Source organism: Legionella waltersii (assembly GCF_001468085.1).
GTDB classification, from domain to species: Bacteria; Pseudomonadota; Gammaproteobacteria; order Legionellales; family Legionellaceae; genus Legionella; species Legionella waltersii.
Map to the genome: position 1 here is coordinate 458257 of NZ_LNZB01000060.1, position 57671 is coordinate 515927.

Below are 57671 nucleotides of genomic sequence, written 5' to 3' on the forward strand. Positions count from 1 at the left end.
AGAAAAATTGCAGCGGCTTGTGGAAGATAATTTATGACACGTTTATGCCACAGTGAAGTGAAAAACCAAGTACTCTATATTCCAACTTGAGTGTGTAACTAATTGATTTATAAGGATAAAAAATGGCGCGCCCGGAAGGATTCGAACCTCCGACCCCCTGGTTCGTAGCCAGATACTCTATCCAACTGAGCTACGGGCGCGTTGATTGGCGGAGAGAGAGGGATTCGAACCCTCGATGGGATTTCTCCCATACTCCCTTAGCAGGGGAGCGCCTTCGACCACTCGGCCATCTCTCCAATCAATGGTTGCCGAGTATATCAGGTATTTAGCGGGCGTCAATAATTCCATGATAATAAAGTTCTTTATGCTCATTTTACAGTGGTCAAAAGAAATCTTTTATCACGATTAAGGTATAGATTATTTTAAATCCTGCAGTATCAAAATTCATCTATCTGTGTTATCAAATTGTTAGGAAAAGGACTTTGAAGGCTATTTATGTGGTATATATTATTATTTCAGCAATTAGCACAATTGATTTGCCCTGAGCAAAAGGAGCAAGCAGCTGATTACATAACAGATCTGCTTAGGTTTATAAAGAATGATATAGAGGATCAACCAAATTTTGAGGCTATGTTCTTATTTGGATTCATGAATGCTCTAAATCAATACTATCAAGCAATAATACAGTCTAACATGACTGTTTCGTTGAATCAGTTTGCAAGGCATAGTCTTGGATTAGCAATTCTCTATTATAAATACACAGATGATAAATCAGTATACTGCAGTGATTTTATAACAGTTCTTTCTAAACGGAAAATCTATTCAAACCTTGGTTTGCAGCGTGAAATAAGCAGGCAACTCTTTGAATACATAGAGGGTGCAAGTCATGATCCTAATATCACACCATTTGCTAAGATTACTAGTTACTCAGATTACGTTGTTAATAGAGAGAAAATTAAAAATGCTTTGTTTAAAAATCAACTCATTGACATTGAAAGAGAAGCATTCAGTCTAGTCGATCATTCTGTAAAGACAGATCTTACAGAAACCTGTTCTGTCCTTAACGATTTGCTCAATCGATCAAAAGATCAAAGCCAAATTTTGAGAGGTCTGTCTAAGTTTCTTTCTTCATATAAAAATAGAGATCATTTATTTGATGGATTTATCCAATCAGTAGAGTTAGAAAAACTCAAGTTGAGCTCATTGGTTATAAAAGAACCTGAGTTGATAAAAGTGGAGATATCTCTTGATAATAAAAGAATACATAGCCAGCTGTCTCTTAAGAATTCATACATTGAGTTGATTCAGAGAAAATTAAGACCTTATATCGACGAGGTGGGTAAAACTAAATTCTCTGTATTTAATCAAAAGCCAATTTGTGAGCATAAAGAAGAGGTAAAAAATATATTACTGGGTATATATAATGGTAAATTCAAGACAGTAGATGGTGTTCTAGCAGAGCTTTCCAAAATAGACATATCAAATCCTGATGATAGGTTGTTAAGAATAAGAAGAGACATAAGAAGAGCCTGTTCCCACACAGGCAGTGAAGCAAACTACCTTCGACCAACTGCCTCCTCACTTGGACATTGCTCCTAATTACTGCTAATCTAACATACTATTTTATATCAGTTATAAATTTGTAAAATCCACGCCCCAACAAGGAGGATGAATGAAACACCAGTCAAACATAAGTGGTCGTGATGTTTATGTTGTTGATGGAAGCAGAACGCCATTTTTAAAAGCAAAAGGTATAGGACCATTTACTGGCTCTGATTTGGCGGTAGCGGCTGGAACTGCATTATTGAATCGTCAGTCTTTCGATCCATCGGAGCTCGATGAAGTCATTATTGGTAGTGCAATGCCAGGACCTGATGAAGCCAATATTGCCCGTGTAATTGCCTTAAGATTGGGATGTGGTGATAAGGTTCCTGCATTTACAGTGATGCGAAATTGTGCCTCAGGAATGCAAGCATTAGATAATGCAGCCATGCAAATATCTAGTGGTCGTAGCAATTTAGTTCTTGCTGGGGGTACTGATGCAATGAGTCATGCACCATTATTGTTTAATGAGCAAATGGCTGGTTGGTTAGCTAGTTGGTTTTCAGCAAGAAGTGTAGGCCAAAAGGTTGCCTTAGTTACAAAATTTCGCCCATCCTTTTTAGCACCAGTCATAGCATTGTTAAGAGGCCTTACTGACCCAATTGTTGGTTTAAACATGGGACAAACAGCAGAGAAGGTTGCTTTTAGATTTAATATCACCCGTGAGCAAATGGATGATTTTGCAAACCAAAGTCACTTAAAGTTAGCCCAAGCTTACGCAGAACAAAGAATGACAGAAGTTGTTCCTATGATCGATAAAAAGGGTCGTGTTTATTTGCAAGATGATGGGTTTCGTGCTGACTCTAATGTAGAGAAGCTTGCCAAATTAAAACCTTTTTTTGATAAAAAATACGGTATGGTGACACCAGGAAATAGCTCTCAGATTACAGATGGAGCTTGTTTACTGCTTCTAGCCAGCGCTGAAGCTGTAAAAAAATATAAATTACCTGTGATAGGTCGTATTGTTGATTCACAATGGTCTGCACTTGATCCCTCTCAAATGGGATTGGGTCCTGTACATGCTGCAACCCCCATATTAGAAAGACAAAAGCTAAAACCATCTGATTTGGATTGCTGGGAGATTAATGAAGCCTTTGCTGCTCAAGTTTTAGGTTGTTTTGCTGCTTGGGACGATGAAGAGTATTGCAAAGAGCAGCTAAACCTACAAAGTGCTTTAGGTGCCCCATCATTAGAAAAATTAAATCGTGATGGAGGTGCAATTGCAGCCGGACATCCAATTGGAGCAAGTGGGGCTAGAATAGTGTTGCATGCTCTAAAATCCATGGAACAACGAAATGAATCACGGGGTATGGCTGCTATATGCATTGGTGGTGGGCAGGGTGGCGCTATGTATCTTGAGCGAGTGACAGAGGTGAAAGGACATGAATAATTATAAACATTGGAATTTACAGCGTGATAATGATGCCATACTGTGGTTAGGGCTAAATAGAAGTGACACTAGCGTAAACACAATTAATGTTGAAGTTCTGGATGAGTTAAACAGCTTATTGCATGAACTATCTCATGATAAAAAGGCAGTAGGACTCGTTATTTTTTCTGAAAAGGAAAAGGGATTTATCGCTGGTGCTGATGTAAATTCATTTACTCAATTTAAAGATTCTTCTGAAGCTGTTGAATTCTTGCAAAAAGGTCAATCGGTTTTTGCAAGATTACATACACTACCTTTTCCAAGTGTTGCAATGATCGATGGTTTTTGTATGGGGGGAGGATATGAGCTTGCTTTAGCCTGTACTTATCGAGTAGCTTCTGATGCGCTGGATACAAAAATTGGCTTGCCTGAAATTCTGCTTGGAATTCATCCCGGTTGGGGGGGGACTGTTCGCTTGCCTCAGTTGATCGGTGGCTTCAAGGCATTGTCGCAAGTGATATTAACAGGTAGTGCTATTCACTCTGTCAAGGCAAAAGCACTAGGAATGATTGACGAAGTTGTCCCTGTACGGCAACTGAAAAGGGCGGCCATCTATTTTATTAAAAACAAGCCACTGAAACATCGACCTTCACTGATTGAATCGTTTACTAATCTATCACTTGTTAGAAAACCTTTGGCTTACTTAATGAGACAAAATGTTGCAAAAAGGGTGCGTAGAGAACATTATCCTGCCCCATATGCAGTGATTGACTTATGGGAAAAAGACGGTGGTTTTAGTGACAGGGCTTATTTGAAAGAAGTTGAATCCATCGAGCAATTGGTTAAGCAAAATGACACGTCTAAAAATTTAATTCGTGCATTTTTGCTGAGAGAGCGTTTAAAAGGATTTGCAAAGGACAATCAATTTACTGCCAAACATGTGCATGTGATTGGAGCAGGTGTCATGGGTGGAGATATTGCGGCTTGGTGTGCTCTTCGTGGATTAAGAGTTACTTTGCAAGATAAATCCTACGAGCAAATTGCTCCAGCAATTGGACGAGCTTATTCTCTGTATAAAAAGAAACTGCGGAAACCAAGATTGGTACAAGCAGCCATGGATAATTTAATTCCTGATCCAGAGGGGCATGGGGTTTCTAAAGCAGATGTGATTATTGAGGCAGTCTTTGAAAACTTGGCTGTTAAGCAAGAGATTATCTCAGCGGTTGAAAAACAGGCTAAGAAAGTGGCTATTATCGCAACAAACACATCAAGTATTCCTCTTGATGAGATCAGTACCGCAATGAAAGATCCAGATAGATTAGTTGGTATTCATTTCTTCAATCCAGTAGCACGAATGGATTTAGTGGAAATAGTTAGCAGCTCATCAACCAGTAAAAAGGTTCAGCAAAGTGCTTGTTCGTTTGTGAATCAGATTTCTAAGTTACCTTTACCTGTTAAATCTAGCCCAGGTTTCCTAATAAATAGAGTATTAATGCCTTATTTAATGGAGTGTGTTCAGCTATTGGATGAAGGCTATACTGCCGAATCCATTGATGAAGCCGCTTTACAATTTGGTATGTTTATGGGACCTGTTGAGCTGGCAGATACCGTTGGAATGGATGTGTGTTTAGCCGTTGCTGATAATTTAACAAAACACTTTGGTGGAACTGTACCACAGAAACTCCGTGATTTTGTTAAAGCAGGCAAGCTTGGCAGAAAGACCGGTGAAGGTTTTTATAAGTATAAAAACGGTAAACCTGTTAAAAAAACGGCCCCTAAAATTGTTGACCAAGCCATTGCAGATCGTTTAATACTACGTATGGTTAATGAGGCTGCAGCCTGTTTGAGGGAAGGTGTTGTAGCTGACTCAGACCTATTGGATGCAGGAATGATATTTGCCACTGGTTTTGCTCCATTCCGGGGTGGTCCAATGAATTATGCGAATGATTTTGGTAAGGATAAATTGGAAACTTTATTCAAAACCTTTGAGTCTAAGTATGGAGATAGGTTTAAAGTTGACAATAGTTTATAGCTGAATCGCGTATATGTTACAGAAGGTGACGTACCCCATTGGGGGCCGTCACCATGATAGGGCGGGCAATAAACTAGCTTCTGATTTTAATCCATTTAAGCCAATAATAAGCAATCAATACCAATGCAAACCCCGCAATAATATCACTCGGATAATGCCAGCCAAGCAATACACAGGACATGATCAGTAATAAGTTTATTAACCCTAAAAGCATACAGGGTAGCCTCCAATTCTTGATTAAATACACGCAAAGAATAGCCCAAACCGTATGAAATGATGGCATTGCAATCAGCCCTCCTTCATTCGTTGTAGGAGTCTGATGGTGATGGATTTGGAAAAATTTAAGACCTGTATCGACTTGTTCAGGTAGGAAAAGACTACTATCAAGCATACTTGCTGGTGCAGTTGTAGGGAAAAAATAGTAAATCATAAAACCTATTAATGCAGTAATCAGCATAAGCATGAAATACTCATTTAAAACAGTGAATTGACCTGATATGATTACACAGAGTGGTAGAATGCTCATCTGATAAGGTAAGCTGTCATAGATTATTGAGAGAATTAATTTAAAAATGGGGTACTCACACAACCATTGCATTATGGCAATAAGGTTGATTCCTAATGAGTTTTCTAGTTTTATTATTTGCAAATCAATGGGTTTAAATGGCGTGAGCTGAACTGCATTGGTAGCCAAAGCAATAATGCACATTACAGTATAAAAATTAATGAGCTCCAATCCAGAGTGACTCATTCGATTCTTTTTGCCAAACAAAAGTAATAAACCAAAGTAATTTATCAGTAAGATTAATGCGATATAGAAAGTACCATCAGGAAAGTAATTATTACCGATATAATTGAATTTGAAGTGATTAACAAGCAGAGCTATTATTGATAGGGCAACTATTGTGCCCCCTATGAGTATAAAACTGTGTAATCTAACTTCCTGCATGATCCAACAATTGTTCAGCTATTTGAATAGATTCTTTTTCTTTAATCGCATTATAAATTTCTTCACGGTGAACGTTAATGGATCTTGGTGCATCTACTCCAAATTTAATATTGCCATTCTCATGTGTTTTAAATGCTAATATTTTCACAATTTTATTCGAAAGACGAATAATTAGCGGTTCTTCAAATTGAAGATTTATAATGTCCATTAAAAGCCTCTTAAAAAAACAGATTAAAGCAGAGTGTAGATAAAATTGAATATGGAACGGTAACTCAAATTACAGCTATTTGTCACTATAAATCGTTGTAAAACCTATAATTTAATTAGAAATTTGAATCATGAAACCCTCTGTGGGCAAACAAAAAGCACATGTGTTTTTTTAGAAGCACCCCCAAAATTATCGATTAGAAAAATTCTTCAAAAATTTTTCTAGAGCTGCTGCTGGCATAGGTTGACTTAAGTAATTACCTTGCACTTGATGACAATGTTGATTTTTAAGAAATGCCATTTGATCAGGAGTTTCAACACCCTCTGCTAGAACTTTAAAATTGAAACTCTCCGACATTGCGATAATGGCCTCAATCATCGCTTCATCGTCTTTTGAGTTTTCGATATTATTAATAAATGAAGGATCAATTTTAAGTCGATTAATGTGGATATGTTTGAGATAATTAAAAAAGGATTTTCCTGTACCGAAGTCATCTAACACTATTTTTATGCCAATATCATACAACTGGTTAATCATGTCTATCATATCTAGGTGAGTCATTAAGATATTTTCATTAATTTCAAATTCCAAAATTTTAGGAGAAACTTTATATCGCTGGAGTATTCGTTTGACTTTCATTGCAAAATTATTCTGCTTCAATTGCTGAATAGCAATATTTACTGAAACGCACTTTGGTGAGATTTTTTTTTCTTGCCAGACCTTAATTTGCCGACATACTTCATGCAATACCCATTCACCAATGGGTATAATCAAGCCAGAGTCCTCAGCTATTTTCATGAAATCAATTGGTGTTAAATCACCCTTAGTAGGATGTTTCCACCTTAATAGAGCCTCTACAGATAATAAACAGTGATTATTGATATCAAATTGAGGTTGATAAACTAAGTAAAATTCGTTTTTTAGGATAGCCTGATTGAGCTCCGATTCAATTTTAAAGCGATTTTTGGTTTGTTTATTGAGTTCTTCTGTATAAAATTGAAATTGATTCCCGCCATGGGCTTTAGCTTGGTACATCGCTAAGTCAGCATTCTTTAATAGTTCATCAACACTAGTACCGTCCTCAGGACATAGGCTAATCCCAACACTAGCTGATATGTTAATGTTATGTCCTGCAATTGAAAAACTATCACGAAACGACCGAAGAATCTTCGTTGCTATATTTATAGCATGCTCTTCTTTGGTTAAATCAGGCGTTATCATAATAAATTCATCACCCCCAAGGCGTGCTAGCGTATCTTCTTTTCTGACGAGTGTTGAAAGACGTAATGAAATAAGTTGTAGTAAAATATCACCGGTTGAGTGACTTAAGCTATCATTAACTAGCTTAAATCGGTCAAGATCGATGAACAGAACAGCTGAAATTTTACCATTTCGATGTGTTCTATCTATAGCATTCTTTAGCCTATCAATCACAAGTAGCCTGTTAGGAAGTCCAGTAAGCATATCATGTGATGCTTGATACTCTAATTTATATTGCAAGTTTGCACGTTCTGTAATGTCATGAAAAGTCCATATATAACCTATCGTTTCGTTATTTAATTGATGAGGCTGTACATAGCATTCGATGATACTGTTGTTTTTAATTTTAACGATCAACTTGTTTTTTAATTCATTGGTCTTCACCATGAATAAATTAAAAGCGTTATTAGAATGAATGATTTCCTTTTCCATTAATTGATGAATTTTTTTAAAGCTTTTTGTTTTAATTAGCTTTTCAGGAATATTCCATAGGGTTAAAAAACGATGATTATAGTCGATGATTTTATTTTTTAAGTCGATAACTAACAAACCATCAGCAGTAGAGTCTAAGGTTGAACGAAGAAGTGAGACTGATTGATGTAATTTGTCAGTCCTGTCATCGACTGTTTGGTTTAGCATTTCAGAGTAGCGTTGCACATTTTTAGATAAGATCCATTTTTTGGTTAACGATGAAATAATCTGACGTAAGGCCACAGCATCAAGTGCATTATTTAAGATTAAATAGTTATCACCCATACCGAGTATCCGTACTGTGTGATCTTGATTATGTTCAGAATAACCCATGTTGATGATGATTTGTGTTTCTGGGTCCAACGTCCATATGTTTTTTATAGATTCTATCGAGTTGGTTTTTAATGGTGTATCGATATTATAAAATACTAAGGCATATTTTTTACTTTGACTAAAAGCATCAACCATCTTATTAATTCCTGCCTCAATATCTGAAGCGACATCAATAATAAGTTCTGGAAAATGATAATTGGTATCAATGGATGAATGCTTGTGACTTCCTTCTATCTGGTAGAAAAATTGATCAACATTGTCAAGAAGTTGAGACTCTTGTGACATGGTAAGAATCTGAACTAAATTATGATCCATAGCCTGATTGTCGCCAATAATTAATATTCTTACTTCAGGATCAGTCATGCACTTACCTTATCATGGATCGAATAAATCTAACCAAAACTTGTTTTCACTTAGATATTGGTTGGTTAAAATTTATTCAGCTATGTTACTATTCAGTATAGAAAATCAAACTAAATAATCAAATTTAAATCTGATTATGATTGTGTATAAAATACAATAGGACTATAATAAATGGTTTTTTAACCTTGCCTTACTGAAACATGATTCGGAAGGCTATATCCATAAGGAGAAATCATGAGACATTATGAAATTATGTTTCTTGTTCACCCCGATCAAAGCGAGCAAGTACCAGGAATGGTAGAGCGTTATGAAGGGATAATCACTAAACATAATGGTAAAATCCATCGTAAAGAAGACCTAGGACGACGTCAATTAGCCTACCCAATCAATGATGTGCATAAAGCCCACTATATTCTTATGAACGTTGAATGCAGTTTGGATGCACTCAATGAAATTAAAACAGCATTTAAATTCAATGATGCAATTTTAAGAAATTTAATCACTCTTCAAAAGCAAGCTATTACAACTGAGTCTGTGCTAATGAAGAAAGAAAAAGAAACTAGAGCTGCTTAAGGGGAGTGTACAATGTCTGAATATTTTCGTAGAAAAAAAATGTGTCGTTTCAGTGCTGAAGGTGGTAATGAAATAGATTATAAAGATATTAATTTACTTAAAAATTATATCTCAGAAACGGGTAAAATTGTTCCAAGCCGAATTACTGGAACACAAACTCGCTTTCAAAGACAATTGGCTAAAGCAATCAAACATGCCAGATTTGTTGGCTTGCTACCTTATTGTGACAGCCATAGATAAGATATACATCCATGCAAAAGGGTCAATTTTTAACAAATCAATGCAAAACACTTCTAGATAACAAGAAGAATGCAATATTGTGGGCAACTATTTTATCGGTTATCCCATTTGCATCCTGGTTGTCTGTCGCATTGGTTTGTTTAGTTACTTTAAGGAAAGGTGCAAAACCTGGTTCTGAAGTATTAGTCCCTGCAATGGTGATACATTCTGTGCCTTTATTAATGTTGTTTTCTTTGAAAACAGTTCTTGTGAATGTGCTTATTGGGTATTTTCCAAGTTATTTAGCAGCAATAACTTTGAGAAAGACAGCTAAATGGCAATATGCTTGTGGAGCATTGTTTATACAATGTTTGATAGGTTTTGGATTAATTCAATTATTAGCACCTGGATTTGTGGCGAGTCAGTTTAATCACTTTAAACAGATATTATCCCAATTTCAAGAATATCAACAAGTTATTGAGTACAGCACTGAAGGCTTAAGCTTAGCTAGTTTGGCACAATTATTTTTCGGTATACAGATTCTAAGCGTGATCATTTCTTTAATGATTTCTTTAATCGTAGCCCGATCAATACAATCACGTTTATTTATGCCTGGTGGTTTTAACCAAGAAATGCTCGAGTTTCGTGGTGGTAGATTAGCATTTTTACTTTTAATAGCTGTTGGAATAGGGGCTTATTTTCAAGTACCTGTTGCAACGAATTTATTACCACTTACACTGGCGTATTTCTTTTTATCAGGTTTTTGTTTGGCCTATTACATTTTGGCTAAAAAATGGCAGTTTAGGGTTCTCATTTTATTGAGTTTATTATTGATACTCAAACCCTTCTCAGTTGCATTTGCCTTAGTCGTAATTGGTTCAATTGATAGTTTATTTAATATTCGATTATACCTCCCTGCAAGGGCGAGTGAATCAACATAAAGGGGTATACTGATGGAAGTTATATTATTAGAGAAAGTTCGTAATTTAGGAAATCTTGGCGATAAAGTTCACGTTAAGCCTGGGTATGGAAGAAATTTCTTAATTCCGCAAAATAAAGCGGTCTTTGCTACTGATAAAAACATTGAATTATTCGAACAGCGTCGGTCAGAGTTAGAGAAAAAAGCACAGAAGTCATTGGCTAGTGCTGAGCAAAGAGCTGCAAAATTAAATGACATAACACTAGTTATTAGCGCTATGGCAAGCGACGAAGGTAAGCTTTACGGTTCAGTAGGTGTCAATGAAATCAAAGACGCTTTAGTCGCGAAAGAAATTGAAGTAAGTAAACGTGAAATTATCATGCCTGAAGGTGCTTTGCATTCAATAGGTAATTTTGAGGTGGAAATTCATGTACACAGTGATGTGATAGCTAACCTTAAGATTGAAATTGTACCCGCTAAGTAATATTCCAATTTGACCCTCTGCTCTAGCAGGGGGTCCTATTTCCTACGCATTTATAGTATAACCCATCCTAGAAAGCATTATATTTGAGCAACATGAATTCAATATGATCTTTATATTTGACTTGATGGCTACAAGTGCCTAAAATGCGCGCTTTGTTGTCATTAGGGAGTCATTTCATGTCACGTTCAAAGATTAATCATAAGAAACAGAATCAAGTAAGTCCAATACAACAGGAATTAGACCGGTTTGAAAACGTTGCTCGATCTCTATTTGATTTATTACTTAGAATGAATAAAGACAATGCTCAAAAAATAGAGACTTTATTAATGGATTATCAAACCTTAAGTACTAGCATTGATCGTAAAATGAATGCATTAAGCCATACCCAAAAAAAACAATTAATTGAAATACGTGAAATCATTACACCCGAGCAACGCCGGGAGCTTAAGCAACACCTAAAGCGATTTAAGGACCAGAATTTAAAAGAAGAAGCTCGTCAAAAAATGCAAAATGTCTTAAGAGATGAGTCCATAGAGCAAGCTAGACTAAAAATTGCTGAGTTAATGCTCGAAATCGAAGTTCTAAAAAACAATTTTCTTAAAATTGATTTAAACCATTCAGCAACTATTGAACATGATTTAAGAGAATATAAACAAAAAAGAGCAGAGATTGCTCAGGAAATAAGCAAATTAGATGATGCCGAGCGTGTATCTCGATCAGAAGAGCTAAGGCTTATTTCAATGGAAGTGAATAAGCATTACGAAAAGATAATCTCTCAGATAGAATCAGCAAAAAAAGCCGTTAGAAAGGTGGTAGGTGATGCATCGAATAGGGTCAATCAAATGACTTTAGATAAGGCATTAACACTAGCCCAAGATTCAAGAGAAGAGAACGGCGCTCATTTAGAAAAAAGCCCTCAACTATCGCTTTTCATGAGTAAACAGGATATTCAAGAACATTCCCAAGTAAGTTTACCCTTATTGAGTATGTCACCGCTGGATTTTCAGACTCATCTACTCAGTATAATAAACCATGAGTTAGCTAATTCACCCTCCGATAAAACAGTGGTCGCCGTTGCAGGGTTACTTCAAGCCATTCTAGGCAATGTTTCTCCGCTCATTGAGGGTCATAAGACTCATTTTTCAGTTATCTATGAATTGAATGGAGTAATTTCTTCTTTACACATTGGTTTAGCTTATTTATTAAATGACCCGGAAGCATACATTACTGAAATAACTATGGCGATGTTAAGACAAGGGGTAGGAGAGCAACATCGAGTAGCCATGACTTTATCCTCTCCTCAAGAAATGTCTGCTCTTACGCATCTTGATGGTCAAAATGCTCAAAAGCTGGTAAGGGGTAAAAGTCTACAATATCTTACAAACCAAGTAGTGCAATCAGCGGGAAATCATTTGGCATTAACTTCTGTAGTTGGTAGAGAAGTTGAAGGAGGGGAGTTAATGCGTGCAGCTGAGAGTGTTAGCCAGGAAACTCCACCAGTGCATTTTCAAATGGAGCAATTAGTTGACTTAACGAAGATTGCTTTAATCCTAATTCATACAAGACAAGCTCTCATTGGTAGACCAATGAACCAACGCGATGATGAAATTGAGTTATCGCCTCGTCATTCATTACCCATAATGACAAAGAGAGCGAAGCTTCCAACTGTTTTTGAAGAAGAAGTTGTGCATCCACATCAGGTTGTTGTACTCAATCAAGAAATACATTCGGATACGATGAGAACTAGACCACAACAAGCGATGGTTACTCCCAAACAACAACTCAGTACACAGAAGCCCAAACATGAGTTACCTCTAGAAGTGGAGTCAAGCCAGATTGATGAACAAGAACGTAGTCGACAAAGGGATAATCAAAGATTAGCGCTAGAGGCTATTGGAAGGAAAAAGCGTGACTTAGCTCGGAAAGTCACTGAATACAATCAAAAGATACTACATATAACATCAGCTCTTGACGATCTTGATTCATTGTATTATCAAAATGACGCGGTCATTTTGGTAAGAGATGAGTTTAAAAGGGATATCATTGCGGCACTGAATGCCTATAGAGATAGATTATCGTTTATTATACAAAATAATTATGAGTATGATTCAATTAAAATTGATAATGATATTAATCAAGCTGGTGATACTTTCTTGATGGCATGTTCTACCGCGTGTAAAACAGTTGCTGATAACAATAGCTTTGATTATGACGTAGAGTTTAGTGAGTATTTTACTGACTTCATGAAGCTTTTGGCTAATATAGTATTATGGGTAGGAAATTCTTTGCCTTATAGAACAAACAGAAATCAATTTTTCGACTACGCAAACTCAAAATCTGCTCATGCACAGTTTATGTCAATTCAGCGGAGCATAGATGAAATTGATGTTCAGCATACTCCTATTTTGGCATTCTAAACAATGAAATGAAGCGTGTAGGTTGGGGAAAACGACTCAACCTACGGTTGATTCCTTATGAATGGTAGTGATGTCCCCAAGAGTGGTGGGAACTTCCCCAATAATTCAGGCTTAGTAGTCCGCCAACTACAAGAAAATAGGGATTCGTTAACACTTTTCTATCCTGAATTAAGCAACGCTAATATGGACTACTAAAGTATTGGTTTGGTTGATTTTAGATTTTTATGCTTTCCATTTAATATTACACCCAAGGCTAGGCTTTTGTTCAATGTCGACTGACTTATCCTGTAATACGCAATCCAAGGCACGTCTTATTGAGTCACCTGTAACAGGAACTCCATTACCAGGTCGAGAGTCATCCAATTGACCTCTGTAAACTAAAGACAATTGGGAGTCAAAGACATAGAAATCCGGTGTGCAGGCTGCCTTATAGGCCTCAGCAACCTCCTGCGTTTCATCAAACACATAAGGAAAGGGATATCGATTCAATTCTGCACTTTTCTTCATTAAATCGGGCGAGTCATCCGGATAATTGACTATATCATTTGAATTAATTGCAACAAACTGTATTCCCTTCGGAATGTAATCATTTGCTAATCGAGTTAACTCTTCGTTGACGTGTTTTACATAGGGACAGTGATTGCAAATAAACATAATTACTGTGGCTTTGTATTTGTTGGTATCACTTATCTTAACTCGATGACCTGTAGTTACATCATTAAGTTCAAAATGAGGCGCTTCAGTGCCTAATGGCAGCATGTTTGAGGGGGTTTTTGCCATGTTTAGATTCCACCTAAAAAAATGATGTTATACAGTGAAAAAAGTGCGACGATGGTATTAAGAATTGCCCAAATGAAGGCGGCTGGTTGATCATTAAATGCAGAATAGTATCCATAAATAGCAATACCACAACTTCCTAATAAAGAGATAGGTTGATTGTTGTAGGCGAATCCTATTGAAAGCAGCGCAATACCTAATATACCAATAAAAAGAAAAAAGTTATTTTCCTTACCAATGAGTAAATAAACAACGAGTAACTGTGTACATAATAACAGAGGGAGTGCAAATTGAGTATACGGACCTATGTTAAGTAAAATTGCTGAATGCCCTGCGCCCAAAATGAGCTCAAGAGCTATAAAATAGTATAATTTATAATGAATGGCTACATAAAGCAGTAGAATAGATCCAGTGACGTAATATTTCTGAGGGGTAATTTGCATATGCCCATAAATGATTATGAGAGATGCAAATGCCCCTAGAGTTAGGTATCTTAAATCATAAGATGATTTAGTCACTTATCACCATTTTAGATAGATTCCTTTTGCAACAGAGTCCTGGATAACTTCATTTTGGGTCTTATTGAATGAGATCCAATAGTTTCCCATATTACTTAAAGCAAATTTTACTCGTGGATATTGACATACTTCAAGAACATCGCGGCAGTCAACCGCTGAGGTGTTTTCATCAGCATGCTTATAGCATTTGAAATTAATGTTCTTAACATCCGAAGCAAATGCTGCCCAACTCATGGGTTCTAAAGTCGCTTGGAGTGGTGGGACCATAAATGCATCAGAATTATCAAATCGTTCTAATTCTATGCGGGTATCAGAGCGATTTTGAATAAGATAGTAGGTTTGCACCCCTGTCTCATTTAAAATAAGATTGTTATTGCTGTAGCCAAATCCGGTGACCTCACAGCCTCGGGGAAATGTTGAAGCAGCATGGTTAGCTGTAGTAGTTAGCAAGCAAACTGATAATAGCAATGTATTTAAGTAATTCATGAAAGACATAATTTCCTCAGCAAACAAATTTTGATTGCTATTTTAAATATTAATATTACAAAGTCCAGGGGGTATTCATAATTCTATCGGATTAGTTGATTTTATTTATTAAACAATTAACCCTTATGCGCATGAACATATCCAGTAGTAATGGATATCCTATTTATTCGCATTTATCTTAGCTTTTATCATAGGGTAATACGTTCTATAAAAGCTAAGGAATAAATACATGCTAATATAACCTAATGATAAAATAACCCATATTTGGTTCATTTGTGGGTAGCTAATAAGAAGACATATTGAGCTTATTCCATAAATTGCTGAGCAACAATGCATAAGTATTTTTAAAAGTTTAGAGTCCGTTAAATAATCTAATCTTGAGGGATATACATACTTTACGGGTACGAAAATTAATACACAAAACAATACCAGTAAAATTGTGTTAGCCAGAACTGAAGTGTTAAATAGATACATGTAGAAAACAGCGATATTCCAATAACAAGGAAATCCCTTAAAAAAATGATCCGGCGTTTTGGCATCATCCTGGCAAAATTGGTAAGCTGAAGTAATGGTAATTGCTGCAATAATGTAGATCACGTAATCGTGTGGTAGCATGTCAGGTTTAACAAGCAAGAAGAAACAGGGTGTGATAACATAATTTAAAAAATCGACAATATTGTCCAGCAAAGCACCATCAATTTTAGGTAGAACGGTTTTTACATGCACCATTCGTGCAAGGCTGCCGTCAACCGCATCAATAAAAACAGTGATACCCATCAACCATAAAGCAAACACATACTCGTGTTGATATATCTTATATAGACTAAAGACTCCCAGACTAGCTGCACTAGCAGTAAAAATATGTACCAACCATGCTGCTAAATATTGGATCATTGTGTAAGGTGGAGAGTTTGAATTCATAGGATTCCTGGAGTTAATAAACAAAATTTCATTAACATATTGATTTTGAATACTGTTCTTTATTATAAAGTGTTCTAGAATATAAAAATACTACCAATTTTCAAAAGCAAAGTGCAAGCTGAGTAACGAATTTTGTTAATTTAGGTGGATTATTTTCGTGTTTAGGTCCCTTTATTTAGTTTATTTGGTGGAAAAATGGAAATACAAACAATTAATCCTACAACAGAAGAAGTTATTCATACGTACACATGCTTAACCAGTGAGCAAATTAAAGAACGCATTTTAAGAAGTCAAGAAGCCTATTTAGAGTGGAAAAAATTTACATTCGACCGACGTAAAGTGTTCATGTTAAATCTAGCTGAGATTTTGCGATCAGAAAAGGACGAGTTAGCGATACTTATGGCTACTGAAATGGGTAAACCAATTACAGCAGGACGTGCTGAAATTGAAAAATGTGCTGGGTTGTGTGAGCACTATGCTGAGCATGCAGAAGAGTACTTGCAGCCAAGAATCATAAAAACAGAAATGAAAAAGTCTAAGGTATGTTACCAACCACTAGGAATTGTTTTTGCTATTATGCCTTGGAACTTCCCATTTTGGCAGGTGTTTCGCTTTTCAGTACCGACGCTCATGTCTGGCAACGCAGCAGTGTTGAAACATGCCCCAATTTCATCAGGAACTGGAAATAAAATTGAAGAGTTATACAAACGGGCGGGTTTTCCAGAAGGATTGTTTCAACATCTTATTGTAGATAATGAGGGTGCGGCGGAGATTATAGAAAACGAACATGTCATTGCTGTTACCTTGACTGGAAGTGAGAGAGCAGGAAAGAGCGTTGCTACTACAGCCGGCAAACAACTCAAAAAATCAGTATTGGAGCTAGGTGGTTCAGATCCCTATGTTGTTTTGGAAGATGCAGACCTCTCGTTAGCATCTAGTTGTATAGTCGCCTCTAGATTAAATAATACAGGACAGGTATGCATAGCTGCGAAAAGAATCATCGCAGTTAAATCAGTGGTTCCAATGCTGATCGACAAAATTAAGGAAAAAATGTCGACCTACACCATGGGGAATCCACTAGAAGCGACTGTTCAAATTGGACCGATGGCAAGAAAAGATTTGCGAGATGAATTGCATGCTCAAGTAGAAAAATCAATTAAACAAGGTGCTAAATTATTGCTTGGTGGTATAATCCCAACTGGAAAAGGGTATTTTTATCCTCCAACGTTGCTTGTGAATGTTAAGCCTGGAATGACTGCATTTGAAGAAGAGTTGTTTGGTCCTGTTCTAGTAATCATTACTGCTGAAGATGAAAAAAATGCAATTCAGTTAGCCAACTTAACTAAATATGGGCTAGGTGCTGCTGTATTTACTCAAGATTTAAGTAAAGGGGAACACATCGCAACTTATGAGCTTGAAGCGGGTGTTTGTTTTGTTAATGCATTGGTAGCCTCTGATCCAAGATTACCCTTCGGAGGAATAAAGAAATCGGGGTATGGCAGAGAGTTGTCAAGGGAAGGAATTTTAGAGTTTGTTAATACAAAAACAGTTTCCATCAATGAATCCAGATAATATGCAATGCACTAAATTAATTTTTATTTCAGCAGCAAATCAGGAAATGCTTTGCTATGAACAAAATAAATTGATCGCTAATTATCCTGTTTCCACAGGAAAAAATGGTTTGGGTGAACTAATAAATAGTGAGCGTACTCCTCGTGGATGGCATAGAGTATACTCTGTTATTGGAACAGAGTTGCCGGTGAACTCCGTGTTGGTATCAAGGAAATGGACTGGTGAAATCTATTCAAAAACTCTGGCAAAGCAATTCCCAAGCCGCGATTGGATTTTAACACGAATTATTCAGTTAGATGGTTTAGAGCCTGGTCGAAATAGAGGAGGAGACGTAGATACGTTAAAGCGATACATCTATATTCATGGTACTCCAGATACTACCGAGTTAGGCGTACCTGGCTCACATGGATGCATAAGAATGAATAACCAAGACGTCATCAACATTTCGGAGTGGGTTAGTACAGATACGTTAGTTTACATTGAATAGGTTTTTTGACATCTTAATGATTGATGCTTATTGGCACAATTTCGTGATGTGTTAAAGGACGCTAAAAAGAATAAAAATATTAATCAACCTGGTGGGGTAAATTAATGTCCTATAAATTTGAAGAAGGTAAAGATTTAATTATTGATGCGGTTGTAGAGAAGATTAAACACTCTATGACTGGTGATCAAACTCCATTTTGCGCTGAATTTGCAAAACAATTTTATGGTACAGTAGCCCTAGAGGATCTTCGTACGTGGCAAATTGAGGACTTATATGGAGCCGTGGTTAACTTCTGGTCTTTAATTGCGGAGCGTTCTCCAAATGAAACTAAGATCAGAATATATAATCCTGACTTTGAGCGCCATGGTTGGCAGACAACACATACTGTTGTTGAAGTAATTTGCAATGACATGCCCTTTATTGTGGATTCATTACGTATTGTCATTAATCGTATGGGCTTAACTTCTCATTTAAGTATTCATATGGGGGGTATTAAAGTAAAAAGAGACAGTAACCATCGAGTCTGTAAACTATTCCCTAGAAATGGTGAACTATCAGAGAAGGACGTCATCAACGAAGCTCCTATTTTTATTGAAATAGATAGGTTAACCGATCCTTTTATTTTATCTCAGTTGCATAAAAATTTTGAAAAATCACTAGAGGATAACAGGGCTGTATTTGAAGATTGGCTACAAATGAGGGCTAATGTTAAAGAGGTCATTAAAGAATTGGATTCTTGCTCTAAATTTGCTGATCCAAGTGAAGTAGAAGAAACAAAGGCCTTTTTAACTTGGTTAGAAGATCACCATTTTACCTTTTTAGGTATGCGTGATTACGATTTAATTAAAAATAAAAATGAAACCATTTTACAACCTATCCCAGAGACAGGATTAGGTGTATTACGACAGAATTTAACGAAGTCTACTGCTAGAAATATCACTGCAATGGGTCCTGAGGCCCAAGAGTTTATTATGTCCTCTCGTATCTTAGTCATGTCTAAAACGAACACACTATCTACAGTGCATAGAGATGCCTATACAGATTATATTGGAATTAAACGATTTAATAACAAGGGTGAAGTGATTGGAGAAAGACGAATTATTGGTCTATATACTTCTGCAGCATATAATACCAATCCTAAACACATACCCTTTTTACGCCATAAAGTGGCGCTTATCATGAAAAACTCTAACCTGACTCCCAATAGTCATGCTGGAAAAGTATTGTTGAATATTTTAGAGACATTACCTCGCGATGATTTAATCCAAGGTTCAGAAGAAGAGCTATTAGAGATTGCAATGGGCATATTCTATATGCAAGATAGAAAACGTATTCGTTTGTTTGCACGAATGGACGTGTATCGACGTTTTATATCATGCTTAGTGTATGTACCAAAAGATCGTTTTAATACTGAATTACGCTATGCAATGCAAGGAATTTTAGCGGAGAGTTTCAAAGCCGAGGAAATCAGTTTCTCTACGCACTTCTCAGAGTCTGTTTTAGCTCGAATTCATTTTATTGTAAAAGTTAATCCTAAGAAGTGTCCTGAATATGATTTAAAAGAAATCGAACAGAAACTGATCGAAATTGGCCGTTCTTGGACTGATGATCTGCAGCATCATTTATTAGAAGTGTATGGTGAAGAAAAATCGAATGCACTCTATTCGCAGTATAAAAATGCATTTCCGATGTCCTATTGCGATGTGTTTAGTCCAAGAACAGCTGTATATGACATTAAGCATATTGAGCTCTTGAATCCAGCCAATAAGTTAGGAATCAATTTTTATAAACCACTGGATGAAAGTGAAAATCATTTTCGTTTAAAAGTGTATCAACATGGAACGACCATTCCTTTGTCTGATGTGTTGCCAATTTTAGAGAAAATGGGATTAAAGGCGATTAGCGAAAGACCCTATGTATTGAAGTTTGAAGATGGAAAGGTGACTTGGATTAATGATTTTGCTTTACTATCAAACAGGGAAATCGATTTTAATTTAGACGATATCAAAGAGTTATTCCAAAGTGCTTTTGCTCGAGTTTGGTTTGGAGACGCAGAAAACGATGGCTTCAACAATTTAGTATTAGCAGCAGGTATGGATTGGCGTGAAGTTGCAGCCATGAGAACATACGCTAAATACTTCAAACAAATCGGGTTTACATTTAGTCAAGACTATATTGAAATGGCATTGAATAACAATGTTTCAATAGCCAGAAAGTTAGTGAAATTGTTTCATACTCGTTGTAATCCCGTGAAGATTAAAAATCGAGAAGAGAAATATTCTGCTTTGGTTGCTGAAATTCTAGCTGATTTAGATAATGTATCCAACTTAGATGAAGATAAAATAATTCGTCAATACGTCAGTGCGATTGGAGCAACACTAAGAACTAATTTTTATCAATTAGACCATACTGGGAATCCTAAAAACTATATATCCATTAAATTAAGCAGTAAATCTATACCTGGAGTTCCTAAACCACATCCAATGTTTGAGATATTTGTTTATTCACCACGATTTGAAGGAGTGCACTTACGCTGTGGTAAAGTAGCCAGAGGAGGTTTACGTTGGTCTGATAGACGTGAGGATTTTCGAACTGAAATTTTGGGATTAATGAAGGCCCAACAAGTCAAAAACTCTGTGATTGTACCTAGTGGAGCAAAGGGTGGTTTCGTACCTAAACACTTACCAGTCAATGGTTCTCGCGAAGAAATTTTGGAAGAGGGAATTACCTGTTACAAGTTATTCATCAGAGGATTGCTAGATATCACCGATAATTATAAAGATGGTCAAATTGTAAAACCAAACAATGTAGTTTTTTATGATGAGGATGACCCCTATCTTGTTGTTGCTGCTGACAAGGGAACAGCTACATTTTCCGATATTGCAAATTCAATCTCACAAGAATTTGAGTTCTGGCTTGGTGATGCATTTGCGTCTGGAGGCTCTCTTGGGTATGACCATAAAAAAATGGGAATTACAGCTAAGGGTGCATGGGAATCCGTTAAACGTCATTTTTATGAGCTAAATATAGACATCAATAAACATGATTTTACAGTGGTTGGCATTGGCGACATGGCTGGAGATGTCTTCGGAAATGGTATGCTCTTATCTAAGCACATTAAATTAGTTGGGGCTTTTAACCATCTACATATTTTTGTTGATCCCAATCCCAATGCGGAAAAAAGCTTTGCTGAAAGGGAGCGCTTGTTTAATTTGCCTCGTTCTAATTGGACCGATTATGACAGTAAATTAATTTCGAAAGGCGGGGGCGTATTCAATCGTAACGCAAAATCAATTCCTGTAAGTCCTGAAATGCAAAAGGTATTTGGCATCAAACAAACTGTGATCGAGCCGAATGAATTAATTAAAGCCATTTTAAAAGCTGAAGTTGATTTGTTATGGAGTGGTGGGATTGGGACTTATGTCAAAGCCAGTACAGAGTCAAACTCAAGCGTAGGAGACAAAACCAATGACGCAACTCGCGTAAACGCGAATCAGTTACGATGCAAAGTAATTGGTGAGGGTGGTAACTTAGGTTTAACCCAATTAGCTCGTGTTGAATACAGTCTCTGTGGAGGAATGGATTTTACCGATTTCATTGATAACTCCGGTGGTGTAAATTGCTCTGACAAGGAAGTCAATATTAAAATATTGCTTAATAGCGTTGTTAATGCTGGTGATTTAACGGCTAAACAAAGAAATGAACTTTTAAGCGATATGACCGATGAAGTTGCTAAATTAGTGCTTCGAGATAACTTCTTGCAAACCCGAGCGATAAGTTTATCTTCATCTCAATCCTTACGATCTCTAGAACTGCATAGCCGTTATATTAATGAGTTGGAGCGTACCGGTAAAATTGATAGGTCTTTAGAGTTTTTACCCGATGAAAAAGCATTAATGGAACGTAAACTGAAAGGTAAAGGACTCACACGGCCAGGAATTGCCGTTTTAATGTGCTACAGTAAGACGATCTTGAAGGAGCAAATTCTAGCTTCTGATGTGCCTGAAGAAAGCTACATGAGTAATGTACTCATTACTGCATTTCCAAAACCACTGCAAGAGCGCTTTAGTAAACAAATGCAGGATCATCCTCTTAAACGAGAAATTATTGCTACACGTTTAAGTAATATCATTGTTAATGAGATGGGATTTACATACGTATATAGGCTGCAAATTGAAACGGGAGCTCCAGTAGCTGCTATCGTAAGAGCTTATATGATCACACGATCAGTGCTTAATCTAGAGAATATTTGGAAACAAATTGAAGAGCTTGGAAATAAAATATCTTCTCAAACTCAAATTGATATGATGATGCTCTATGTGAGACTTTCAAGGAGAGTTGCAAGATGGTTCTTGAGAACACAACGACGGTCTTTGGATATTGCCGACACCATTAAATTGTATTCAGAAGGTGTATCAGAGCTAAAAGCATGCATGCCCAGTGTGTTTGGAGAAAAATTCTTAACGCAATATAAGGAACAATATCAGGAAAAAATTGCTGAAAGCATTCCTGCTGAGCTAGCTCACGAATTAACAGTGACTAGAGGTTTATTTGCAGCAGCAGACATCATCGAAATTGCTCATGAACGAAAAGTTAAAATTGATAAAGTTGCTGAAATATACTTTGGCATCGGAGAATACCTGGATATAGGCTGGTTGAGAACACAAGTGATTGTTCATCCCACCGAAAATCATTGGGAATCATTATCAAGAGAAGCTCTGAGAGATGATTTAGATTGGCAACAAAGACAGTTGACCGATGCAATTTTAGGATTTGATTCCAATAATCATAACTTACAATCGAGATTAGAGTTTTGGGGTAAGGTGCATAAAGAGCTTATTGAGCGTTGGCATCGCATTATCAAGGAGCTCAAATCAACTGCCTCATTAAATTACACCATGTATTTAGTGGCTACCAGGGAGTTGCTGGATTTAACGCAAACAACCTTGCAATCAAATTTAAAGATGGAAGAAATAAGCTAACTGTTAAACTAGGAGCAGTGTTAAATGGATAATAAAGCAAAAACGGCATATTCACCGAGTGTTAAATTCTTGCATTGGTTAATTGCATTATTAGTAATTGTTATGCTATGTGTTGGCTTCTTCTTGGAGAGTATTCCTGATGCCTATCAATCGACGGCATATATGCTTCATAAATCAACAGGAATAACTATTTTATTTTTGATGATAATCCGATTTATCTGGGTGCATTGGAGTGGCAAACCTCCTTTGCCTGAAACGATGAAATCATGGGAAAAAGTACTGTCTCGATTTGTGCAGTATTCATTTTATGTATTACTGATTCTTATGCCTTTAAGCGGCTGGATCTTGTCTGTTGCGGCTGATCGTATTCCTGTCTTTTTTAATTTATTTAAAGCGCCATTACCATGGATTAGTCCAAACAAGTCCTTGGCTGACTTTATGGGCGAAACACATGAGGTTATTGCTTGGATTATTATTGTTTTTCTAGCTTTGCACACCCTTGGGGCTTTAAAACATCATTTTATTGATAAGGATCGAGTTCTTAAAACCATGCTTCCAGGTAACAACGATTAAATTGAAGGTTAGTCGTCATTCACTCAATGAATGGCGACTAAATGATGATTAGTGAAGCGAATGTTAAGGGAAGGACAATAATGAATTTAGGCAAATCGGTGATTCATGACCAGCAAATAATACCGAAGTAATGTCTTCTTTAAGGCAACTAGCAGCAATGATGTAATTATTTTCTCCTACAAGAGAAAAATCCACTAGTTCTCCATACTCCCGTTGGCTATCATCAAAATAGATCACTTGGCCTGAATACAGTTTTTCACTTGTTATTATTCGATATAATTTTAACTCATGTTTAATACTGGCTTTATAATGTGTTCTAGCTATAATTTCCTGGCCTTTATAACAACCCTTGTTAAAGTTTATGTAGTGAGTAAGGTGAAGATCTAAGCGGTGTGGTAAGAACAGACCTCGGGAATCTGGGTATATTTCGAGGTGTTTGTTTGCTAATTGCATGCTATGCCAGGTAAGTGAGCCTAATAATTGATTTCTCGTAGTGAATGAACTAGTCATCCTATCAGCTTGTTCTTCTGTAATAATGATGTAATAGAAACCATTTTCTAAATGATACAAACAAAAATCCTCTGTACTCATTGTACTGTATGCGTTTATGTCAAAAAGACCCGGTTCAATTCCATTAGGCAATACGTCATCCAAATTCTGGAAATAGAAGCCAAATATCTTAACCTGTTGATTTTTGTATAATTTAATACGTGAAAGCACTGCTGTTTTTGCTAAAGAATTGATTGTGCTTTCTAGGATATCCAATGGAAGAATCATCTTAATTCCACGCCAATCGATGATGTCAATCAGTGACAGAATTCTACCTTTTAAATTGCATTGGGCTCCTTGTAGAGCAGTGCTGTTAGATAGTAAATTGAGGTCACAAGTTAACTGGCCTTGCAAAAATTCTCGAGATTTATCACCTTCGACTTCAATAATCCCCAAATAGGAAAGATCAAATAAATAATTGAGCTTCGGATTTAATTCCAATTCCTGATCAATGGGTTTGAAAGTAGTCAATACGCGATCATTTATAGTTGTAGTGTGTTGGATACAAGATAACATAATTATTTATGGATTTGATTCATAACTAAGGAGTTGTAGTGTAACATCATCACTGTTTTTTGAACTAGTAAATTCATGATTTGAGGTTTCTAGATGTTGACTGAAAAAAAGAAAGCCCATCTTGTTTGGAAGTGCCGAAGAGGTATGCTCGAGTTAGATCTTATATTACAGCAAGTTTTGAACAAAGGACTTCACACTATGAGCGACCAGCAACTCGTTTTGTTTGATCAACTTTTAGAAAATACAGATCCAGAATTATATACTTGGTTAATGGGTTATGAAGAGCCTTTAGATAAAGGATTAAGAGAAATTGTCAGCTACATCCGTACTCAGTATTAAACCTGGCCAGTCAAAATTATTCTTAAAATTTACTACTATTCTTTTTGTATGCTCATTGGGTTTGATATTCCTTTCATCTCTGTCGCTTAGTGTGAAAATTGTATTAGTACTCTTGTATGCCTATCTATTCAAAAACGACATTATAAATCGTGGAGCTTGCTATGAAGTGAAGGAAATTAGATGTCACAAAGAGAAGTCCTGGGAAATCCAAAAAAGAGACGGAACTACAGAACAATACGACGAAATGAATATTCTTATGCATAATTTTCATTTTCAGTTACTTCAATTTAAGCACGTTAATAAAAGAAAAATTTATATTTTATTTAATGATCAATTATCTAGCGATCAGTGGCGCATGATTCATCTGATGTCTCATTTCAAATAGTATATAATTATACAAAGCGATCAACAACAATACATTATTACCTTTAATCGTTTGAGAATTCTAATAAATGGAATGAGGAATGTATGAACACTAAAACACGTTTTAGTGAAGAACAATTGATTGGATTAGCACAACAAGGTGACATTGAAGCATTTAATCAATTATTTCAAAAATACAACGATAAAATAAAGCAAATTGTCTATTTTTATACAAGTGACTGGACGAATGTAAATGATTTGGCTCAAGAAGTCATGATTAAAATATTTAAGAGCCTTTCTTCTTTTAATGAACACAGTAAATTTTCAACTTGGGTTTATAAAATAGCACAGAATACCATTAAGAATTATTATCGATCTTGTGTATTTCGTTCAGAGTCTGAACAAAAATTCATTATTCAAATGCAGAATAACCAGCCAAACTCACCGGAGTCAAATATCATTGGTCTAGAAATGAATTCTTTGCTAAAAAAGGCTTTGGCAGATCTTCCGCAAGATCTGAGGGTTTGTTATGGGCTGCATCTTTTAGATGGAAAGACCTACGAATACATTGCTAGAAGAATGAATTGCCCAATTGGCACTGTACGTTCCCGTATTTCTAGAGCAAAAAAGCAAATTAAAGATATAGTCGTAGGCTATACCTCCTAGTCAAAGAAATATATTTAGAGTCAGCAGCTGCTATTAAAAATACATATGCTAAAATAGTTTAACTCAACTAAGCCAATTTACATCAAACATGCTTGAAAGCGATCGCTTAATCAGTTCACAAAGTATAGGTAGTGAAGAAGCTATAGACAGAGCTATAAGACCACTTAGCCTTAGTGAATACACGGGACAAGAGGCAGTAAGCTCTCAGATGCAAATATTTATTGATGCTGCTCGTAAACGAAAGGATCCTCTTGATCATGTGCTTATATTTGGACCACCTGGTCTTGGAAAAACAACCCTGGCTAATATTATTGCCCATGAGATGGGTGTGAATATAAGACAAACTTCCGGTCCTGTCATAGAGAGAGCAGGGGATATTGCCGCTATTCTAACAAATCTTCATGAGAATGATGTTTTGTTTATTGACGAGATTCATCGATTAAGCCCCGTGATTGAAGAGATATTGTATCCAGCAATGGAGGACTATAAACTTGATATTATGATTGGAGAGGGGCCAGCAGCAAGATCAATCAAACTGGAATTACCACCCTTTACTCTAATAGGTGCTACGACGCGAGCGGGACTTTTAACCTCTCCACTCAGAGATAGATTTGGCATCGTTCAACGATTAGAATATTATTCTGTTGACTCTTTGACCAAGATTGTTACACGTTCTGCTCATTTGCTGAATGTTCAAACTGAATTTGAGGGATCCAAGGAAATCGCATTGCGTTCACGAGGTACACCGCGAATAGCAAACAGATTGTTGCGTCGTGTTAGAGACTACGCTGAAGTCAAAGGCAATGGTATCATCACGCTTGAGATAGCTAAAAAAGCGTTGGAAATGTTAGAGGTTGATAAACATGGCTTCGATATTATGGATAGGAAGTTACTGATGTCAGTCATTGAACGATTCAATGGAGGGCCTGTTGGCGTCGATAGTATTGCAGCAGCCATCGGAGAAGAAAAGGGTACAATTGAGGATGTAATCGAGCCCTTTTTAATACAGCAAGGGTTTTTAATGCGTACACCTCGTGGACGAGTAGCAACTGCTATAGCTTATCAACACTTTGGCTTAAACCCTATAGAACAGGAAGGATAGAGAATGGGCTTTGTACCGGTCTATGATCATCAAATAAGGGTATACGCTGAGGACGTAGACTATATGGGTATAGTCTATCATTCTAATTATTTATGCTATTTTGAGCGAGCTAGAACTGAATTGTTGAGAAAAAATAATGTCTTGCTTAGTGAGTTAATGAAACAAGATATTTTGTTTGCGATACATGAAATATCCATAAAGTATATTTATCCAGCAAGACTTGATGATTATTTAAACATAAAAACGAGTATTTCAGAAATCAGGCACTGCAGTCTTGTTTTCAACCAACGCATGTTTAATCAGGATCAAAAATTAATATGTAGGGCTCAAATTCAAGTGGCTTGTGTTGATAGTAATTTAAAACCAAAGCGCCTACCAAGATTCAGATAAGTACTATTTTTACTGAATCGTATGAGTTGAGAGCGTATCGATAGAACAAAAATGAATATAACCTTTGATTAGCGGAGAACAAAGTGACAGGTCAAGCGAATGTATTAATGTATTTTATGCAAGCAGGTTTGGTCGTAAAAACAGTAATGATATTACTTTTAATCACGTCGATTATCTCTTGGACCCTAATTTTTCAGAGAGCCTGGTTTTTTACACGCAGAAGCCAAATGACTGACCAATTTAATCGTCGTTTCTGGGATAGCGGGGATCTCAGTAAATTATACGCAGACATCGACTCTCAGCATGAAGATAACCAAGGTCTAGCGAATATATTCCATGCAGGGTTTAAAGAGTTTGTACGAGCAAGAAAGCTTGGAACAGTTGCCATAGGGCCAATACAACGAGTAATGCAAATTAGTCATGCTAAGGAAGCTGAAAAGCTTGAGCAGCATTTGCCATTTTTTGCATCAGTAGGTTCAATTTCACCCTACGTTGGTTTATTTGGTACAGTTTGGGGTATAATGACCTCGTTTCAGGCTTTAGGACAAGCGCAACAAGCAACTATCGCCATGGTTGCCCCAGGAATTTCAGAGGCACTAGTTGCCACTGCTTTGGGTTTGTTTACGGCGATTCCTGCAGTAATTGCTTATAACAGATACACAACTAAAGCGAATACCTTGCTTGATAAATACGACCTTTTTCAAGAAGAGCTCATTTCTTTGATAGAACAGCAAACATCAAGCTCTTCAAGGGGATAATAAAAAAATGAAGCGATCAAAGTCGACTCGTGAAAGACCTATGTCAGAAATCAACGTAGTACCTTACATTGATGTGATGTTAGTACTTCTCGTTATTTTCATGATCACTGCTCCTATGTTAACACAAGGGGTCACTGTGGATTTGCCTAAAGCGGCAAGCGAAACACTCCCATCGACAGATAAGGAGCCTATTATTGTTTCTGTTAATCAACAAGGCGTTTATTTTCTAAACATAAGCGAAAGACCAGCTGATCCCATAGAATCCCAAGCACTGGTAGTTCGGGTCGCTGCTGAACTTGAATTAGCAAAGCAAACTGGACAAAAGATTAATGTATTGGTAAAAGGTGACCAAGGCGTTAACTATGGCAAGGTCGTACAAGCTATGGCTTTATTGAAAAAGGCCGGCGCAGAGCAAGTTGGACTCATTACAGATTCACAAAATAGCGATTCAGAGGCCCAGGCATGATACGAACACCTAACTATCGCAAAGCATTTATTTCTGCATTAATGCTGCATGTATTCTTGATCATTATCTTGATTTCCGATACCAGCACGAGCAAACCGGCTTTAACACAGGAAGCAAAAAACACCCCTGGCACCCTACAACCAGTGGCTCAGAACCAAGAAGTTGTGAAGGCCGTTAGTGTTGATAGTAAAGAAGTCATGGATAAGGTTAATCAACTTAAACAGCAACGCGAACAGCAAAAAAAGGCTGAACTTGCACGGCAACGTGAATTGCAACGTCAAGCTGAGGCTGCAAAACAACAACGAATAAAGGAACAACAGGAGATAGCTAAGCTCAAAGAAGAGGCAAATAAAATCGCTATCGCTAGAAAAAAGGAAGCAGAAGAAGAGAAGAAACGTTTGAAGGAACTCGCTGATCAGAAACAAAAAGAAGCGAAGCGTATTGAAGAGTTAAAAAAGCAGAGTGAGGAATTAGCGAAGAAGCGTGAACTTGAAGCTAAAAAACTTGCGGATCTTAATAAGAAACGAGCCGAGGAAAATGCAAAAGCTGAGAAATTAAAAGCAGAGCAAGCTCGATTGGCGAAAGAAAAGGCCGACTTAGCGAGTAAAAAACAAGCTGAAGCCATTGCTAAGCAGCAGGCTGCAGAGAATGCAGAAAGACAAGCACAAATCGCAGGAGAAGTTGATAAATACAAGGCTTTGATTTTGAATGCAATAGGACGGAATTGGATTTTGCCAGAAAATGTTAATAGTAACCTGGAATGCAAGTTTAGAATTCGTCTTGCACCCGATGGAACGGTCTTGGACGTCTCTTTGACACAAAGCAGTGGTGATCCAATTTTAGATCGCTCAGCACAAACAGCCATTAATAAGGCATCTCCTCTTCCAGTGCCTAGCGATCAAGAAATATTTAATAATTTTCGTGATATCAGTTTAACCGTTCGTCCAGAACAAGTTAGGGGGTAGAAGTCGTGATCAATCGTATGATTACTGTATTTATGATGTTATTGTCAGTTCATGTTTACGCGCTAGATCTTGAGCTAACACAAGGTATTAATTCAGCATTACCTATTGCAATCAATTCATTTGGTTCCGATCCAACTGCGGCGGAAATTAGCCAAATTATAGAAAACGATTTGAATCTCTCAGGTCAATTTAAAATTATTTCAGGTCCACAAAGTGTCAATGCTCAGTCCTCGATAGGTGTACTGCGCCAGCTGGGTGCAGACAGTGTTGTGACTGGAAATGTAACTCGTGCTGGTAGTGGCTATCAAGTTAGCTTTTCACTTGCAGATGCGGTTAATAAAGGCAATATTCTTCTTACTAAATCCTTCAATATTGGTTCTGGACAAGTAAGACCTTTAGCACATCACATTAGTGATGAAATATATCAAAAGCTAACTGGAGAAAGAGGAATTTTTTCTACACGAATCGCCTATATTTCAGTTCAAAGAGGCGGGCAAAGAAATCGTTACTCTCTAGAGGTAGCTGATGCAGATGGTCATAACCCACAGAGTCTGTTGGTGTCTTCTGAGCCAATTATGTCACCTTCTTGGTCACCAGACGGTAAGTCAATTTCTTATGTGTCTTTTGAAAGAAAACGTGCGCAGATATTTACAGTATCGGTGGAGACCGGACAACGAAAGTTAATTACTAGTTTTCCAGGAATCAATGGTGCACCTGCATGGTCACCTGACGGTAGAAAGTTATCAGTGGTATTGTCTAAAAGTGGTACTCCTAAAATCTATGAAGTGGATTTAGGAAGTGGCAGCATGAAGCAGATTACCTTTGGTGATTCAATCGATACAGAGCCACGTTATTCACCAGATGGACAGAGCTTATTATTTACATCTGGTCGCGGAGGCTCACCTCAGATATATAAATTGTCTTTATCCAGTGGTCAAGTAAGTCGATTGACATTCGATGGCAATTACAATGCTCGTGCCTCTTATACTCCCGATATGAAAAGTATTGTTATGCTGCATAGAGGTGATGACAAGCGATTTAACATAGGCATACAAGGTGCTTCAGGTGGTCCTATTGCTACCTTGACGTTCTCTGGTATGGATGAGTCGCCCACTGTTTCACCAAATAGCCGATTAGTTCTGTATGCTACACACCAACAAGATAAGGGCGTATTGGGTATAGTATCGGTTGATGGACGGATAAGATTAAGGTTACCTGCTCGCGAAGGAGATGTACAAGAGCCTGCTTGGTCGCCCTATTTGGGATAGATATGAAGAAATATATTGTAGGTCTATTGCTTATATGTTGTTCTGCGTCAATTCATGCTTGGAATGCAATGGGGCATGAATTGGTTGCGCAAATTGCCTATGATAATTTAAGCGAAAATGCAAAAAAGATGTGTCAGACCCTTTTAAGGGCGAACAACAAATCCGTAGATAGAGTCTTTGTTAAATCAGCCATTTGGTTAGATTTGATAAAGTTAAAGGATGTTCATTGGTTTGATGCCCTACATTATATTGATATTCCTTATACGGTTGATGCAACGTCTCTTCCGCCTATACAAGATGCTAATGCATTGTGGGGCATTAAACAGGCGACAAATGTTTTATTATCCTCTAAAGCCACTTTAAAAGATAAGAATTTAAGCTTAAAAATACTAATTCATCTTGTAGGAGATATTCATCAACCTTTGCATACAGTTAATAGGGTAAGTAAAAGATTGCCTCAAGGTGATTTAGGTGGAAATCTATATGCCCTCGCAAAAACGCCAATCGGTCAGAATTTGCATCAATATTGGGATAATGGCGCAGGCGTTTTACTTGGCCAAACAAAACTCTTTCAAATCAGAAATAAAGCCAGCCAACTCGAACAGAAATGGTCTTGTACTATAGCCAAAAAGCAGATTAATCCACAAAAGTGGGTTAATGAAGCGCATAGATTAGCAGTGACGCAGGTTTACGTTACACCCGCGTATAGGACACCAGGTAAACGCTACCAATTAAGTGCGCAAAGTATTTCTCAAAAACAAATACTACTTGCTGGGTGCCGATTAGCTAATCTTCTCAACATGATTGCAGATAAATTGCCAATTTCTTAATTAATTAATAAGATTCCTATGTTATAATGCTGAAATTATATTTTATTTGGTATAATAAAATTCAATATAGAGCAAGGTTACAATAAAATGGCTAGATTGCCCGCAGATAATGAAAGTAATCGCTTGAAACAGTGCCTGGTCATTGTTATATCCAAGCGTTCGCGATACCCAAGTCACAAACTCCCCTCAAATTAAGTTTACTCCTGGGAGCAGCTGTGCATCCCTTACGATGCACATGGCTTCAATACATGGTCTACTTTTAGACCATTAAATCAGGTTCTGTTGATACAATACCTATTTTTCAAAGTAGATACTGAGAGCTAATCAGTTTTATTTATGCATACTAACTGATGAGACTTAAGTCTCATTAGCTCATAGATTATGTCTTTTTAAACGTATTGTCATTGTTGACAGAACTTAATGCATTTAATTTATTTACATAAGTTGATAGTGACATGAGTAAAGTTAATTTAGATTTAATGACAAACGCAATAAAGAGCAGTGCAGACAAAACTACAAAACAGCTTACAGATGCTATAGTGGACGAAAGCTATATCAGGGATAGTTTAGAATCTACACCACATGAAATGAGACTTGAGAAAGTTTGTGCGAAAGACAACAAAGGGAATACCATGCTTCATAAGGCTGCTAATGACCCTGAATTACTCAAGCAAATTTTAGGATATTTACCCGAAGAGCATCGTTTAGAGGCTGTCAAAGTGATTAAGAATTTTGGAGTTACTGTACTTCACATGGCAAAATCCAATATTAAATCCCTTAATGCAATACTAGAGAGTATACCGTTTGAAAGTAGACTCGATGCCATTAGGATTTCAAACAACTATGGGGACTCAGTTCTGCACTGGAAGGCTAAAAATCCAGAGGCTTTAAAAGCAATTTTAGAGCGATTACCAGAAAATCACCGTATTAAAGCTGTGCTGATAGCTAATAATCATGGAAGTACCGTCCTGCATTGGGCTGCTAAAAATCCTGAATCGCTCAAAGTGATTTTAGACCGTCTAGATGAAAATCAAAGATTTGAAGCAGTAATGGTTGAAAGTGGTTTAGGATACACTGTGCTCCATAAGGCTGCAGAAGACCTTGAATCCATTAAGGTTATCCTGGAAAGATTACCACTCGAAAAAAGGTTACAGGCGATTCAGGCAAAGGAAAGGAAGAGCGGTAGAATGGTTTTTGATTTACTGAATCCAAAGAGGGATTTACTTCCTATTATTCTTAAAGACATAACCGCCCATGGTTTAGCGGATATAGTTAATGTTTTCCCTAAGATTCTAGGCTCACAGCTGAAGCAGATGGGCATAAGAAAGTTAAGACACTCAATTGATAGATTGAGAATGCTTCCAAAGGATCATAAAAGTGATCTTATTGATCCAATGTTGGATGACCTGGAAAACAATTTAAATGAGTATTTGCTAGCATCCATAGGCAACGAAGGATATTGATAGTCGAACAGTTGGGAGGTCATTGATGGACAAGAAGTGCCTCTCAACCTCTGCGTAATTGAACTTTAGCCAATCGTGTCTCAATTGCATAAGTCCGATTGAATGCAATCAATAAGTTTTAAAATAGACTAAAATAGATATATATTACAAGCCAAATAGAATCAGGGAGGAGTAACATGAAGTGGTCTAGTACAGTCCTCCTTTTACTGTGCTCCTTGAGTTATGAATTAAGCCACGCCAATATTATTGTTGGAGTTCCAACTTATCGACCACCCTATGTGATTAACCCTACTCAAGGTTTTGATATTCAATTAATCAATAACATCTGTGTACGTTTAAATGAGAAATGTATTTTAAAAACCATGGATTTTGGCTTAATCGAAAGGGCACTAAGAAATGGAGAAATTGATGTAGCGATTGGGGCAATTACTATCTCTGATGAAAGGCTTCATTATTTTGTATTTAGTCTACCCTATATGGCTAGTTATGGTGAGTTTGTGGTGTCAAGGAACAGTAAAATTAAACAAGTTAATGAGTTGGAAACTAAACAAGTCGGGGTGATTTCAGGAAGTGATCTTGATGAGTTTATTAATGATTATTTTAGTGAGTTATTTAGGATTACACAGTTCAAATTAATTGATGACTTGTTGTTAGCTTTAAAAAATAAGAAAATTGATGCCATGTTTGTAGATAGGAAATCAATAGGGTATTGGCAGACTAAAAACACGAATGATTTAAAAGTAATTGGTTCATCGATACTGATTGGAAAGGGATTTGGCATAATGGCTATGCCTAAAAATATTAGCCTAATTAACCGAATGAACAAGGTATTATTACAACTTGAAAATGATGGTACATATACAAGGATTTATAATTTATATTTTATATAGGCTTGTTGCTTTCCGTTCCTGATAGGTTGCGGCTGAAATTAGTGCTTTAGTGGACGGAGACCAGTGGGGCGTTTCCATTTTCCCCAGCGGTTCCGTTCCTCATTTTCCAAACCAAAGCGAGCTGCGCCCACAAGGGAGCAGATATTAAACTATTTTAACTCTGCAACGATTCAATCACAGCACCTAAAAATCGTGTTGCCTCACCACCAGTTACTGCTCTATGATCAAAACTTAGAGATAATGGTAATAATTTATGAGATTCAATTTTTCCCTCTTTAGTGACTACAGCTCCTTGATATAATCTTCCTACGGCTAGAATGGCAACCATAGGGGGAACAATAATAGGACTTGCGAAACGACCTGCAAATTTACCAAAATTGGATAACGTTATAGTTGCCCCTTTCAATTTATCAGCTGTAACAGCTCTATTCCGAACAGACTCTTTAAAGTCATCAATTAATTTGCGCAACTCACTGTCAGAGTGACTTGCTGCATCGTGTATTACGGGTACAAATAGGCCTTCGTCATTATCCATCGCTAAACCAAGATGAACTTTATCAAAGCATTGCCTTGCTGAATGTTTGGTATCAAACCAAGCATTTAATGCGGGCTCTTTTTGGGCTGCGTGTACTATGGCTCGTATTAAACGCACAGTAATGTCCGTACCTTGTTTCCATTGATGTATATCTGCTTCATCAAAAATACTCACAGGTACAACTTCGGAATGGGACTGATTCATGCTATTAAGCATTGCTCGGCGAACACCTTTAAGTGGTTCAAAACCTACCGGTGGTTTTGCATTAATGTCTGCTTGACGTTGGACATCCTCTTTAGTGATCATACCGTGATCACCCGACCCTTTTAGGCTTGATAATTCAACATTTAATTTTTTGGCAAGCATTCTAACTGCTGGAGTCGCCTTAATTCGAGCCCCACTGCTTTGTTGTGAGCCAATGATAAAATTGTCTTCAGTGATTTCACTGCTTTCCTCTAAATTGCCTACTACCGTTCCTTTATCGACAGGTTTTTCGCTGCTTGAAACAAATCCGACCAATGGTTCACCAGTCTTAATAACGTCACCTGGTTTACCAAATAATTTTCCTATTTTTCCGGCTTGAGGGCAGGGCACATCAACCACTGCTTTTGCAGTTTCCATAGACACTAATGGCTGATCAACAGATACTGTATCGCCTTCTTTTACAAACCATTCGTGAATTTCAGCATCTGGCAAACCTTCACCTAAGTCAGGTAAATTAAAAATATTCATTATTACTCCATTATGCTCATTACTGTGTTTTTAATTCGTGAAACGCTGGGTATGTATTGTTTTTCTAATTGAAAATAAGGCATAACCGTATCATAACCCGTAACACGCAAAACAGGAGCTACTAAATCAGTTAAACAATGCTCCATGATTTGTGCAATGATTTCTGCACCTACTCCACACGTTCTTGCTCCTTCATGCACAATAACACATCGTCCTGTTTTGCATACTGAAGCAAGAATTGTCTCAATATCAAGCGGCTTAATTGTTGCAACATCAATGACTTCACAGGAAATGCCTTCATCGCCTAATTGTTTGGCGGCTTGTAAAGTTTCGTGCATGCTAGCCCCCCAACTGATCAAGGTTAAATCCTCACCCTGTTGCAGAGTAAAGCATTTACCTATCGGTAGAGCTACTCCATCATCAGGAACAGGTTGTTTAACCAATCGATATATTCTCTTTGGCTCCAGAAAAATAATGGGATCGGGATTGCGAATTGCAGCAAGTAATAAACCGTAAGCACGTTTAGGAGATGATGGAATAACCACCTGTAAACCAGGGATATGCGCAAATAAGGCTTCTGTACTTTCAGAATGGTGTTCCGGTGCTCTAATTCCGCCGCCAAAGGGTGCTCTATAGACAATCGGGCAATGCAAACGACCCCGTGTTCGGTTACGCATCCGTGCAGCATGAGATATTATTTGATTCATGCCTGGGTAGATAAAACCCATGAATTGAAACTCAGCAACCGGCTTCAGTCCTTGAATAGACATGCCTACAGCAAGACCAGCAATCATGGATTCAGCTAAGGGAGTATCGAAGACTCGTCTTTCTCCAAAGCGTTCCTGCAAGCCTACAGTAGCACGAAAGACACCGCCGTTTTTGCCTACATCTTCACCGAAGACAATAACATTTTCATCATGAGCCAACTCATAGGCTAAAGCCTGAGTGACTGCTTCGATTAAGGTAATATCAGGCATGTGAAAACTCCTCCATGGCGATTGCACGTTGTTCTACTAAGTATTCTGGAAGTTCAGCATAATGATGATCAAAAATACTGGTAATGGGTTGAGGTTTAGTACTCAAATACTCATCTACCGCTTTTTCTACTGCCTCAGAGCATTCAAGGACTAATTGCTCCTCATCTTGTGCTGTCCATATTTTTTGTTCCGTTAGGTAATTCTTAAAGCGAGCGATGGGTTCCTTAGACTTGGCTTGCTCTACTTCATCAGCAGGTTGGTAGCGTGTTGCATCATCTGCGGTGGTATGATCACATAAACGATAGGTTAGAGCCTCAATCAACGTAGGTCCTTCACCTCGTCTAGCTTTTTCAATGGCATCCCCAATCACTTGTCTAGTCGCCAAGATGTCATTACCATCGATTTGAATACCATCAAATCCTGCTGCGAATGCCTTTTGAGCAATCGTTTGTGTACCAGATTGTTTGTCTCTAGGTACTGAAATTGCCCATTGGTTGTTGTTCACTACGAAAACCACTGGAAGATTCCACGTCCCAGCAACATTGATTGCTTCATAAAAGTCACCTTCAGAGGTTCCTCCCTCGCCCAGACAGACAACCGCAACTCTAGGTTGCTTTCTATATTGAAAGGCAAATGCAACACCTGTGGCATGAAGGCATTGTGAGGCAATGGGTACACAAATTGGTAGGTCTTCTGAGTTGTTAGCAAAATTACTACCACGTTCATCGCCACCCCAAAATGCAAGAATTTCTGACATTTTTACTCCGCGCTGAATTTGCGCAGCATAGTCCCGATAGTAGGGGACTAACACGTCGTCGGGTTTCATGGCATGACCAATCGCTGTTGAAATTGCTTCTTGACCATTGATAGGGGCATAAGTTCCCATTTTTCCTGTACGTTGTAATGCAATGGCTTTTTTATCAAATGTACGTGTAAGTACCATTATTTTATAGAGATCTTTTAAAATGGATTCATTTTTTGTAAAAGGCGGAGGTGAGCTTGTTAGCTCCCCATGTTCATTGAGGTATTGCGTATAATTTACTGTAAATTGAGCAACTGTTGACATTAAATAGCTCCTTGTCAGTAATGAGTTGCCATAGAATACTCAGAAATGCTGCTAAACTCCAGACTATTTATAATAAATAGGCTCTGTTGGTTTTGATTTAGTAGCCACTTTGCTATCGCGGCATACTCACGGCAAGGACGCAGATCAAGAAAATACGGACACTCTATGGAGTGATCCCTTTTGTGTTTAATTCGGTATGATCTGGAGCTTGTAATTTTTCCGACTCAGTACGCACGAAACCCATGATTAATGAACAAACTTCTCGCCCCCACTTTTCAAGGAATTTATTTTGTCCGCGAGGCGATGATGACTCCATGAAAACATTTTTTAAGCATGCGCTTATGGCTTTAAACCATTCATCGCATAAATAGAGATCTGTGTCGCTTGATTTAATGGTATGTGAAATCAATTTTGCAGCTTCTGAACGGATACTTCCATTAGTCATTGAGATGAACTCATGACATAAAGATTCAATAATGGTTTGTGAGCATTCTTCCATAACTGTTTCAGACAATGGTTTTCGTGCATTTGCTTTTAGAGACTCTTCTAAGGCGTACTTGAGCGTTTGTTTTAAGGAGTAGACTCTGTGAGGGAAGCCTTCAACACTATGGCCTTGTAGCCTATAGTTCGGTGGCAATTTGCTCAGGGCATAGGCAAGGGTTGTGTGTTTCATTTGAATGGCTTTGGTGATTGTGTGCAATTTTGAAAAATCATAATTTTCACCTTGTATAAATGAGGCGGCATCCAATAATTTATAATCATGATCCATCAATCCAGAACATATCGTTAATTTGAAAAGATCCTCTAGTAGGCTCTGCAGTTTATTTTTATGTACGGTAATATGAGTTTTGAATTCATTCAACCACTGCTCTAGTTCAAGGTTATTAAGACCCAGACTTTCAGCAGGCAGATCAGAAAGAAAGAACATAAATCCTTTGAGCATTACTTTAGCGTAGTTACTTCGTACTTGATAATTTTCTTCTACAGGGATGGGTTCCCCTTCTACTAAATAATTGTGTTCAAAGGCTGTATCCATAAGGTTGTATGTGCTGTTTGACATGATACTTCTTATGCAGGTTTCGAAATAAACCAACACATATTTAGGTGTTGCTTGTCCACCTTTAAAAGTGCTCATTGCTGGTGCAATCACTTCTTCATGAATCTGACGTATGAGTTGCATTTGCCATTCACGTAATACATAGTAGTCCGTGTTTTTGATCACCTGAGCAGTAAGATTAATGGTTTCAGGGGAGTATACTTTTAAGGAGTTTAATCTTTTAAGATTTGTTTCATTGTTTCTTTTTAAGCCGCCTTCATAGACTAATGTTTCACCAGGACAATTGGTTAATAAGGTGTCTAGTGAAACAATCGTTGGTTTTAAATTCGATGATGAAGATGAAGTTACTTCCCCCTTAACAAATGGTTCATCTTTGCTAGTTAGGGATGGAGAGCTTTTGCTAAAAAACGAGTTATGCAACACAGAATGATCCGTAGAATCAACTATAGTATTAAATGGATGTTCTTTACGAAAAGTCTCCAAGTCCTTAATAACAGCAATGTTGTCTATAATTTCAACTCCTGTTATGGATAACATCAGGGTATTGAGTTGATCTTTGTTGATGCTTAAATTATTTCCACCGACAGTGTAGGTGCATATTGCAGATTTTGTCATGGAGTCATAAGTAAATATTACGGGTAGATCTTGGAAAGTGATGTCTGAAAAATAAATGCGCATAATATGATGGTGTATTATTTAAAAAACGCATTGTATTATTGTTACCCATAACAAGTAAAGAACTGGGTTTTAGGTAGGTATTTAAGTGAATAATAGTATTATCCATGATGTTGAATACAGTAGTATTTCATTCGACGTTTACGAATCATTGAGTCATCTTCCTGGTTTTATATTACTTCAGAGTACGGATACATTAAATGGTCGTTACGACATAGTAAGCGCGTATCCATATGATCGACTTGTTATGTCCAATTCTGAAAGAGATGCTGAATCTGTATTCAAAACTCTTGAAGGAAAATTACCCATACAGAAAACGCAATCTGGTTTGCCATTTCAAGGTGGAGCAATGGGGTATATTTCCTATGACTTAAACCGGGCTATGTTTGGCATACAATCACTACCTCAAGCTACCCTAAAGGATATGCCTTTGTTGGATTTGGGATTCTATGATTGGGCTCTGATTGTTGACCACCAGTTCAAAAAGGCTCATATATTTAATGCAAATAGTCATTCATCTTCAGGGAGTATTATTCAGGAGATTATTGCATTGATTAAAACTCCTCAAAAAAAGAATAGAACAATTCAAGTCCAAAGGGAATTTATCCCTTTAATGCCTAAATCTAGATACCAGGAGGCATTTAATACGATTCATAGCGCCTTAAGAAAGGGGCGATCTTATCAAGTAAACTTTACTCAAGCATTTCACTCAAACTTTATAGGAGATCCATGGTTTATTTATAGAGGGGTATCTGAGAAAAATCCTGTGCCTTTTGCTGCATTTATGAGAACAGATCATGCAGATGTTTTAAGCTTTTCACCTGAAAGATTGCTATTAGGGAATGAGGAGCACCTACTCGCGTCTCCAATTAAGGGTACAATTCATCGGTCAAGGAACTCCTCTGAGGATAAAAAATTAATGGAGAAATTACTCAATTGTTCAAAAAATCGTGCAGAGAATGTCATGATTGTTGATTTATTAAGAAATGATCTCAGTAAGTTAGCGAAACCAGGTTCCGTTCGAGTTTCAAATTTATGCTCAATACAGAGTTTTAATGGTGTTCATCATTTAGTATCGGATGTACACGCAGAGTCTCAAGAAGGAATTCACCCAGTTCAGTACTTCTTGTCTTGTTTTCCAGGAGGTTCAATAACTGGTGCACCAAAACTGGAGTCAATGAAGATAATTAGTGAAGAAGAAAGTTTTGCAAGAGGTGTTTATTGCGGAAGTATTGGTTACTTTTCTAATCATGGTCGTTTTGATATGAATATTGCAATTCGTACTATTACTGCCAAAAACAATGTATTGCATTTAGCGGCTGGTGGAGGTTTGGTTATTGACTCTAACTGTGAAGAAGAATATCGTGAATGTTTTACAAAAGTTACAGCGATAGTCAATGCAATCAATTCAATTGGATGATGATCATGCTCAATCCTCTGTAATAGTCCTACATGATTTAAGCACTAATTCTATAGTCCTAACTAAGCGAAGTGAGCATCTTAAAAATCACCCAGGTGAAATTTGTTTTCCAGGTGGTTTTCGAGAGCTAGACGATGAAAATTTATTGGATACTGCTTTACGAGAACTTAATGAAGAACTGAGTATTACTGCGGATAGAGTGACACTTATCAAAGAAATGCAAGTTGAAACTACTTTGTTAGGAGCTGTTATTCATCCTTGGTTGGCCAGTATTGAAAGTATCGTTCCTTACCGTATCAATCCAAGTGAGGTAAGTGCTGTCATCTCAGTTTCAATGGATTTAGCGACAAACATGAATAATTATAAAAAATTGACGATTGTACGAAATGGGATTCAGTTTGAGAGTTGGGAATTTATTCAAAATAAAGAAGTCATTTGGGGGGCTACTGCTAGGATAATGAAGCAGTTGGCTACGAGCGTATAGTCATGGGGGACGTCCCCAGCTCTAACTCGGGGGCATCAGCTCCAACTTGGTTAAAGTACTGAATAAACTAAGCTGTGACCGTAAGGGCTGAGGAATCGACTCATTGTTTAAAATGGGGCATTTATACCAAAGGTCGGGTGCTTCGCCTAATGGCGCTTCCTTAAGCAGCGACACTCGTGAAAGCGGATAGTTTCGTATCCGCTTGCTTACGCGCGCGGCTCGGTTCACTCCCTGCTGTGACTAGGATTTGATTCAGACAGCAAAGAAATGACACCGCTTAAGGCAGCGCCATTAGGCGAAGCGCCGGACCTACGCTTACTGACCAGCAGAGAAGAGATTAGTTTATAATATGAGTCGATGCCTCAGCCGTAAGGAAGCGGATGACCATCCTAATAAATCACCCTAAACGGCAACTTCCTTTTTTTTTGCTTGAGTCTGTTTCAAATTAAACTCTTTCTCCTTTAAAGCCCGTCTAAGAATCTTCCCAACATTTGTTTTGGGTAGTTCATTGTAGAACTCAACCAGTTTTGGGATCTTGTAAGCCGTTAAATGCTCTTTACAGTGGGCTATAATTTGTTCTGCCGTTAAATTCGGATCTTTTTTAACTATACAAGCCTTAACCCGCTCTCCAGACTCTTCATCGGCAATGCCTATTACGCCAACTTCTAACACACCAGAGTGCATTCCGATAACTTGTTCTACCTCGTTGGGATAAACGTTAAATCCAGAGACCACAATCATGTCCTTTTTTCTATCAACTAAATAGACAAAGCCCTCTTCATCAACTCTTGCGATATCTCCAGTTTTAAGAAAGCCGTCCTGAGTGAAAACGAGCGCCGTTTCATCTGGTCTTTTCCAGTATCCAGGCATTACTTGTGGACCTTTAATGCATAGCTCTCCACTGCTACCAACAGCAACTTCATTGCCTTCATCATCACGAATTGATATATCAGTCGAAGAAATTGGAAGTCCTATACTTCCATTATATCCTTCTAGATACATAGGATTCATTGTGGCTGCAGGACTTGTTTCAGTGAGACCATACGCTTCTAACACTCTAGTATTCGTCATTTCTTTCCATTTAAGAGATACACTCTTTTGCAATGCCATACCTCCAGAAAGAGCTAGCTTTAATTTGCTAAAATCAATTTCCTTAAATCTTGGGTGGTGTAGCAACGCATTAAATAGAGTATTTACACCAGTTATTGCTGTAAAACCGCTGTCTTTTATTTGATCGATAAATTGGTTTAAATCCCTAGGGTTTGTGATCAAAATATTCTTCGCCCCAACTTTCAAAAAAGTAAGGCAGTTAGCAGTAAGTGAGAATATATGATAAAGCGGCAGGGCGGTTACAATAATGTCTTGATCCGATACACCTAAAGGCGCAATCCAATGATAGGCTTGTAAGACATTTGACACTAAATTACCATGAGTAAGTATTGCGCCTTTAGCCACACCTGTAGTACCACCAGTGTATTGCAGAAACGCAATGTCGTCATGATTAAGTTCGACATGATGCAGTGTAGCATCCTTACCTTCTAACAAGGTGTAATTAAAAGCCACTGCATGCGGGATACTATACGCCGGAACTAGCTTTTTAATGTGCTTAACAACAAAATTGACAATCAATCGTTTCACAGTTGGGAATAAATCACCAATTTGCGTAACAATAACGTGTTTCAACTTGGGCATAGAGGGTAATGATTTCTCGATGGTTTTTGCAAAGTTAGCAAGGACCACAATGACTTCTGCTTCTGAATCATTCATTTGGTGAATGACTTCATCGCATGTGTATAATGGATTGGTATTAACAATCGTGTAGCCTGCTCTTAATGTTCCAAACAATGCTACTGGGTATTGGAGTACATTCGGCATCATGATGGCTACTCGCGCACCCTTTTGTAAATTAAGTTGCTGTAAATAGGCTGCAAAATTTCGACTAAGAACATCCAATTCACGATAGGTTATTTCAGAGCCCATGTTTGAATAGGCAATCCTATTGGCATATTTACTACAAGATTCATGGAATATTGACACCAGGGATAAGTATTGACTCGGGTCAATTTCGTGTGGCACTCCTTGTTGGTATTGTTCAAACCAGCGTTTATCCACGTTGATATCCTTCTGTTATTGTTTTCCTCATGCTAGTATAAACAAAAATATCGTTTATGGATATCATGGCAATGAGTGAAAATTTGGTTAATACACAAGCATTTAAGTTAAAAGGTAGACTGTATACTTTGACCGTATTGCAAGTTTTAAATACAGATAAGGCAATATTTTCACAGCAATTGATTGATGTTGTTAAGAAAGCACCTAAATTGTTTGAAAGAACTCCAGTAGTATTTGATTTATCGGCTGTCAATCAACAAGAGTTTGATCTACAAGAGCTATGCCAAATTGCAAAGACTAATGGCATGATTCCTGTTGCAATTCAAGGTGGAAGTAGCTTGCAAGAAACTTTAGCGCAATGCAATGGTCTAGGGGTTTTAAATGCATCCGCATCTCAAGACAGAAATTTAATGCATGAAGTCAGTGAAGCCAGCACTACTCAGTCAACTAAATCTCGAATACTTGATTCACCCGTACGCTCAGGACAGCAGGTTGTCGCAAAAGGATCGGATTTAATCGTATCGTCCTCAGTCAGTCATGGTGCAGAATTACTCGCTGATGGAAACATTCATGTGTATGGATGTTTAAGAGGCAGAGCTTTGGCTGGTATTTCCGGTGATCTAGACGCTAGAATTTTTTGTCAATCTCTTGATGCAGAGCTTGTTTCAATTGCAGGATACTACCTTTTAAGCGATGCGTTTGAGCCTTTAGCAGCCCCATGTCAGATCTATTTAGAAAATGAACAAATTAAAATCGAGCCTTTATGATTGATGCTGTATTTATCTCAGATTTACACCTTAGTCCCAGTGAACCTGAAATTAAAGAGCGTTTTAATGGGTTTATTGCCTGGGCAGAGTCAAAAGTAAAATCCATTTATATTTTAGGAGATTTTTTTCATGCTTGGGCAGGTGATGACAGTTTGGATGACTGGAGCTTAGGTATAGCAAATCAATTAAAGTCTTTAGTGGATAAGGGTATCAATATCTATTTTATGGCTGGAAACCGAGATTTTCTACTAGGAGAACGATTTGCTAAATTAAGTGGTTGGAGAGTCTTGCAAGAACCAACAAAAATTCAACTGCATGATAGACCTGTTTTATTGGTGCATGGGGATAGGTATTGTACTAAAGATATCGCTCATCAACGATTTCGCAAATTAACGCGTAATCGCTTTTTTTCCTGTTTATTTCTAGCTCTACCGTTGAGTATGCGGTTAAAACTAGTTGAAAAAATACGTAAGAATAGCTCATCTAAGCGCTATTTAAGTTCAGAGCAAATTGATGTGGTTACCGATCAAGTGACTAAACATCTAAAGAGTTATAACGTAAATTCTGTAATACATGGTCATACCCATAAATCTGGAGAGCATACACTGCATTTGAGTGAAAATGAGGGCAAGAGATATGTTTTAAGTGATTGGGATGACAATCCTACGCTATTGTGTTATGATATAACAAAGGGCTTTTATTTTGCCCATGTCAACTTATATCATTATTAGGAACTTAATATGGCTAATGATAAGACAGAACGTGAAATAATGGATAATTTTAAAAAATTAAAAAGTGCAAATCAAGAACTTGCAAAAGTACAGTTTTCATCTGAACTTGATAGGATGTGGACACAACACATGCAAGATCACTCAAACTCTAGATTAAAGCGTGACGGTAAATTAGAGGCTAAAAAACGTACTATCAATGACTCTGGCCATGAAGATACTTACCTTAATATGATGGGACAAATGGCTAAGAAATTTGCAAATCCAAGTCTGAATGGTTTTACCCAATGGATAACAGCCATGTTGGAATTAGTGAATTTATTTGAACTATTCGTAAGAGCATATGGACCAAGCGTTGCTGCCTATAGACATCAAGCAACCGATTTTATCTATGACCAGACTATTGAGCGCATAAGAAAAGCAGTTCACTATAAAGGATCTAGCGATCCAGATGTGAAAGGCTCTGAATTAGCATATAACGTGCATTTTGATAATAATAATAAATTAGTAATAGATCCACTTAAATCAATGTCTACAGGCAAACCATTTGATCACGATTTACCAAACCTAAGACCTGCTGCAGCCGCGCTAAATGAAGCTTTTGCTGATGGTATCAAATTATGGCTTAAGAAAAATGGGTATGAGGAAGACCCACGTAATCCAGGGACTTATAAAAATGGTGCACAACAACTTACAAAAGAGAGTTTTGAAGCTTTGAAAAGCGACCCTGAAAATGGATTGGCTAAGTTTTTGTCGGGTGACGCTGATTTAAGATTTTCACAAGCACCAGGTCCTTCTTAAAATTCGCACCGATTTACATCGGTATGCCACTATGAAACCTAAATAAACAATCTTTTGACAATATAAATGAATTTTCTATAGCTAAAAATTCAGCGGTACGCTTTTTAATATCTAAATGTTCACCATATAGAATTGATAGTTGTAAATAATCTTTAAAGTGTCGGCTCTCGGACTTGACTAATGACCTGTAAAATCGGCTTAAGTCTGGGTCACCAAGGTAAGGGATTACCGCATTAAATCGCTCGCAAGAGCGTGCTTCAATAATCGCTCCAACGATTAACTGATCACAAAGTCGCTCAATACCATCTTTATTCGTTACCTGTTTATGCAATGTCGATGCATACTCTGATGGTTGTATTGGACCATAGGGAATCTTTCTTGCTTTCATGATATCAAGCACTTTCTCAAAGTGAAGGAGCTCTTCGCGGGCCAAGGGAGACATTAGAGCAACTAATTCTTGTTTTTCAGGATACTTACTAATTAAACTAATCGCAGTTCCCGCTGCTTTTCTCTCACAATGAGCGTGATCAAGTAGTAAAGGACTTAAATTGTTTGGAACATTGTCTAACCAACTCTCGGGAGTGCTTACTTGCAAAAAATCGATTAATATTTGTAAATCATCATCTATTCGTTTTAACATAAAGAAATACACTATACTAGAAAATAGATGTCCTTATATCATATACCTATAAAGAATGAAAACTGGATGAAAAATGGAAGAAGCCACTAAAACAGATGAATTAGCCCATTGGTTTTCGACTTATGGAATTATAACCGCTGAACGTCTTTTAGGACATTATAAAATTTCATTACCTCAAATTGATCTTATTGATGCCATTAAAGTACCCACTAGTTTCTATCGTGTCTTATTACAGGTGTCATTACAACATGTGCTCAATGGCATCGTCATGCAGCAGGCGAATGATTATCACATCTATTGTCAGAAATTATTCATTGATTATCTACTTTCGGGAGAAAGTGGAAAATCTCCTGAGGAGCAGGGTGGCTCTACCCGAGAAGCTCTAGAAGAAGAAAGACAAGAGTTGGTGAAATTAGGGGAAGACTTTAACAAGCTTGAAATACAACATGATAATTTAATAGCCTCTAGCCAATCCTTTTTGATTGAATACACCAAGGAATGGAATGCGCTGTTTGAGTCCACATTGGATTCCATTCATTTGACTTATAAAAAAGATCGTTCAGACATTACCAAAGAGTTAGTCAGAAAAGCGATGAATTATGCGTTGACACATAGCGGAATCGCAAAATCGCAAAATGAGGTCGATGTAGAACGATTTATTGACTGTTTGACTACTGTTTCAAAAGTCACATTGGACGATACAAAGAAGAAGAAAATCATCAGTCAATTGAATGACCTAATCAATTACATGAGTAAAATGGAAGCGCAACTTGAGGAGTATATTATTGCTACTGAACAGGATGGAGTTAAAGCACGAGATTTTAGAAAGCAATTTTATGACGCTATTTTGCGTGTCTCTGAATTAATTAAATTATTGTCCGATTATAAAATTGATCCGATTCAAGATGCTATTAATAGAGAGCCTTTATATTTTGATCGTAACTTAGGTGGGGTTTAAATTAATAAAAATAGATACAGAAGAATTTTTATTAGCCAGATGCTTCAAAAATCATGTATAATAATGCACTTTTAATCTTATCGTTTTGGAGTGCATGATGGCCAAAGAATTAACCCTTTCAATTATCAAACCAGATGCTGTAGCTAAGTCAGTCATAGGTCAAATATACTCGCGTTTTGAAAATGCTGGTTTAATCGTTGTTGCTGCTAAAATGATGCAATTATCAAGAGAACAAGCGGAACACTTTTATGAAATACATCGCGCTCGTCCATTTTTCAAAGACTTGGTTGATTTTATGATATCTGGTCCTGTTATGGTTCAAGCTTTAAAAGGCGATAACGCGGTACTTAAAAATCGTGAAATTATGGGTGCAACTAACCCTAAAGAAGCTGCACCAGGAACAATCCGTGCTGATTTTGCCGACAGTATTGATGCAAATGCTGTACATGGTTCTGACAGTCTGGAAAATGCAGCTCGTGAAATAGCTTTCTTCTTCGAGCCTCATGAAATATGCGATAGATAATTGCTTTAGGAATAGCGATGGACTCAAAGAAAGTTAATCTATTGAATTACAACTATGCTCAATTACGAGAATTGTTATCATCATGGGGTGAGAAACCATTCAGAGCACAGCAATTGTTTCAATGGATTCATCAAATGGGTCTAAGCGATTTTTCCAAGATGACGAATATTGGGAAAGGACTAATCACTAAACTGTCCCAGCTAGCAACAATTTCACTTCCTGAGATTGTTGCATGTCAAAAATCAAGTGATGGAACTCATAAATGGTTGCTTAAATTGGAATGTGGAAACTGCATTGAAACAGTCTTCATTCCAGAAACCAACCGTGGCACTTTATGTGTTTCCTCACAAGTTGGTTGTGCGTTAAACTGTTCTTTTTGTTCCACAGCAAAACAGGGATTTAATCGAAATTTATCCACTGCTGAGATAATAGGTCAAGTTTGGATCGCGGCAAGAGAGTTATCACAATCAAACCCAGTGCACGAGAAAAAAATTACCAATGTTGTCATGATGGGGATGGGGGAGCCATTACTTAATTTTGATAACGTAGTTTCAGCAATGAACATGATGATGGATGACTTCGCCTACGGTTTATCTAAGCGTCGAGTCACATTAAGTACTTCAGGTGTACTACCTGAGTTGGAACGTTTGCGTGAAGTAAGCCCTGTTGCTTTAGCGGTGTCCTTGCATGCACCAAATGATGAGCTTAGAAATGTGTTAGTGCCGATCAATAAAAAATATCCCTTAGCTCAACTAATGGCTTTGTGTAAAACTTACTTTAAAAACGAACCACGACGAAAAGTAACCTTTGAATACGTTATGCTAAAAGGGGTGAATGATCAACTTGAACATGCTATGCAACTCATTAAACTTCTAAAAAATGTGCCTGCAAAAGTGAATTTGATTCCGTTTAATCCATTTCCTATGACCCAATATGAGCGTTCATCAAGAGAAACGATTGATGCATTTCGTGATAAACTAATACAGCACGGTATTAATACAATTACTAGAAAAACCAGAGGCGATGATATTGATGCGGCTTGTGGTCAATTGGCAGGGGAGGTTAAGGATAGAACAAGTAGATCTCAGAGATGGCAAAAACTCCATTTCATTCCTAAAGAAAATCAAGCCTCTGACGTTATTTGAACTTGATTCAATTCTGAATAGCTAAAAACAGCATTTTGAATGACTAATTCGTAACTATAATCCGAATTACTCAATATCAATCCGAGCCGCGACCGCAAGGGAGCGAAGCCGTTAGCATTATACACCAATACCCCACGCTCCACTCCCTTACGGCCGAGGAATCGACTCCTATTATAGTGCCCCAACTAATCTCTTCTCTGAAGGTTAGTAAACGGAGGTCGTGTGCTTCGCCGAATGGCGTTGCCTTAAGCAGCGTCATTCGTGAAAGCGGATAGTTCCGTATCCGCTTGCTGACGCGCGCGGCTCGGTTCACTCACTGCTGTGACTAGGATTTGATTCAGACAGCAAAGAAGGAACCGAGCCGCGCGCGTCAGCAAGCGGACCGATGCGGGCCGTATAGAAGAGCCTAATGACACCGCTAAAGGCAGCGTCATTAGGCGCAGTGCATGAGCTTTGGTATAAATGCTCTATTTTAAAAAATGAGTCGATTCAACAGCTCTTAGGGTCACGGCTCGGATTGGTTCTTGCTAAAATGTGGCGTAAGGTTACATTAAATCACCATAAACCATTTTTAATTTTACCGATAGCAGTTATAATGCCTGCTAATTATGACTGATAAAGGATGAAGGCGTTGAAAGGTCTTGGAATATTTATTATTGCATTTTGCTTAATATTGCAAGGTTGTAAACAAACTAAAGACAGCGATGATCAAGTAGTCGATAAAAGAGTAGATTTGAGCAAGGCAGCTAGTTTCAATGTGCAACTTGGTCTTGGGTACCTTAAACAGGGTGATAGACCCAGAGCTAAAAGAAAGTTACTGCTGGCGTTGGAACAGCAGCCAAACTCACCCGATGTGAATGCGTCATTAGCTTATTATTTTGAGCAAACAACGGAGATTGAACAAGCTAGAAAGTACTACAGTAAAGCACTTGCTCTCTCCAATGACAGTGGCGCACAATTGAATAATTACGGTACTTTCCTATGTCGTCAGGGTGATTACCAAGGGGCTGAAAAATACTTTTTAAAAGCAGTAAAGGACCAAAGTTACCTCAATACAGCAGCTGCGTATGAAAATGCAGGTTTGTGTGCCATAGAGATTCCTGATAATGCTAAAGCAATGTCCTATTTTCAAAAAGCACTCAATCAAGATCCATCAAGAAGACAGTCTCTTTATGAATTAACTAAATTAGAAAGCAAAATGGGCAAGGATGATGAAGCAGTGAAATTGCTCCAGCAGTATCCAGATCTGGTCTTGAATGATAAAGTTATGCTTTCTTTAGCAAAAGATATTGCCAATAAGGTTGGAAATACAGCTTTAGCGACTGAGTATGAAAGTAGCTTCAATAAATTGGAGCAGAGTAATATGAATAGTGGAGTAAGCGATGAATACAACAGCAGCAATGGATGAAACAGGTAACACCGAAATATCGAACCCAGGGTTAGAACTTGCAGCTATTCGTCAACAAAAGGGTTATTCTGTTGAATACGTAGCAAATAAATTACATTTAAGAGTAAGAATTATTGAGCTCATTGAGTCCGGCGATTTTAATTTACTGCCGCAACCTGTTTTCGTAAAAGGTTATTTGCGTGCCTACTCCAAATTACTTGGGGTATCTGCAGAGCCATTATTGGCTGTTTTTAATGAAATGCATCCTTATGAGAAAAAACCTGAAAGAACATTATGGCAAAGTAAAAAGGAAACCCATAAGGCTGAACATTTTATTCGGTGGTTTACCATTTTGTTTGCAGTAGGTGTCATGGTAGCAGTGGGTATTTGGTGGCAGAAAAATAAAGACGTTCAAATGAGTTATTCATCAAAAGAACAAGCCAGTGAAATCGCATCCACACAGGGAACTTCGGAATTAAAATTAACTGATTTATCAAAAATGCAATCATTATTGGTTCCAACCAATCCACAAATGTCGCCTATGGAGAAGCAGGGTGGTTGATCGTATTCAAGCAATTCGGGGTATGAATGACACGCTTCCTGAGTCTACTGACCTATGGCGCAGAATAGAAGAAACCTTTATCGACTGTCTATCCAGTTATAGTTACAGAGAAATACGGTTTCCACTCGTTGAAAGTACCCTTTTATTCAAAAGGACGATTGGGGAAGTTACTGATATTGTTGAAAAGGAAATGTACACCTTTAACGATTTAAATGGTGACAGCATTACTTTAAGACCGGAAGGAACAGCAGGATGCGTAAGGGCGTGCATTGAGCATGGACTTTTACATAATCAACAACAAAAATTGTGGTATATGGGGCCTATGTTTAGGCATGAAAGACCACAAAAAGGAAGATATCGTCAATTTACACAGTTGGGCGTCGAAGCTCTAGGTATACCTGGAACGGCAATTGAGCTGGAGCTGATTTCGATCTGTAGACGAGTCTGGGAAAAGCTTGGATTTGCAAAAAACGTTGAATTACAAATCAATACATTGGGTGAGTTATCAGAGCGCCAAAATTATCGAACCTTACTGATAGAATATTTACGAGATCACTTTGATCAACTTGACGAGGACAGTAAGCGTCGTCTAGATAGAAATCCGTTGCGTGTTTTAGATAGTAAAAACCCTGATTTGCAATTGTTAATTCAAAATGCACCCAAATTGATGGATGTTCTAGGAAATGAAAGTCGAGAGCATTTTCAATCGTTTTGCGATGGGTTAAATGCCTTGAAAATTCCTTTTTCAGTAAATCCCGTCCTTGTAAGAGGGTTAGACTATTACGGACAAACGGTTTTTGAATGGGTAACTGATAAGCTTGGAAGCCAAGCAACAATTTGTGCAGGAGGCCGATACGACCGATTGATAGAGTTTCTAGGTGGCTCCGCTACACCTGCGGTTGGATTTGCATTGGGATTGGAGAGAATATTCTTGCTGATGGAGAACTTAAGTTTACTTCATTTTGAACCTAAAAAAGAATCGGTGTATCTCATTGCTACCTCTTCAGAAGCCTTGCTAAAATCACTAATCCTTGCAGAAGAAATTCATAATGAACATCCCAATATGGAAGTAATAACAAACACTGTTGGTGGAAGTTTTAAAAGTCAATTTAAAAAAGCTGACAAGTCAGGAGCCCGATTGGCAATCATCATTGGTGATGATGAATTAACAAATAATTCCGTAAGTATAAAAGATCTCAGATCTGATGTAGAGCAGATCACAATCCCTAATACTAACGTTATACAATACTTAAAAGATTATATAGTTTAAGCGTGGGAGTTAACTATGTCTGTTTACATGACAGAAGAAGAACAGTTAGACCAAATTAAGAAATGGTGGCGTCGATATGGTAACATGATAACCATGACTTTATCAGTAATTCTATTATGTATTGCTGGCTATAGGTATTGGAACTGGCACCAGGATAAAATTAAACAGCAAGCTTCCGCTACGTATGAAAATATGATGGTCGCACTTTCAAATAAAAACATTAAATCTGTTAGGGCTTACGCAGGCGATTTAATTAAAAATTACAACAATACGATCTACTCAGACGTGGCACATATGACCATGGCAAAAGTGTATGTTGACAAGAGCAAACTTCCAGAAGCAATTCATGAGCTTCAGATTGTCGCAACTAATAGCAAGATGACACCATTAAAACAAATTGCTAAAATTCGTATCGCTAGGTTAATGGCAGGTGAAAAGTCATACACAAATGCACTCAATGAACTGAGTGTTGTAGATGATCCAATTTATTTACCTGTAATTAATGAACTAAAGGGTGATATTTATAGCGCAAAGGGCCAATACCAAGAAGCTATTAGCGCATATCGTGAAGCAATTAATGAAGTACGGACGAATGGCATGGGTAATTTGTTCCTTGAAATGAAAACCAATGAGTTGGCTGTAAAAACTCAATCAATGATGACTCAGGAAAAGAAGGTAAAATCCGCCTAATATTTGTAATTTAAGGTTAGATAGTTATGATGCAAAGAATTTTTTATGTCTTATTAATTGTACTGCTTCAGGGTTGTACAAAAATTGATGATTATATGTTGGGTAAGGACAATACTCCAAAACCGAAAGAATTGAAAGAAATTCAGTCTAATGTCAATGTTTCACAGAATTGGACTTCATCTGTAGGTAAATCCAGGAATGCAACTGAATACATGAAACTTAAACCTGTGATTCGGGGTAATCTTGTTTACACCGCTGATGCTAGCGGGGTTGTTCAAGCCCTTAACCAAACAGACGGTAAAATCAAATGGACAACCACCCTCAAAGATAGCATCGTCAGTGGCCCAACAATTGCAGATGGTTTTGTTGTAGTAAGCACTAATAGTTCTACTTTAGTTCTGCTTAACCAAGCCAATGGAAAAGAACTTTGGGAGAATAAAGTTTCTGCGGAAGTTCTTGCTCCTCCAGCCATTTCTCATCAAAAAATTATTGCAAAAACGATTGATGGAAAAGTATATGCTTTTGATGCAGTTACTGGTAAGCAACTTTGGGTTGCAGATCATGGTTCTCCAAGTCTGGTTCTTAAAGCCAGCTCTTCCCCCATCGTTCTAGATAACTTGGTGCTTATTGGTTATTCTGACGGTAAATTAGATGCATTGGAACTACAGACTGGACGACTAATTTGGCAGAGAAGCATAGCGTATGGTAATGGTGCCAGTGATGTAGAGCGTTTAGTTGATATTGATGCCGATCCCATTGTTAAGGGAAATATAGCCTATTTAGGTACTTACCAGGGTTATGTGGGAGCTCTATCCTTGACTGATGGTCAGTTCCTGTGGAGAAAGCCAGCTTCCATTTATAAGAACATGGTGATTAGCAAAGAGAATTTATATTACACGGATAGTCATGATGTGGTTTGGTCTTTAAATCGAAATACAGGGCAAGTGAACTGGAAACAAACTGCTCTTAAAGCAAGAGGACTGACTGAGCCAACACTAGTGAAAGGACACGTAGTTGTAGGCGACAAAGCCGGGTATTTGCATATGCTTTCTCCTCAAACGGGTGAGTTAATAGGACGAACTCAGGTCTCGGGTGCTGTAACTGTGGCACCCACAGTGTCTGGAAACTCAATGTATGTGCTAACAAATAATGGAATGCTCAACCAACTTTCTGTGAGCTAATCAAATGATACCAGTTATCGCCCTTATTGGGCGACCCAATGTGGGTAAGTCTACTCTGTTCAATCGATTGACAAAAACCCAGGATGCCCTAGTAGCTGACTTCCCAGGGTTAACTAGAGATAGACAATACGGCGAAGCTAAATTTCATGGTAAGTCATTTATTGTGGTTGATACCGGTGGGATAGGAGTCGATGATGCTGCTGTTGATTCCTTAATGTCAAAACAATCTACTGTAGCATTGAATGAGGCCGATGCAGTCCTTTTTATGGTTGATGGACGAAGTGGACTTACTGGCATAGATGAAGACATTGCTACAACATTAAGAAAGTTGAATAAAAAAGTCTACTTACTTGTTAATAAAACAGAGGGTTTAGATAAACATATTGTTTGCGCAGATTTCCAGTCATTAGGAATTAGCAATGTATATGCTGTTTCCTCAGCCCATGGCCAGGGAATCGAGCCTTTGCTCGAGGATATTTTACAAGATTGCACGAGCAATGAACATGAAAAAATTGATTTAAATGATATCAAAATTGCTTTTGCCGGGCGCCCCAATGTTGGAAAATCAACACTTATTAATCGAATGCTTGGTGAGGATAGAGTTGTTGTTTATGATATGCCTGGAACGACTCGAGACAGCATTGCTATTCCGTTTCAACGTGATGAACAACAATATACATTAATAGATACTGCTGGGGTCAGGCGAAAATCTCGTGTCGATGAAAAAATTGAAAAATTTTCAGTGATAAAAACACTACAAGCGATTAAAGAAGCACACGTTTGTCTGTTACTCATTGACGGTAAGGAAGGGATTACCGATCAGGATATGAATTTATTGGCATTTATTATTGAGTCAGGAAAGGCTCTTGTTATTGCAGTCAACAAATGGGATGGATTAGACGAAGAGCATAAAGAACATATTAAGTCAGAACTTTCGCGAAGACTTCATTTTGCTAATTTTGCAAGAATTCGATTTATTTCAGCGTTGCATGGGAGTGGTGTTGGCGGACTATTTAAAGATATAAACGATGCTTATACTTCAGCTGTTCAATCGTTTTCCACCCCGATGTTGACACGATTACTTGAAGATATTAGCACAAAGCATGCACCACCTTGTGTTGCTGGGCGTCGTATTAAATTACGTTATGCTCACCTTGGAGGCCACAATCCACCAGTGATTGTCATTCATGGTAATCAATTAAATTCTTTGCCTGATAGCTATAAGCGATATTTAAGTAATGAATACACAAAACATTTAGGACTAGTTGGAACTCCATTAAAACTTGAGTTCAGGGGAGGAACCAACCCCTTTGCAAATAAGAAAAATAAACTTTCACAAAGACAAGTGAATAAAAAGAAAAGGCTTATGAAGCACATTAAACGGAATAAGTAACTGTTTGTTGTTAGTTCCTAATTAATCTCGTAAAGTTAAAACATCGCATTTTGCATGATGAACGATAGAATTAGCTGTGCCACCTAGCGAAAATGTAATTCCAGAAGTTGAATGCGAGCCTAAAATGATAAGCTGACAGTTAAGTTCTTTGGCCTTATTAAGAATTTGCTCCTTAACTGAGCCCAATTCAACAAACAATTGATCATCAGGAAGATTTAATTGCTCGCCTAACATGGATAATACAGTCGTTGCATCTTCTTTTGACGGACTGGCCAGTTCAGTAAATCCAAGCCCTTGGGCAACCATAATGCTGGCAGGAAGCTCTATAACATGGATAAGGTACAAGGTCGCATGAAACTGTTTAGCAAGATTAGCCGCTTTTTCCGCTTGGGCAGTATGTTCTTTTAGAAGATCAGTCGCAAATATTATATTTTTATACATGTTTGTTCCCTCAAGATTTGCTCCTTATAAGTTAAGTGTAATCGATTCTGGTAAATTTACCTATTTTCAATACATTTATCTGCTCATGAATAAGTGAAGGAGACGGCTCTCCACTAGGGACCGTCCCGATCTCTCTTCTAAACTAAAATTAAACGCTACTGTGGAATGCAGGCTTGGTTCTCAAGCAATTCCACCTCTTGTGCTTTTTTCCCGCTACCTTCTGGTTTAAACAGTAGTAGATTACTGTTTTGAGCTGCTTTGATGCTTAAAGGTTTGGGGCTTGAAGCTATGAGCAATGATTCTCGAACTTTTTTATCATAACGTTGGGCTGTGTTGTACATAGACAACAATAGCTCAACACGTTCTTCAGAGATTTTATGTATGACGCCGATTGAAGCCGTTAATGTTGTATACGCAACAGATTTAGGATCAAATTTCTTCCGTAACTCAAGGGCTAACAATTCAGCCCCTTGCTTATGCACCATTGCTTCCCACAGTAATAATAGTGACAAAGGATACATTCTTCCTAAATGTGCGGCTACCTGCCAGGGTAACAAGCCATCGACGGATTTCTCCTTAAGATTATGAAGCTCAGGTAAAATCTGTAATATTCCCTTTTCTTCTTTTTCTGCAGATGCTCTATGCAACTCAGGTAAACCAAAGTTTGTAAAATCCAATTGAATATACTCTTCAAATACACGATGAAGGGTCGGTTCTGATCTGGCAAGAAGCTCTGGACTCTCTTTTTGTTTATTTTCTAATAATAAATGAGCCCCATGCAGCAACAAGCATCGAACCATTGCCTCGTTTTTCATCTTTACAGCGAGATGCAAAGGGGTGTTACCCTGTTTATTCGTTTGATTAACATGAACATTTTGGTTGCAGAGCCAACGCACAAGCTCTACATTTCCACTTAAAACCGCTTTATGTAAAACGGTGTCACGATTATAGTTTCTAGTACGTACACTTGCCCCTTGAGCCACCAAAGACTTTACCAAATCCAATAAGCCCTTATCTGCTGCTACATGGAGCAATGTATTTCCTTGTTTGTACTCGTAATTTCCAAAATCATATTGTTTATTAATTCGTTTCAATGCTTTCTTGGGTTCGATGGCTAGTAATTTTGGTACAACATCAATGTGTCCCATCTCTACTGCAAAAATAAGAGCCGCGTATAGACAGGTAGAAGAGAAATGTTGTCTATGATTGAGAACTAGATCAATGATTTTTGTATGTCCCTGAATCGAAGCAAATATCAATACCATGTCTAAATCATTAAAAAACTGCTTTGTTTTAGCCATTTTCGATAGCAACAAAGAAACTATTTCTACTTTTCCTCTTGCTGCAGCAATATCTATAGGACGTAAATTGAAGTTATTTCTCAATAAAGGGTTTGCGCCGTGATCAATTAACCATAGTGCGGCTTCCAGATTTCCTGTCATAGCGCACATATGTAGCATAGTATTATTTTCGGTATAGGTTTTATTAACTTGCAGACTGTCTTTTAAAGACTCTATGAGACTCCTATCTCCATAGACTACAGCCAGAGTGATGGGATCATATCCCATAGCATTTGCTTTATTGGTTACAATATGTTCTTGGGATAAAAGAAGTTTAGTTGTATCGGTTTGTTTATAATGCAAGGCAATGCTTAAGGCTGAATCACCGTGTGTATTTGTTGCATTGATATCTAAGTTTAAAGTCAATAACCATTCCACGACTTTAGTATGGCCATTGTAGGACGCTACCATTAATGGGGTATTGTCATTGAAATCCCTCTCATTTTCAGCTCCCTCCATGTACAGGAATTTTGCCATCTCTAATTGACCAAAATGACAAGCTAGTAGAAAGGGCGTGTATTGATTTGTTTGTAAGTTTGCGCCGTTTTCTATTAAAGTTTGCGCCATCTTAAGATTGCCTTCTTTAATAGCATAGTACAAAGGGGTATGCTTCTTTTCATCGAGGACATTGATATTATCTGTATTAATGCTGGTGCTTAGAACTAATTCTTCAAAATTCTTATCACTTGCTAATCTGGCTAAATCAA

The 57671-nt window shown here is 37.6% G+C and carries 55 protein-coding genes and 2 tRNA genes (1 of these 57 running past the window's edge); 39 read left to right on the plus strand and 18 right to left on the minus strand.

What is annotated here, in order from left to right; translation table 11 throughout:
- Positions 1-123 precede the first annotated feature (123 nt).
- Positions 124-200, minus strand: a tRNA-Arg gene (locus tag Lwal_RS15195).
- A 6-nt stretch (positions 201-206) separates the two neighbouring features.
- Positions 207-296 (minus strand) — tRNA-Ser (locus Lwal_RS15200).
- Between the two features lie 199 nt (positions 297-495).
- Here Lwal_RS15200 and Lwal_RS15205 point away from each other — a divergent pair.
- The 3 genes from Lwal_RS15205 (at position 496) to Lwal_RS15215 (ending at position 5003) form a co-directional block, all read left to right on the plus strand.
- Positions 496-1599, plus strand: a complete 1104-nt coding sequence (locus Lwal_RS15205; protein ID WP_058481640.1) for a hypothetical protein — start codon at positions 496-498, stop codon at positions 1597-1599.
- 73 nt (positions 1600-1672) lie between these two features.
- Entirely contained in the window at positions 1673-2992 is a 1320-nt protein-coding gene (locus tag Lwal_RS15210) for an acetyl-CoA C-acetyltransferase (protein WP_058481641.1), read from the plus strand.
- Complete coding sequence (locus Lwal_RS15215; protein WP_058481642.1) at positions 2985-5003, plus strand: 3-hydroxyacyl-CoA dehydrogenase NAD-binding domain-containing protein; 2019 nt, start codon at positions 2985-2987, stop codon at positions 5001-5003. The genes Lwal_RS15210 and Lwal_RS15215 overlap by 8 nt, the downstream gene beginning before the upstream one ends.
- Before the next feature lie 73 nt (positions 5004-5076).
- Here the strand turns inward: Lwal_RS15215 and Lwal_RS15220 are convergent, their stop codons facing one another.
- From Lwal_RS15220 to Lwal_RS15230, 3 genes are all read right to left on the minus strand, one after another.
- Entirely contained in the window at positions 5077-5952 is an 876-nt protein-coding gene (locus Lwal_RS15220) for a phosphatase PAP2 family protein (protein WP_058481643.1), read from the minus strand.
- A complete protein-coding gene (locus Lwal_RS15225) occupies positions 5939-6160 on the minus strand; it encodes a carbon storage regulator (protein WP_058481644.1) in 222 nt (73 codons plus the stop codon). Before Lwal_RS15225 ends, Lwal_RS15220 begins: the two co-directional genes overlap by 14 nt.
- A 189-nt stretch (positions 6161-6349) precedes the next feature.
- Entirely contained in the window at positions 6350-8587 is a 2238-nt protein-coding gene (locus tag Lwal_RS15230) for a bifunctional diguanylate cyclase/phosphodiesterase (RefSeq protein WP_058481645.1), read from the minus strand.
- Positions 8588-8821: 234 nt separating this feature from the next.
- Between Lwal_RS15230 and rpsF the strand changes: the two genes are divergently transcribed.
- The 5 genes from rpsF to Lwal_RS15255 all read left to right on the plus strand — a co-directional run bounded on the left by rpsF (position 8822) and on the right by Lwal_RS15255 (position 13199).
- Positions 8822-9160, plus strand: coding sequence for a 30S ribosomal protein S6 (gene rpsF, locus Lwal_RS15235; RefSeq protein ID WP_058481646.1), 339 nt, complete (start codon positions 8822-8824; stop codon positions 9158-9160).
- 12 nt (positions 9161-9172) lie between these two features.
- Entirely contained in the window at positions 9173-9400 is a 228-nt protein-coding gene (rpsR, locus tag Lwal_RS15240) for a 30S ribosomal protein S18 (RefSeq protein WP_058481647.1), read from the plus strand.
- Between the two features lie 11 nt (positions 9401-9411).
- The gene (locus Lwal_RS15245) at positions 9412-10320 is read left to right on the plus strand and encodes a hypothetical protein (RefSeq protein WP_058481648.1); all 909 of its coding nucleotides are present in this window, start codon (positions 9412-9414) and stop codon (positions 10318-10320) included.
- A 12-nt stretch (positions 10321-10332) separates the two neighbouring features.
- Entirely contained in the window at positions 10333-10782 is a 450-nt protein-coding gene (gene rplI, locus Lwal_RS15250) for a 50S ribosomal protein L9 (protein WP_058481649.1), read from the plus strand.
- 176 nt (positions 10783-10958) lie between these two features.
- Positions 10959-13199 (plus strand): hypothetical protein, encoded by a 2241-nt coding sequence (locus Lwal_RS15255; RefSeq protein ID WP_058481650.1) that lies wholly within the window; start codon positions 10959-10961, stop codon positions 13197-13199.
- Between the two features lie 222 nt (positions 13200-13421).
- On the opposite strand, the gene Lwal_RS15260 is transcribed toward Lwal_RS15255, so the two are convergent.
- The 4 genes from Lwal_RS15260 to pcsA form a co-directional block, all read right to left on the minus strand.
- Positions 13422-13979 carry a thioredoxin family protein gene (locus tag Lwal_RS15260; RefSeq protein WP_058481651.1) on the minus strand — a complete coding sequence of 186 codons (558 nt, stop codon included), beginning with the start codon at positions 13977-13979 and terminating at the stop codon, positions 13422-13424.
- 2 nt (positions 13980-13981) lie between these two features.
- Positions 13982-14494: a hypothetical protein gene (locus Lwal_RS15265; protein ID WP_058481652.1), complete on the minus strand. Its 513-nt coding sequence runs from the start codon at positions 14492-14494 to the stop codon at positions 13982-13984.
- Positions 14495-14497: 3 nt separating this feature from the next.
- Positions 14498-14980 carry an enhanced entry protein EnhB gene (locus Lwal_RS15270; RefSeq protein ID WP_408607269.1) on the minus strand — a complete coding sequence of 161 codons (483 nt, stop codon included), beginning with the start codon at positions 14978-14980 and terminating at the stop codon, positions 14498-14500.
- A 159-nt stretch (positions 14981-15139) separates the two neighbouring features.
- Positions 15140-15901 carry a phosphatidylcholine synthase gene (pcsA, locus tag Lwal_RS15275; protein WP_058481654.1) on the minus strand — a complete coding sequence of 254 codons (762 nt, stop codon included), beginning with the start codon at positions 15899-15901 and terminating at the stop codon, positions 15140-15142.
- Positions 15902-16096: 195 nt separating this feature from the next.
- Here pcsA and Lwal_RS15280 point away from each other — a divergent pair, with 195 nt between their 5' ends.
- The 4 genes from Lwal_RS15280 to Lwal_RS15295 all read left to right on the plus strand — a co-directional run bounded on the left by Lwal_RS15280 (position 16097) and on the right by Lwal_RS15295 (position 23515).
- Positions 16097-17473 carry an NAD-dependent succinate-semialdehyde dehydrogenase gene (locus Lwal_RS15280; protein WP_058481655.1) on the plus strand — a complete coding sequence of 459 codons (1377 nt, stop codon included), beginning with the start codon at positions 16097-16099 and terminating at the stop codon, positions 17471-17473.
- On the plus strand, positions 17460-17960 hold the full coding sequence (locus Lwal_RS15285; RefSeq protein WP_269458299.1) for a L,D-transpeptidase: 501 nt from the start codon (positions 17460-17462) through the stop codon (positions 17958-17960). The genes Lwal_RS15280 and Lwal_RS15285 overlap by 14 nt, the downstream gene beginning before the upstream one ends.
- Positions 17961-18064: 104 nt before the next feature.
- Positions 18065-22942, plus strand: a complete 4878-nt coding sequence (locus tag Lwal_RS15290) for an NAD-glutamate dehydrogenase (RefSeq protein WP_058481656.1) — start codon at positions 18065-18067, stop codon at positions 22940-22942.
- Positions 22943-22966: 24 nt separating this feature from the next.
- Positions 22967-23515, plus strand: coding sequence for a cytochrome b (locus tag Lwal_RS15295; RefSeq protein ID WP_058481657.1), 549 nt, complete (start codon positions 22967-22969; stop codon positions 23513-23515).
- A 63-nt stretch (positions 23516-23578) separates the two neighbouring features.
- Here Lwal_RS15295 and ygfZ read toward each other — a convergent pair whose 3' ends face one another.
- Positions 23579-24535, minus strand: a complete 957-nt coding sequence (ygfZ, locus tag Lwal_RS15300) for a CAF17-like 4Fe-4S cluster assembly/insertion protein YgfZ (protein WP_331712941.1) — start codon at positions 24533-24535, stop codon at positions 23579-23581.
- Between the two features lie 141 nt (positions 24536-24676).
- Here ygfZ and Lwal_RS15305 point away from each other — a divergent pair, with 141 nt between their 5' ends.
- The 12 genes from Lwal_RS15305 to Lwal_RS15360 all read left to right on the plus strand — a co-directional run bounded on the left by Lwal_RS15305 (position 24677) and on the right by Lwal_RS15360 (position 34080).
- The gene (locus Lwal_RS15305; RefSeq protein ID WP_193787250.1) at positions 24677-24919 is read left to right on the plus strand and encodes an FAD assembly factor SdhE; all 243 of its coding nucleotides are present in this window, start codon (positions 24677-24679) and stop codon (positions 24917-24919) included.
- A gap of 166 nt (positions 24920-25085) precedes the next feature.
- Complete coding sequence (locus tag Lwal_RS15310; protein ID WP_133141227.1) at positions 25086-25304, plus strand: hypothetical protein; 219 nt, start codon at positions 25086-25088, stop codon at positions 25302-25304.
- Positions 25305-25387: 83 nt separating this feature from the next.
- Positions 25388-25948, plus strand: a complete 561-nt coding sequence (locus Lwal_RS15315; protein WP_058481661.1) for a sigma-70 family RNA polymerase sigma factor — start codon at positions 25388-25390, stop codon at positions 25946-25948.
- Between the two features lie 88 nt (positions 25949-26036).
- Positions 26037-27050 (plus strand): Holliday junction branch migration DNA helicase RuvB, encoded by a 1014-nt coding sequence (ruvB, locus tag Lwal_RS15320; RefSeq protein WP_058481662.1) that lies wholly within the window; start codon positions 26037-26039, stop codon positions 27048-27050.
- A gap of 3 nt (positions 27051-27053) precedes the next feature.
- Entirely contained in the window at positions 27054-27440 is a 387-nt protein-coding gene (gene ybgC / locus Lwal_RS15325) for a tol-pal system-associated acyl-CoA thioesterase (RefSeq protein WP_058481663.1), read from the plus strand.
- Positions 27441-27523: 83 nt separating this feature from the next.
- On the plus strand, positions 27524-28198 hold the full coding sequence (gene tolQ, locus Lwal_RS15330; RefSeq protein ID WP_162264109.1) for a protein TolQ: 675 nt from the start codon (positions 27524-27526) through the stop codon (positions 28196-28198).
- 7 nt (positions 28199-28205) lie between these two features.
- A complete protein-coding gene (tolR, locus tag Lwal_RS15335; RefSeq protein ID WP_058481664.1) occupies positions 28206-28664 on the plus strand; it encodes a protein TolR in 459 nt (152 codons plus the stop codon).
- On the plus strand, positions 28661-29629 hold the full coding sequence (gene tolA, locus Lwal_RS15340; protein ID WP_058481665.1) for a cell envelope integrity protein TolA: 969 nt from the start codon (positions 28661-28663) through the stop codon (positions 29627-29629). Before tolR ends, tolA begins: the two co-directional genes overlap by 4 nt.
- Before the next feature lie 5 nt (positions 29630-29634).
- Positions 29635-30897, plus strand: a complete 1263-nt coding sequence (gene tolB / locus Lwal_RS15345) for a Tol-Pal system beta propeller repeat protein TolB (protein ID WP_058481666.1) — start codon at positions 29635-29637, stop codon at positions 30895-30897.
- A gap of 2 nt (positions 30898-30899) precedes the next feature.
- Entirely contained in the window at positions 30900-31727 is an 828-nt protein-coding gene (locus Lwal_RS15350; protein ID WP_058481667.1) for a S1/P1 nuclease, read from the plus strand.
- Positions 31728-32182: 455 nt separating this feature from the next.
- Positions 32183-33190 carry an ankyrin repeat domain-containing protein gene (locus Lwal_RS15355; RefSeq protein WP_058481668.1) on the plus strand — a complete coding sequence of 336 codons (1008 nt, stop codon included), beginning with the start codon at positions 32183-32185 and terminating at the stop codon, positions 33188-33190.
- Positions 33191-33366: 176 nt separating this feature from the next.
- Positions 33367-34080 carry a transporter substrate-binding domain-containing protein gene (locus Lwal_RS15360; protein WP_058481669.1) on the plus strand — a complete coding sequence of 238 codons (714 nt, stop codon included), beginning with the start codon at positions 33367-33369 and terminating at the stop codon, positions 34078-34080.
- 154 nt (positions 34081-34234) lie between these two features.
- Here Lwal_RS15360 and Lwal_RS15365 read toward each other — a convergent pair whose 3' ends face one another.
- The 4 genes from Lwal_RS15365 to Lwal_RS15380 form a co-directional block, all read right to left on the minus strand.
- On the minus strand, positions 34235-35347 hold the full coding sequence (locus Lwal_RS15365) for a dihydrolipoamide acetyltransferase family protein (RefSeq protein WP_058481670.1): 1113 nt from the start codon (positions 35345-35347) through the stop codon (positions 34235-34237).
- Positions 35348-35349: 2 nt separating this feature from the next.
- On the minus strand, positions 35350-36324 hold the full coding sequence (locus Lwal_RS15370) for an alpha-ketoacid dehydrogenase subunit beta (protein ID WP_058481671.1): 975 nt from the start codon (positions 36322-36324) through the stop codon (positions 35350-35352).
- Entirely contained in the window at positions 36317-37390 is a 1074-nt protein-coding gene (pdhA, locus tag Lwal_RS15375; protein ID WP_058481672.1) for a pyruvate dehydrogenase (acetyl-transferring) E1 component subunit alpha, read from the minus strand. Before pdhA ends, Lwal_RS15370 begins: the two co-directional genes overlap by 8 nt.
- A gap of 163 nt (positions 37391-37553) precedes the next feature.
- A complete protein-coding gene (locus tag Lwal_RS15380; protein ID WP_058481673.1) occupies positions 37554-39125 on the minus strand; it encodes a hypothetical protein in 1572 nt (523 codons plus the stop codon).
- 85 nt (positions 39126-39210) lie between these two features.
- Here Lwal_RS15380 and pabB point away from each other — a divergent pair, with 85 nt between their 5' ends.
- Together pabB and Lwal_RS15390 are read left to right on the plus strand one after the other, a co-directional pair.
- Positions 39211-40542, plus strand: a complete 1332-nt coding sequence (gene pabB, locus Lwal_RS15385) for an aminodeoxychorismate synthase component I (RefSeq protein ID WP_058481674.1) — start codon at positions 39211-39213, stop codon at positions 40540-40542.
- Entirely contained in the window at positions 40520-41026 is a 507-nt protein-coding gene (locus Lwal_RS15390; RefSeq protein WP_058481675.1) for an NUDIX hydrolase, read from the plus strand. The genes pabB and Lwal_RS15390 overlap by 23 nt, the downstream gene beginning before the upstream one ends.
- A 402-nt stretch (positions 41027-41428) precedes the next feature.
- Here Lwal_RS15390 and Lwal_RS15395 read toward each other — a convergent pair whose 3' ends face one another.
- Positions 41429-43138, minus strand: a complete 1710-nt coding sequence (locus tag Lwal_RS15395) for an AMP-binding protein (protein ID WP_058481676.1) — start codon at positions 43136-43138, stop codon at positions 41429-41431.
- A gap of 71 nt (positions 43139-43209) precedes the next feature.
- Here Lwal_RS15395 and minC point away from each other — a divergent pair, with 71 nt between their 5' ends.
- From minC to Lwal_RS15410, 3 genes are read left to right on the plus strand one after another with little or no spacing between them, the layout of a single operon-like run.
- Entirely contained in the window at positions 43210-43905 is a 696-nt protein-coding gene (gene minC, locus Lwal_RS15400) for a septum site-determining protein MinC (RefSeq protein ID WP_058481934.1), read from the plus strand.
- On the plus strand, positions 43902-44636 hold the full coding sequence (locus tag Lwal_RS15405) for a UDP-2,3-diacylglucosamine diphosphatase (RefSeq protein ID WP_058481677.1): 735 nt from the start codon (positions 43902-43904) through the stop codon (positions 44634-44636). Before minC ends, Lwal_RS15405 begins: the two co-directional genes overlap by 4 nt.
- A gap of 9 nt (positions 44637-44645) precedes the next feature.
- Positions 44646-45434: a hypothetical protein gene (locus tag Lwal_RS15410; RefSeq protein WP_058481678.1), complete on the plus strand. Its 789-nt coding sequence runs from the start codon at positions 44646-44648 to the stop codon at positions 45432-45434.
- A 13-nt stretch (positions 45435-45447) separates the two neighbouring features.
- Here the strand turns inward: Lwal_RS15410 and Lwal_RS15415 are convergent, their stop codons facing one another.
- On the minus strand, positions 45448-46074 hold the full coding sequence (locus Lwal_RS15415; RefSeq protein WP_058481679.1) for a MiaE family protein: 627 nt from the start codon (positions 46072-46074) through the stop codon (positions 45448-45450).
- A gap of 73 nt (positions 46075-46147) precedes the next feature.
- Here Lwal_RS15415 and Lwal_RS15420 point away from each other — a divergent pair, with 73 nt between their 5' ends.
- The 10 genes from Lwal_RS15420 to der all read left to right on the plus strand — a co-directional run bounded on the left by Lwal_RS15420 (position 46148) and on the right by der (position 55183).
- Positions 46148-47032: a hypothetical protein gene (locus tag Lwal_RS15420; protein WP_058481680.1), complete on the plus strand. Its 885-nt coding sequence runs from the start codon at positions 46148-46150 to the stop codon at positions 47030-47032.
- 97 nt (positions 47033-47129) lie between these two features.
- Complete coding sequence (gene ndk / locus Lwal_RS15425; protein ID WP_058481681.1) at positions 47130-47555, plus strand: nucleoside-diphosphate kinase; 426 nt, start codon at positions 47130-47132, stop codon at positions 47553-47555.
- A 17-nt stretch (positions 47556-47572) separates the two neighbouring features.
- Entirely contained in the window at positions 47573-48700 is a 1128-nt protein-coding gene (gene rlmN / locus Lwal_RS15430) for a dual-specificity RNA methyltransferase RlmN (protein ID WP_058481682.1), read from the plus strand.
- Positions 48701-49109: 409 nt separating this feature from the next.
- A complete protein-coding gene (locus tag Lwal_RS15435) occupies positions 49110-49316 on the plus strand; it encodes a hypothetical protein (RefSeq protein ID WP_058481683.1) in 207 nt (68 codons plus the stop codon).
- 6 nt (positions 49317-49322) lie between these two features.
- The gene (gene pilW, locus Lwal_RS15440) at positions 49323-50108 is read left to right on the plus strand and encodes a type IV pilus biogenesis/stability protein PilW (RefSeq protein WP_058481684.1); all 786 of its coding nucleotides are present in this window, start codon (positions 49323-49325) and stop codon (positions 50106-50108) included.
- Complete coding sequence (locus tag Lwal_RS15445; RefSeq protein ID WP_058481685.1) at positions 50083-50649, plus strand: helix-turn-helix domain-containing protein; 567 nt, start codon at positions 50083-50085, stop codon at positions 50647-50649. Before pilW ends, Lwal_RS15445 begins: the two co-directional genes overlap by 26 nt.
- A complete protein-coding gene (hisS, locus tag Lwal_RS15450) occupies positions 50642-51919 on the plus strand; it encodes a histidine--tRNA ligase (RefSeq protein WP_058481686.1) in 1278 nt (425 codons plus the stop codon). The genes Lwal_RS15445 and hisS overlap by 8 nt, the downstream gene beginning before the upstream one ends.
- Positions 51920-51934: 15 nt before the next feature.
- Positions 51935-52609 carry a YfgM family protein gene (locus tag Lwal_RS15455; protein ID WP_058481687.1) on the plus strand — a complete coding sequence of 225 codons (675 nt, stop codon included), beginning with the start codon at positions 51935-51937 and terminating at the stop codon, positions 52607-52609.
- Positions 52610-52635: 26 nt separating this feature from the next.
- Positions 52636-53790: an outer membrane protein assembly factor BamB gene (gene bamB / locus Lwal_RS15460; RefSeq protein ID WP_058481688.1), complete on the plus strand. Its 1155-nt coding sequence runs from the start codon at positions 52636-52638 to the stop codon at positions 53788-53790.
- A gap of 4 nt (positions 53791-53794) precedes the next feature.
- Entirely contained in the window at positions 53795-55183 is a 1389-nt protein-coding gene (der, locus tag Lwal_RS15465; RefSeq protein WP_058481689.1) for a ribosome biogenesis GTPase Der, read from the plus strand.
- Positions 55184-55204: 21 nt separating this feature from the next.
- Here the strand turns inward: der and Lwal_RS15470 are convergent, their stop codons facing one another.
- Both Lwal_RS15470 and Lwal_RS15475 read right to left on the minus strand, forming a co-directional pair.
- Positions 55205-55624 (minus strand): universal stress protein, encoded by a 420-nt coding sequence (locus tag Lwal_RS15470; protein WP_058481690.1) that lies wholly within the window; start codon positions 55622-55624, stop codon positions 55205-55207.
- 155 nt (positions 55625-55779) lie between these two features.
- A protein-coding gene (locus Lwal_RS15475; protein WP_058481691.1) for an ankyrin repeat domain-containing protein crosses the window boundary here: on the minus strand, positions 55780-57671 show its 3' portion. 10 nt of this gene lie beyond the right edge of the window; the window shows 1892 of its 1902 coding nt (coding positions 11-1902); its start codon lies beyond the right edge, outside the window — the gene reads right to left on this strand; it ends in the stop codon at positions 55780-55782.

Coding starts and splice junctions, on each gene's coding strand:
- Lwal_RS15205 (WP_058481640.1), top strand. CDS start 496: ATGTGGTATATATTATTATTTCAGCAATTAGCACAATTGATTTGCCCT.
- Lwal_RS15210 (WP_058481641.1), top strand. CDS start 1,673: ATGAAACACCAGTCAAACATAAGTGGTCGTGATGTTTATGTTGTTGAT.
- Lwal_RS15215 (WP_058481642.1), top strand. CDS start 2,985: ATGAATAATTATAAACATTGGAATTTACAGCGTGATAATGATGCCATA.
- Lwal_RS15220 (WP_058481643.1), bottom strand. CDS start 5,952: ATGCAGGAAGTTAGATTACACAGTTTTATACTCATAGGGGGCACAATA.
- Lwal_RS15225 (WP_058481644.1), bottom strand. CDS start 6,160: ATGGACATTATAAATCTTCAATTTGAAGAACCGCTAATTATTCGTCTT.
- Lwal_RS15230 (WP_058481645.1), bottom strand. CDS start 8,587: ATGACTGATCCTGAAGTAAGAATATTAATTATTGGCGACAATCAGGCT.
- rpsF (WP_058481646.1), top strand. CDS start 8,822: ATGAGACATTATGAAATTATGTTTCTTGTTCACCCCGATCAAAGCGAG.
- rpsR (WP_058481647.1), top strand. CDS start 9,173: ATGTCTGAATATTTTCGTAGAAAAAAAATGTGTCGTTTCAGTGCTGAA.
- Lwal_RS15245 (WP_058481648.1), top strand. CDS start 9,412: ATGCAAAAGGGTCAATTTTTAACAAATCAATGCAAAACACTTCTAGAT.
- rplI (WP_058481649.1), top strand. CDS start 10,333: ATGGAAGTTATATTATTAGAGAAAGTTCGTAATTTAGGAAATCTTGGC.
- Lwal_RS15255 (WP_058481650.1), top strand. CDS start 10,959: ATGTCACGTTCAAAGATTAATCATAAGAAACAGAATCAAGTAAGTCCA.
- Lwal_RS15260 (WP_058481651.1), bottom strand. CDS start 13,979: ATGGCAAAAACCCCCTCAAACATGCTGCCATTAGGCACTGAAGCGCCT.
- Lwal_RS15270 (WP_408607269.1), bottom strand. CDS start 14,980: ATGAATTACTTAAATACATTGCTATTATCAGTTTGCTTGCTAACTACT.
- pcsA (WP_058481654.1), bottom strand. CDS start 15,901: ATGAATTCAAACTCTCCACCTTACACAATGATCCAATATTTAGCAGCA.
- Lwal_RS15280 (WP_058481655.1), top strand. CDS start 16,097: ATGGAAATACAAACAATTAATCCTACAACAGAAGAAGTTATTCATACG.
- Lwal_RS15285 (WP_269458299.1), top strand. CDS start 17,460: ATGAATCCAGATAATATGCAATGCACTAAATTAATTTTTATTTCAGCA.
- Lwal_RS15290 (WP_058481656.1), top strand. CDS start 18,065: ATGTCCTATAAATTTGAAGAAGGTAAAGATTTAATTATTGATGCGGTT.
- Lwal_RS15295 (WP_058481657.1), top strand. CDS start 22,967: ATGGATAATAAAGCAAAAACGGCATATTCACCGAGTGTTAAATTCTTG.
- Lwal_RS15315 (WP_058481661.1), top strand. CDS start 25,388: ATGAACACTAAAACACGTTTTAGTGAAGAACAATTGATTGGATTAGCA.
- ruvB (WP_058481662.1), top strand. CDS start 26,037: ATGCTTGAAAGCGATCGCTTAATCAGTTCACAAAGTATAGGTAGTGAA.
- ybgC (WP_058481663.1), top strand. CDS start 27,054: ATGGGCTTTGTACCGGTCTATGATCATCAAATAAGGGTATACGCTGAG.
- tolR (WP_058481664.1), top strand. CDS start 28,206: ATGAAGCGATCAAAGTCGACTCGTGAAAGACCTATGTCAGAAATCAAC.
- tolA (WP_058481665.1), top strand. CDS start 28,661: ATGATACGAACACCTAACTATCGCAAAGCATTTATTTCTGCATTAATG.
- Lwal_RS15350 (WP_058481667.1), top strand. CDS start 30,900: ATGAAGAAATATATTGTAGGTCTATTGCTTATATGTTGTTCTGCGTCA.
- Lwal_RS15355 (WP_058481668.1), top strand. CDS start 32,183: ATGAGTAAAGTTAATTTAGATTTAATGACAAACGCAATAAAGAGCAGT.
- Lwal_RS15360 (WP_058481669.1), top strand. CDS start 33,367: ATGAAGTGGTCTAGTACAGTCCTCCTTTTACTGTGCTCCTTGAGTTAT.
- Lwal_RS15365 (WP_058481670.1), bottom strand. CDS start 35,347: ATGAATATTTTTAATTTACCTGACTTAGGTGAAGGTTTGCCAGATGCT.
- Lwal_RS15370 (WP_058481671.1), bottom strand. CDS start 36,324: ATGCCTGATATTACCTTAATCGAAGCAGTCACTCAGGCTTTAGCCTAT.
- pdhA (WP_058481672.1), bottom strand. CDS start 37,390: ATGTCAACAGTTGCTCAATTTACAGTAAATTATACGCAATACCTCAAT.
- Lwal_RS15380 (WP_058481673.1), bottom strand. CDS start 39,125: ATGCGCATTTATTTTTCAGACATCACTTTCCAAGATCTACCCGTAATA.
- Lwal_RS15390 (WP_058481675.1), top strand. CDS start 40,520: ATGCAATCAATTCAATTGGATGATGATCATGCTCAATCCTCTGTAATA.
- minC (WP_058481934.1), top strand. CDS start 43,210: ATGAGTGAAAATTTGGTTAATACACAAGCATTTAAGTTAAAAGGTAGA.
- Lwal_RS15405 (WP_058481677.1), top strand. CDS start 43,902: ATGATTGATGCTGTATTTATCTCAGATTTACACCTTAGTCCCAGTGAA.
- Lwal_RS15410 (WP_058481678.1), top strand. CDS start 44,646: ATGGCTAATGATAAGACAGAACGTGAAATAATGGATAATTTTAAAAAA.
- Lwal_RS15415 (WP_058481679.1), bottom strand. CDS start 46,074: ATGTTAAAACGAATAGATGATGATTTACAAATATTAATCGATTTTTTG.
- Lwal_RS15420 (WP_058481680.1), top strand. CDS start 46,148: ATGGAAGAAGCCACTAAAACAGATGAATTAGCCCATTGGTTTTCGACT.
- ndk (WP_058481681.1), top strand. CDS start 47,130: ATGGCCAAAGAATTAACCCTTTCAATTATCAAACCAGATGCTGTAGCT.
- rlmN (WP_058481682.1), top strand. CDS start 47,573: ATGGACTCAAAGAAAGTTAATCTATTGAATTACAACTATGCTCAATTA.
- Lwal_RS15435 (WP_058481683.1), top strand. CDS start 49,110: ATGACACCGCTAAAGGCAGCGTCATTAGGCGCAGTGCATGAGCTTTGG.
- pilW (WP_058481684.1), top strand. CDS start 49,323: ATGAAGGCGTTGAAAGGTCTTGGAATATTTATTATTGCATTTTGCTTA.
- Lwal_RS15445 (WP_058481685.1), top strand. CDS start 50,083: ATGAATACAACAGCAGCAATGGATGAAACAGGTAACACCGAAATATCG.
- Lwal_RS15455 (WP_058481687.1), top strand. CDS start 51,935: ATGTCTGTTTACATGACAGAAGAAGAACAGTTAGACCAAATTAAGAAA.
- bamB (WP_058481688.1), top strand. CDS start 52,636: ATGATGCAAAGAATTTTTTATGTCTTATTAATTGTACTGCTTCAGGGT.
- der (WP_058481689.1), top strand. CDS start 53,795: ATGATACCAGTTATCGCCCTTATTGGGCGACCCAATGTGGGTAAGTCT.
- Lwal_RS15470 (WP_058481690.1), bottom strand. CDS start 55,624: ATGTATAAAAATATAATATTTGCGACTGATCTTCTAAAAGAACATACT.